Origin of the sequence: Modicisalibacter coralii, assembly GCF_004117855.1 — a bacterium.
GTDB classification, from domain to species: Bacteria; Pseudomonadota; Gammaproteobacteria; order Pseudomonadales; family Halomonadaceae; genus Modicisalibacter; species Modicisalibacter coralii.
Genome location: NZ_QWBW01000038.1, coordinates 1 through 44,473, shown reverse-complemented (window position 1 = coordinate 44,473; position 44,473 = coordinate 1). Strand labels below are relative to the sequence as shown.

At 68.2% G+C, this 44,473-nt stretch carries 38 protein-coding genes; 19 read left to right on the top strand and 19 right to left on the bottom strand.

Going from position 1 to position 44,473, the window contains the following annotated elements; genetic code table 11:
- Positions 1–67 precede the first annotated feature (67 nt).
- The 12 genes from D0901_RS18135 (at position 68) to D0901_RS18080 (ending at position 10,507) form a co-directional block, all read left to right on the top strand.
- The gene (locus D0901_RS18135) at positions 68–382 is read left to right on the top strand and encodes a ribbon-helix-helix domain-containing protein (protein WP_129141710.1); all 315 of its coding nucleotides are present in this window, start codon (positions 68–70) and stop codon (positions 380–382) included.
- Positions 379–876 carry a C40 family peptidase gene (locus D0901_RS18130; RefSeq protein ID WP_129141709.1) on the top strand — a complete coding sequence of 166 codons (498 nt, stop codon included), beginning with the start codon at positions 379–381 and terminating at the stop codon, positions 874–876. The genes D0901_RS18135 and D0901_RS18130 overlap by 4 nt, the downstream gene beginning before the upstream one ends.
- Before the next feature lie 62 nt (positions 877–938).
- The gene (locus D0901_RS18125; RefSeq protein ID WP_162500911.1) at positions 939–1,394 is read left to right on the top strand and encodes a GNAT family N-acetyltransferase; all 456 of its coding nucleotides are present in this window, start codon (positions 939–941) and stop codon (positions 1,392–1,394) included.
- Between the two features lie 63 nt (positions 1,395–1,457).
- On the top strand, positions 1,458–2,000 hold the full coding sequence (locus tag D0901_RS18120) for a ferritin-like domain-containing protein (protein ID WP_129141708.1): 543 nt from the start codon (positions 1,458–1,460) through the stop codon (positions 1,998–2,000).
- 123 nt (positions 2,001–2,123) lie between these two features.
- Positions 2,124–2,756, top strand: a complete 633-nt coding sequence (locus D0901_RS18115; protein ID WP_129141707.1) for a peroxiredoxin — start codon at positions 2,124–2,126, stop codon at positions 2,754–2,756.
- 307 nt (positions 2,757–3,063) lie between these two features.
- Complete coding sequence (locus D0901_RS18110) at positions 3,064–4,440, top strand: V-type ATP synthase subunit B (RefSeq protein WP_129141706.1); 1,377 nt, start codon at positions 3,064–3,066, stop codon at positions 4,438–4,440.
- Positions 4,397–5,014: a V-type ATP synthase subunit D gene (locus tag D0901_RS18105; protein WP_129141705.1), complete on the top strand. Its 618-nt coding sequence runs from the start codon at positions 4,397–4,399 to the stop codon at positions 5,012–5,014. Before D0901_RS18110 ends, D0901_RS18105 begins: the two co-directional genes overlap by 44 nt.
- Positions 5,011–6,810, top strand: a complete 1,800-nt coding sequence (locus tag D0901_RS18100; protein ID WP_129141704.1) for a V-type ATP synthase subunit I — start codon at positions 5,011–5,013, stop codon at positions 6,808–6,810. The genes D0901_RS18105 and D0901_RS18100 overlap by 4 nt, the downstream gene beginning before the upstream one ends.
- Entirely contained in the window at positions 6,798–7,244 is a 447-nt protein-coding gene (locus D0901_RS18095; RefSeq protein ID WP_129141703.1) for an ATP synthase subunit C, read from the top strand. Before D0901_RS18100 ends, D0901_RS18095 begins: the two co-directional genes overlap by 13 nt.
- 8 nt (positions 7,245–7,252) lie before the next feature.
- The gene (locus tag D0901_RS18090; protein ID WP_129141702.1) at positions 7,253–7,927 is read left to right on the top strand and encodes a hypothetical protein; all 675 of its coding nucleotides are present in this window, start codon (positions 7,253–7,255) and stop codon (positions 7,925–7,927) included.
- Between the two features lie 13 nt (positions 7,928–7,940).
- The gene (locus tag D0901_RS18085; protein WP_129141701.1) at positions 7,941–8,627 is read left to right on the top strand and encodes a hypothetical protein; all 687 of its coding nucleotides are present in this window, start codon (positions 7,941–7,943) and stop codon (positions 8,625–8,627) included.
- On the top strand, positions 8,624–10,507 hold the full coding sequence (locus D0901_RS18080) for a V-type ATP synthase subunit A (RefSeq protein ID WP_129141700.1): 1,884 nt from the start codon (positions 8,624–8,626) through the stop codon (positions 10,505–10,507). Before D0901_RS18085 ends, D0901_RS18080 begins: the two co-directional genes overlap by 4 nt.
- 9 nt (positions 10,508–10,516) lie before the next feature.
- Here D0901_RS18080 and D0901_RS18075 read toward each other — a convergent pair whose 3' ends face one another.
- From D0901_RS18075 to D0901_RS18045, 7 genes are all read right to left on the bottom strand, one after another.
- Positions 10,517–11,536, bottom strand: coding sequence for a histone deacetylase family protein (locus D0901_RS18075; RefSeq protein WP_129141699.1), 1,020 nt, complete (start codon positions 11,534–11,536; stop codon positions 10,517–10,519).
- Between the two features lie 23 nt (positions 11,537–11,559).
- Positions 11,560–12,552, bottom strand: a complete 993-nt coding sequence (locus D0901_RS18070) for a 2-hydroxyacid dehydrogenase (protein WP_129141698.1) — start codon at positions 12,550–12,552, stop codon at positions 11,560–11,562.
- A gap of 20 nt (positions 12,553–12,572) precedes the next feature.
- Positions 12,573–14,219, bottom strand: coding sequence for an ABC transporter ATP-binding protein (locus D0901_RS18065; protein WP_129141697.1), 1,647 nt, complete (start codon positions 14,217–14,219; stop codon positions 12,573–12,575).
- 10 nt (positions 14,220–14,229) lie between these two features.
- Entirely contained in the window at positions 14,230–15,063 is an 834-nt protein-coding gene (locus D0901_RS18060) for an ABC transporter permease (RefSeq protein WP_129141696.1), read from the bottom strand.
- Positions 15,060–16,037, bottom strand: a complete 978-nt coding sequence (locus D0901_RS18055; protein ID WP_129141695.1) for an ABC transporter permease — start codon at positions 16,035–16,037, stop codon at positions 15,060–15,062. Before D0901_RS18055 ends, D0901_RS18060 begins: the two co-directional genes overlap by 4 nt.
- Before the next feature lie 50 nt (positions 16,038–16,087).
- Positions 16,088–17,659 (bottom strand): ABC transporter substrate-binding protein, encoded by a 1,572-nt coding sequence (locus D0901_RS18050; protein WP_129141694.1) that lies wholly within the window; start codon positions 17,657–17,659, stop codon positions 16,088–16,090.
- 84 nt (positions 17,660–17,743) lie between these two features.
- Entirely contained in the window at positions 17,744–18,511 is a 768-nt protein-coding gene (locus D0901_RS18045; protein ID WP_129141693.1) for a class II aldolase/adducin family protein, read from the bottom strand.
- Between the two features lie 198 nt (positions 18,512–18,709).
- Here D0901_RS18045 and D0901_RS18040 point away from each other — a divergent pair, with 198 nt between their 5' ends.
- Together D0901_RS18040 and D0901_RS18035 are read left to right on the top strand one after the other, a co-directional pair.
- Positions 18,710–19,399: a GntR family transcriptional regulator gene (locus D0901_RS18040; protein ID WP_129141692.1), complete on the top strand. Its 690-nt coding sequence runs from the start codon at positions 18,710–18,712 to the stop codon at positions 19,397–19,399.
- A gap of 120 nt (positions 19,400–19,519) precedes the next feature.
- On the top strand, positions 19,520–22,015 hold the full coding sequence (locus D0901_RS18035) for an EAL domain-containing protein (RefSeq protein ID WP_129141691.1): 2,496 nt from the start codon (positions 19,520–19,522) through the stop codon (positions 22,013–22,015).
- Positions 22,016–22,178: 163 nt separating this feature from the next.
- On the opposite strand, the gene D0901_RS18030 is transcribed toward D0901_RS18035, so the two are convergent.
- The 4 genes from D0901_RS18030 to D0901_RS18015 all read right to left on the bottom strand — a co-directional run bounded on the left by D0901_RS18030 (position 22,179) and on the right by D0901_RS18015 (position 27,627).
- Positions 22,179–23,813 (bottom strand): methyl-accepting chemotaxis protein, encoded by a 1,635-nt coding sequence (locus D0901_RS18030; protein WP_129141690.1) that lies wholly within the window; start codon positions 23,811–23,813, stop codon positions 22,179–22,181.
- Between the two features lie 394 nt (positions 23,814–24,207).
- Positions 24,208–25,083 carry a DMT family transporter gene (locus D0901_RS18025; protein ID WP_129141689.1) on the bottom strand — a complete coding sequence of 292 codons (876 nt, stop codon included), beginning with the start codon at positions 25,081–25,083 and terminating at the stop codon, positions 24,208–24,210.
- Between the two features lie 259 nt (positions 25,084–25,342).
- A complete protein-coding gene (locus D0901_RS18020; protein ID WP_129141688.1) occupies positions 25,343–25,828 on the bottom strand; it encodes a pyridoxamine 5'-phosphate oxidase family protein in 486 nt (161 codons plus the stop codon).
- Positions 25,829–25,950: 122 nt separating this feature from the next.
- Positions 25,951–27,627 carry a methyl-accepting chemotaxis protein gene (locus D0901_RS18015; protein WP_129141687.1) on the bottom strand — a complete coding sequence of 559 codons (1,677 nt, stop codon included), beginning with the start codon at positions 27,625–27,627 and terminating at the stop codon, positions 25,951–25,953.
- A 144-nt stretch (positions 27,628–27,771) separates the two neighbouring features.
- Here D0901_RS18015 and D0901_RS18010 point away from each other — a divergent pair, with 144 nt between their 5' ends.
- The gene (locus D0901_RS18010) at positions 27,772–28,275 is read left to right on the top strand and encodes a TspO/MBR family protein (protein WP_129141686.1); all 504 of its coding nucleotides are present in this window, start codon (positions 27,772–27,774) and stop codon (positions 28,273–28,275) included.
- A 60-nt stretch (positions 28,276–28,335) separates the two neighbouring features.
- Here the strand turns inward: D0901_RS18010 and D0901_RS18005 are convergent, their stop codons facing one another.
- The 5 genes from D0901_RS18005 to D0901_RS17985 form a co-directional block, all read right to left on the bottom strand.
- Positions 28,336–30,471 carry a methyl-accepting chemotaxis protein gene (locus D0901_RS18005; RefSeq protein WP_129141685.1) on the bottom strand — a complete coding sequence of 712 codons (2,136 nt, stop codon included), beginning with the start codon at positions 30,469–30,471 and terminating at the stop codon, positions 28,336–28,338.
- A 457-nt stretch (positions 30,472–30,928) separates the two neighbouring features.
- Complete coding sequence (locus tag D0901_RS18000) at positions 30,929–33,064, bottom strand: methyl-accepting chemotaxis protein (RefSeq protein ID WP_129141684.1); 2,136 nt, start codon at positions 33,062–33,064, stop codon at positions 30,929–30,931.
- On the bottom strand, positions 33,054–34,931 hold the full coding sequence (locus D0901_RS17995; protein WP_129141683.1) for a methyl-accepting chemotaxis protein: 1,878 nt from the start codon (positions 34,929–34,931) through the stop codon (positions 33,054–33,056). The genes D0901_RS18000 and D0901_RS17995 overlap by 11 nt, the downstream gene beginning before the upstream one ends.
- Before the next feature lie 215 nt (positions 34,932–35,146).
- A complete protein-coding gene (locus tag D0901_RS17990) occupies positions 35,147–35,578 on the bottom strand; it encodes a host attachment protein (protein ID WP_129141682.1) in 432 nt (143 codons plus the stop codon).
- 83 nt (positions 35,579–35,661) lie between these two features.
- Entirely contained in the window at positions 35,662–36,324 is a 663-nt protein-coding gene (locus D0901_RS17985) for a response regulator transcription factor (protein ID WP_129141681.1), read from the bottom strand.
- Positions 36,325–36,527: 203 nt separating this feature from the next.
- Here D0901_RS17985 and fdhF point away from each other — a divergent pair, with 203 nt between their 5' ends.
- From fdhF to D0901_RS17965, 4 genes are all read left to right on the top strand, one after another.
- Positions 36,528–39,506 (top strand): formate dehydrogenase subunit alpha, encoded by a 2,979-nt coding sequence (gene fdhF / locus D0901_RS17980; RefSeq protein WP_129141680.1) that lies wholly within the window; start codon positions 36,528–36,530, stop codon positions 39,504–39,506.
- Positions 39,506–40,057 (top strand): helical membrane plugin domain-containing protein, encoded by a 552-nt coding sequence (locus D0901_RS17975; protein WP_129141679.1) that lies wholly within the window; start codon positions 39,506–39,508, stop codon positions 40,055–40,057. The genes fdhF and D0901_RS17975 overlap by 1 nt, the downstream gene beginning before the upstream one ends.
- 123 nt (positions 40,058–40,180) lie before the next feature.
- Positions 40,181–40,687: a hypothetical protein gene (locus tag D0901_RS17970; RefSeq protein WP_129141678.1), complete on the top strand. Its 507-nt coding sequence runs from the start codon at positions 40,181–40,183 to the stop codon at positions 40,685–40,687.
- Positions 40,688–40,817: 130 nt separating this feature from the next.
- On the top strand, positions 40,818–41,747 hold the full coding sequence (locus tag D0901_RS17965) for an AEC family transporter (RefSeq protein ID WP_129141677.1): 930 nt from the start codon (positions 40,818–40,820) through the stop codon (positions 41,745–41,747).
- 51 nt (positions 41,748–41,798) lie between these two features.
- Here D0901_RS17965 and D0901_RS17960 read toward each other — a convergent pair whose 3' ends face one another.
- From D0901_RS17960 to D0901_RS17950, 3 genes are all read right to left on the bottom strand, one after another.
- Positions 41,799–42,566 carry an amino acid ABC transporter ATP-binding protein gene (locus D0901_RS17960; RefSeq protein WP_275423170.1) on the bottom strand — a complete coding sequence of 256 codons (768 nt, stop codon included), beginning with the start codon at positions 42,564–42,566 and terminating at the stop codon, positions 41,799–41,801.
- A 66-nt stretch (positions 42,567–42,632) separates the two neighbouring features.
- Complete coding sequence (locus D0901_RS17955; RefSeq protein ID WP_129141676.1) at positions 42,633–43,748, bottom strand: amino acid ABC transporter permease; 1,116 nt, start codon at positions 43,746–43,748, stop codon at positions 42,633–42,635.
- A gap of 1 nt (position 43,749) precedes the next feature.
- A partial coding sequence (locus D0901_RS17950) for an amino acid ABC transporter permease (RefSeq protein ID WP_129141675.1) occupies positions 43,750–44,473 on the bottom strand: 724 nt, incomplete at its 5' end.

Sequence of the window (44,473 nt, the reverse complement as noted above, 5' to 3'; positions counted from 1 at the left end):
GTGGCTTGGCCTGGACCCCGAACCCCGGCTAATTTAGAAACAGGACCTGCCGCAAGAGACGCCGACGATGTGCCATGTCTATGCCTCCACCGATCCGCAACGCTACGAGAGCACCACGCGGTCGGTGCGCCTCCAGGGCTGCGTGACCAGCGTGCGCCTGGAAAACGAGTTCTGGGAGATCCTCGATGGCCTGGCCGCCGAGCAGGACCTGTCGACCGCCCGCTTCATCAGCCAGCTGCACGACGAGGTCATCGCCGAGCGCGGCGCGGTGCCCAACCTGGCCTCGCTGTTGCGCGTCGCCTGCGCCGTGCACCTGCATCTTCGCGGCAATGCCGACGCGCAAGGCCGCACCGACAACCCGGCCGCCCGGCAACGCGCATGACGGGATCGGCTCGCCCCTGGCGCCGGCTCCGGGCCGGTAGCGTCCTGCTGATGACGCTGTGGCTCGCCGGCTGTGCCGGTCCGCAGATGCGCATGGCCGACCTGGAGAACGGCGGCCGGGCGCCGCTGTCGATCGAGCGGGCGATGATCCTCGCCAATGCCCGTCAGGCGCTGGGCATCCCCTACGTCTATGGCGGCGACTCGCCCGACGGCGTCGACTGTTCGGGCCTGGTGCAGATGACCTACCGCACCGCGGGGATCCCGGTGCCGCGTACCGCCGAGCAGCAGTACGAACGCCTGCCGGAACGCGACGCCGCCCGCCCCGGGGACCTGCTGTTCTTCGGCTCGGGATCGCGGGCCACTCATGTCGGCATCTATCTGGGCCGGCAGCGGATGATCCACGCCCCGGGGCGCGGCCGCGAGGTCACCACCACCTCGCTGGATCTCGACTACTGGCGCGAGCACTACCTGGGCGCCGCGGGGCCGGCGCCCTGAACGGCCTGCGCATCGAGTCCGCCACCCGCGAGGACTGCCGCGCTATCGCCGAGGTGCACGTCGTGGCATGGCGCCACGCCTACGCCGACCTGCTGCCCGCCGCTTACCTGGACGCCCTCTCGGTCGACGACAGCGAGAACCGCTGGCGGGAACGGCTCGCCGGCGGCGACGCCCACCTGTTGCAGGCGTGCCACGCGGGCCGGGTGCTGGGCTTCATCGCCGTCGGCGCGTCACGCGACGCAGACGCCCCCGACGATCGCGCCGAGATCCAGGCCTTCTACATCGCCCCGGAGCACTGGTCGACCGGCGTGGGCCGCCGATTGTGGCTCGCCGCGCAGCGCCACATCCGCTCCCGCGGCTATACCGCCATCAGCCTGTGGGCGATCGCCGACAATCGCCGTGGCAGGCGTTTCTACGAGCGCGCGGGCTTCGTGGCGGAACCGGCATCGCGACAACCCTTCGAACTCGGCGGCACCCGGCTGGAGGAAATTCGTTACCACCGCCCGGCCGCCGACTGACCGCGCGGAATGATCTACGCTCAAGGATGGTCATCGACCGAGCCGAGAAAAGGAGTCTTCACCGTGGCTGATCAACCGTTTCTGACCGACATCCAGACGATTCGCCAGCGCGCCCGCGAACACATCGAGCGCGGCGCCGTCACCGAGGGTTACACCGCCGACCGGGAGAACGTCATCCAGTTGCTCAACGAGGCGCTGGCCACCGAGATCGTCTGCACCCTGCGCTACAAGCGCCATTACTACATGGCCGACGGCCTGAGCGCGAACATCGCCGCCAACGAGTTCCTCGAGCATGCCCAGCAGGAACAGCAGCACGCCGACTGGCTGGCCGAACGCATCGTCCAGCTCGGCGGCGCGCCCAACTTCTCGCCCGAGGGCCTGCTGACCCGCGCTCACGCCGAGTACATCGAGGGCGACTCGCTGCGCGAGATGATCAAGGAGGACCTGATCGCCGAGCGCATCGCCATCGACAGCTATCGCGAGATCGCCACCTATCTCGGCGACAAGGACCCGACCTCGCGGCGCATCATGGAGGACATCCTCGCCCAGGAAGAGGAACACGCCGACGACATGGCCGGGTTGCTCGAGGGCCTCGATAACCGCTGATCCGCCGGGGGTTGTTTCCCGCGCGCGGCGCCCCGATGTCATCATCGGGCGAGACACACCCCGTCCGAGCCTCGCGCCACCAGGGCGCGGGTCTCCCACCGGTCTTTTAAGGAGGTTGCACCAATGGCACTGCATCTTGGCGATACCGCCCCGGATTTCACTCAGGAAAGCACCGAGGGCACGATCCACTTCCACGAGTGGGCCGGCGACAACTGGGTCGTGCTGTTCTCGCATCCCAAGGACTTCACCCCGGTCTGCACCACCGAGCTCGGCGAAGTCTCGCGGCTGAAGCCGGAGTTCGAGAAGCGCAACGCCAAGGCGATCGGCCTGTCGGTGGACCCGCTCGAGGACCACAAGGCCTGGGCCGGCGATATCCAGGAAACCCAGGGCCATGGCCTCAACTTCCCGCTGCTCGCCGACAGCGACCGCAAGGTCAGCACGCTCTACGACATGATTCACCCCAACGCCAACGACACCCTGACGGTGCGTAGCGTGTTCATCATCGACCCCAACAAGAAGATCCGCCTGACCATCACCTATCCGGCCAGCACCGGGCGCAACTTCAGCGAGATCCTGCGGGTGATCGACAGCCTGCAGCTCACCGACGACCAGAAGGTGGCGACGCCGGTCAACTGGAACGAAGGCGACGACTGCATCATCGTGCCGTCAGTGTCCAACGAGCAGGCCAAGGAACTCTTCCCCCAGGGCTGGGACGAGAAGAAGCCCTATCTGCGCATGGTCAAGCTCGACAAGTGAGCCCCCCGCGTCCCGGCCGCCGGCCGGGACTCTTCTCTCCCGCCGCCGTTTTCGCCCCCGACGACGCTTGATCCATATCAAGAGTCAGGCGCTTTATTAGCCGGCTCACCGGCCGCCGAGCGCTCCACCCGCCTTTCCCGTCGATAAAATTACCTACAAAACAAAGTCTTGCATGTTTCGCCGTGCGTAATGGCCGCACCGCCGTCGACGTTGGGGATGACGCTGCGGCGCAGTATCCTGAACCCGGGTCAGGCCGAGCAGGCCCGGCAACGTTCAGTGAGGCGGCCACGCCGCGGGGGAGCGAGACATGACGGAGTCGATCATCGCCTTCACGGGCATCACCGCGATCGTCGGCGACATCGTCGAGATCGACGTGGCCGCGGCCCGGCGCATGGGACTCTCGCCCCGCAATCGCGAGCTGGCGCTGCTCGAGCAGGACGGCCGGGCCTTCTCGTTGGCCCAGGTGGTGCGGCTGACGCGCGACACCGCCTCGCTGCAGGTGTTCGCCGGCACCCAGGGGCTGTCCAACCGGGCCAGCGTGCGCTTTCTCGGCGAGATGCTGCGCGCCATCTATTCGGACAACATCTACGGGCGGGTCTTCAATGGCGCCGGGCGGCCCATCGATGGCGGGCCCGGTCTCGCCGACGATCCGCGCATCGCCATCGCCGGCCCCACCGTCAACCCCATGTCGCGGATCCTCGCCTCGCGGATGATCCGCACCGACATCCCCATGATCGATGTCTTCAACTGCCTGGTGGAGAGCCAGAAGATCCCCATCTTCTCGGTGCCCGGCGAACCCTACAACGCCCTGCTGGCACGCATCGGCATCCAGGCCGATGCCGACGTGGTGATCTTCGCCGGGATGGGCCTGATCTTCGATGACTTCCACACCTTCCGGAAGACCTTCGAGGACGCCGGCATCCTCGCGCGCACGGTGATGTTCGCCAACCTGGCCTCCGACCCGGTGGTCGAACGCACGCTGATCCCCGACCTCGCCCTGGCGGTGGCCGAACGGCTGGCGGTCGAGGCCGGCAAGCGCGTGCTGGTGCTGATGACCGACATGACCGCCTTCGCCGATGCCCTCAAGGAACTGGGCATCGCCATGGAGCACATCCCCTCCAATCGCGGCTACATGGGCGATCTCTACTCGCAGCTGGCGCGCCGCTACGAAAAGGCCTGCGACTTCCGCGGCGCCGGCTCGGTGACCATCCTCTCGGTGACCACCATGCCGGGCAACGACGTCACCCACCCGGTCCCCGACAACACCGGCTACATCACCGAGGGCCAGTTCTACCTGCACGACGGTGAACTCGACCCATTCGGCTCGCTGTCGCGCCTCAAGCAGCACGTCATCGGCAAGCAGACCCGCGAGGATCACGGCGCGCTGATGAACACCATGATCCGCTACTACGCCGAGGGCGTGGAGGCCGAGCAGAAACAGGCGATGGCCTTCGAGCTCTCGGCGCACGACCGCCGCCTGATGCGCTTCGCCACCGCCTTCCGCGAGCGCTTCATGACGCTCGAGGTCCAGAAACCCCTGGAGACGGCGCTGGACGACGGCTGGGCCCTGCTCGCCGAATGCTTCGACGCCGACGACGTGATCATCAAGCAATCGCTCAAGGACACCTACTGGCCCGCTCATGTCGCAAGCCACGCTCAACAAGAGCGCGCTGAGTCGCCTTGAGCGCCAGCGCGACCTCTACAAGCGCTTTCTGCCGTCGCTGGAGATGAAGCGTCGCACGCTGCTCGCCGAACGCCAGCAGACCGCCGCGCAACTGGCCGCGCAACGCGCCGAGATCGACGCCCTCGAGGCCGAGGTCGGCGAGGCGTTGCCGATGCTCGCCGACGACGACGTCGTCCTGGAGGCACCGCTGCGCATCGCCACCCTGCGCCTGGGCGACGAGAACCGGGTCGGCGTGCGCCTGCCGGTGCTCGCCGAGCTCGCCATCGAGCGCGCCGCCTACCCGCGACTGGTCCAGCCGCACTGGATGGACGGCGTGCTCGAGCGCCTGGAGCAGCGCCTGCGCCTCGAGGTGGCACAACGCATCGCGACCCGGCGCCTGGCGATTCTCGACGCCGCCGCGCGCACCGTGACCCAGCGGGTCAACCTGTTCGAGAAGGTGATGATCCCCCAGGCCGAGTCGGCCATCGCGCGCATCGAGCTGTATCTCGCCGACCAGGAACGCGCCAGCGTGGTGCGCGCCAAGCTGGCCAAGCGCAAGCGTCAGGCCGCCGAGCGACGCGAGGAGGGCGCATGAGTATCGTCGCCATGCAGCGAGTCACCCTGATCGGCCTGGTCGATCGCAAGCGCGAGACGCTGCGCCGACTGCAGGCGCTGGGCGTGATGCACGTCGATGCGCCGGCCGTGCCCGAGGCCGCGGACCGGCGCGAGTCGCTGGAGCTTCACCAGGCGTTGACGTACCTGCTCGCCTGCCCGCATCGCCGCCGCCTGCAACGCCCGGCCGACACGCCAGGGCTGGGCGAGCTGCTCGAGACGATTCACACCAATCGCCGGCGGCGCGAGGATCTCATCGACCGTCTCACCCTGCTGCGCCGCCATCGGCGCGCCCTCGCGCCCTGGGGGGACTTCCACTTCCCGCCGCTCGAGGCCCTGGGCGGACAGCGCCTGTGGTTCTACCGGGTACCGCTGGGCAAGCACCGCCTGCTCGAGGCCCTCGACCTGCCCTGGCAGGTGGTCAACCGCGACCATCGCGAACTCTATCTGGTGGTGATCGCGCCCGAGGAGCCGACCGGCGAGCAGGTGCCCTTCGCGCGGTCGCACACCGGCTCGCGGTCGCTGACGGCGGTCGATGCCGCCATCGAGACGGCGCGCAGCGAACTCGAGGATCTCGACGCCGAACGCTTCATGCTGACCCGCTGGATCGTCACCCTCGCCGGCCACGTCGCGCAGGCCGCCGACACCGCCGAGCTGCTGCGCATCATGCGCGCCAGCGACGACACGGCGGAAGCGCTGTTCGTGATCCACGGCTGGGTCCCGCGGGAACGTCTCCCGGCACTGGTCGCGCTCGACGAGAGCGGCGAGGTGGCCCTGCTCGAGCGCCCCCCGGCGGACGACGAGGAGCCGCCGGTGCTGCTCGACAATCCCGAGTGGCTGGCCGGCGGCGAGGAGGCGGTCAAGTTCTTCCAGCTTCCCGGCTATCGCAGCGCCGACCCCTCGGCGATGGTGGGGCTCTCGTTCGCGCTGTTCTTCGCCATCATCCTCGCCGACGCCGGCTACGCGCTGGTGTTCGGCGCCCTGGTGGCGCTCGCTCGGCCGCGCTGGAAACGCTCACGCACCGGCCGCCGGCTGGGTCGGCTGGGCCTGGCGATGAGCGCCGGCGGCCTGCTCTACGGGGTGCTGGTGGGCAGCTATTTCGGGCTCGCGCCGCCGGCGCACAGCTGGGCGGCGGGGCTGGCCGTCATGTCGATGGACGACTTCGGCGGCATGATGCGCCTGTCGATCACCATCGGCGTCTGCCACCTGATCGCCGGCAACGCCCTCGCGGCCCGTCATGCCCGGCCGCGCCGGCGGGCGCTGAGCAATGGGGGCTGGATTCTCATGCTGGCCAGCGGTTTCGCCCTGTGGCTGTCCCTGCCGACCCAGGCGCCGCGCCTGCCCTGGCTGGTCGGGCTGATCCTGGGCGCCGTTCTGGTGCTGCTGTTCACCCGGGTCACGCCGCGCATCGACGGCTGGCGCCCGGCCCTGCAGCGGCTGATCGCCGGCCTCACCGCGCTGGGCTCGGTGACCCAGGCCTTCGGCCACGCCCTGAGCTACATGCGGCTGTTCGCCCTGGGCCTGGCCAGCGCCTCGCTGGCGGTCACCTTCAATCAACTGGCCGTCGACGTCCGCGATGCCGTGGCCGGCGCCGGGCCGCTGCTGTTCGTGCTGATCCTGCTGCTCGGCCATGCGCTCAACTTCGCCCTGGCCCTGATGGGCGGGGTGGTGCACGGGCTGCGCCTCAATCTCATCGAGTTCCTGCGCTGGGGCGTTACCGGCGAGGGACGACCGTATCAGGCATTCGCCAATCAGGAGGAATCGACGTGGATCAAGTGATACTGGCGCTCGGCTGGCTGGGCATCTATGCCCCGGTGGCGCTGGGCGCGATCGGCAGTTCGATCGGCTGCACCCTGGCCGGGCAGGCCGCGGCGGGCGCGCTGCTCGACGTCGAGAGCGGCTACGGCAAGTACATCGGCCTGGCGGCGATGCCGTCCACCCAGTCGATCTTCGGCATCGTCATCATGTTCTCGCTCAACCGCGAGGTGAGTCTCGCCAACGCTCCGGGACTGGCGGCGGTGGGCCTGCTGGCCGGGCTGGCGATGCTGTTCAACTCCGTCTATCAGGGGCGCGCCCTGGTCAGCGCCATCGAGGCGTCCAAGAACAAGCCGGAGATCTTCGGCCTGTCGCTCGCGCCCTCGGCGATCGTCGAAGGCTTCGCGGTGTTCGCCTTCGTCTTCGCCCTGGTGCTGAGCGGCGCCCTGCCGCAGTGAGGAACGCCATGAATCCTGCATCCACCGCCAACCAGCACGGCGTCCAGACGCTGCTCGATACCCTGCGCGAACAGGGCGTCGAGGCGGGGCGCCAGGAAGCCGCGCGCCTGGTCGAGGACGCCGAGCAACGCGCCGACTGGCTGCTCGCCCAAGCCCGCGAGGAAGCCGAACGCATCACCCGGGAGGCCAACGCCGAGGCCGAGCAGTTGCGCGAGGGCGGCCGCCAGGCGCTCACCCTGGCCTACCGCGACCTCTGCCTGACCGCCCGCGACACCTTCAGCCAGCAATTCGCCAGCGAGCTGCAGAGCCTGGTGCGCGAGGCACTCGACACGCCCGACGTCCTGGCGCGCCTGCTGCAGGCGGCGGCCACGCGCAGCGCCGTCCCCGACGATACCGAGGGCGAGGCGTTGCTGCCCGAGCGGGTGATCGGCCTGGCGGAACTGCGCGACGACCCGCAGGCCCTGCACGAGGGCGCGCTGCCCGACTTGCTCGCTCAGGTCGCCCGGGCGATGCTCGCGCGCGGCATCACCCTGCGCGGCGACCCCGACGTGGACGCCGGCGTGCATTTCGTGCTCGACGACGGCCGCGTGCATGTCGACCTCAGCGACCAGGCGCTGGCCGCCCTGCTGCTGCGCCATCTGCAGCCGCGCTTTCGCGCCCTGCTCGAAGGCGTGGTCGCCTGACACGGAGCCCGGCATGTCCCGAGACGCCTACCGCTATGTGACCCTGCTGTGTTCGCTGCCGCATCTGCGCCCGCCGTTTCACTGGGAGCGGCCGCCGATCTCGCGGGTCCGCCTCGAGCAGCGCCTGACCCTGCTCGAGGCCCGTGACCGGGCCCTGCTGGCACGCGTGGAGGCGGTCGCCCGACCGTATCGCGGCAGCGGTTGGCACGATGACGCGGCACTGCTCGGCGAGGCCCGCGACCTGCTGGCCGAGCTGGGCCTCGCGCCGCTGGCCGACTGGCTCGTCTGGTGGCTGACGCTCGACGTGCTCACCGCCGCCCTGCGCGCGCGCCGCGACGGCCAGACCGAGGCGGGCGCGCTGTCGGCGGCGCCGCGGGTCGGCCGCCGACTGCGCGATGCCTGGCAGCACCCGACCTTCGCCCTGGCGACCCGCTACCCCTGGCTGACGCCGCTCGCCGACCAGGTCCAGGCCGGCGACAGCCTCGCCGTCGAGACCACCCAGTTGGAGCTGGGCTGGGACTACCTCGCCCGCCACCGCCCCGCGACGCCTTACGGCCTCGAGGCCGTGGCGCACTACCTGTTCCGCTGGTGGCTGATCGAACGCCGTTGCCGGCAGGACGGCCCGGGGGCCAGGCAGCGCTTTCGCGAGGCCCTCGTCACGCCGCCCGACCTCGACAGCACCCTGGAGGCCTTTGCATGACCGCAGCGCCCGACACCCCTGCCACGGCGGTACCCAGTGCCCACGTGGTGGCCATCAACGACGACGTGGTGACCCTGGCCCTCGATGACCCGGCCCGGGGCGGCTGGATCAAGAACGAGGTGGTCTATCTCTGCCCGCCGCCCGACCCGGGGCAGACCGAGACCCGCCTCAAGGCCGAGGTGCTGCGGGTGCGCGGCAGCGAGGCCGACGCCCAGGTCTACGAGGATATCGCCGGGGTCGGCATCGGCGATGCGGTGATCCAGAGCGGCGAGCAATTGGCGGTGACCCTCGGCCCCGGCCTGCTCGGCCAGGTCTTCGACGGCCTGCAGAACCCGTTGCCGCGCCTCGAGGCGCTCAGCGGGCGTTTCCTGCAGCGCGGCCTCGACGTCCCCGCCCTGGACCGCGACCAGCACTGGGCCTTCGAGCCACGGGTGCGCAGCGGCGATAACGTGAGCGCCGGCGATACCCTGGGCACGGTGGCGGAAGGGCGTTTCACGCACCGCCTCTTCGTGCCCTTCGACTGGCCGGGCCGTTACCGGGTCGCCTGGGTCCAGGCGGGCAGCGTCGATGTCGAGACCGTGGTCGCCCGGCTCACCGACGAGCACGGCAGGGAACACCCCCTGACGCTGGCCCAGCGCTGGCCGATCCGCCGGCCGCTGGCCGCCCCGCTGGAAAGGACCGGCCGGGTCCGCCGCGAGTACCCCGACGCCCCACTGATCACCACCCTGCGCCTGATCGACACGCTCTTTCCCATCGCCCGGGGCGGCACCGCCTGCATCCCGGGCCCCTTCGGCGCCGGCAAGACGGTGCTGCAGAACCTGATCTCGCGCTACTCGGACGTCGATATCGTGATCGTCGTCGCCTGCGGCGAGCGCGCCGGCGAAGTGGTCGAGACGATCAACGAATTCCCCCAGCTCGCCGACCCGCGCACCGGCGGCACGCTGATGGACCGCACGATCATCATCTGCAACACCTCGTCGATGCCGGTGGCCGCCCGCGAGGCGTCGATCCACACCGGCATCACCCTGGGCGAGTACTACCGCCAGATGGGCTACGACGTGCTGCTGATCGCCGACTCCACCTCGCGCTGGGCCCAGGCGATGCGCGAGACGTCCGGGCGGCTCGAGGAGATCCCCGGCGAGGAGGCCTTTCCCGCCTATCTGGAATCGTCGATCCGCCAGCTCTACGAACGCGCCGGCGTCGTGCGCCTCGACGCCGAGTCCACCGGCAGCCTGACGCTGATCGGCACCGTCTCGCCGGCCGGCGGCAACTTCGAGGAGCCGGTCACCCAGGGCACGCTCAATACCGTCAAGACCTTCCTGGGGCTGAGCTACGACCGCGCCTACAAGCGCTATTACCCCGCCGTCGATCCGCTGATCTCCTGGTCGCGCTACCGCGATCAACTGGCCCCCTGGTATCGCCGCGAGCTGGGCGACGACTGGCCCGGCCGCGTCGAGCGCCTGCAGCGCCTGCTCCACGCCGGCGACGCGATCCAGCGGATGATGCAGGTCACCGGCGAGGAGGGCGTCAGCGACGCCGATTACCTGACCCACCAGAAGGCCGCGCTGGTGGATCAGGCCTATCTGCAGCAGGACGCCTTCGACCCGGTCGACGTCTCGACCCCGCTGGCGCGCCAGAAGGCGGCGCTCGACCTGCTCGACCGGGTGACGGCGATGGACGGGCCCTTCGCCGACAAGGCAGCGATCCGCGCGACCTTCACGCGCTTCGCCGACCTGTTTCACAACCTGAACGGGACCGCCACCGACAGCGACGCCTACCGCCAGTACCGCACGCGCATCGAGGCGCTGATCGCGGGCGACGCCGGCACGCAGCACGCGACGGCCCCCGCCGCCGAGGAGGGGCAGCAGGGGGCGACCTGAGGCGCCGGCTCAGCGCCCGGTCAGCCCCGTGAAGAAGCTAACGGCGTTGGCCTCCAGCCCTTCCAGATAGTAGCCGCCCTCCTGCACCACCAGCGTCGGCCGCTCGAGGTCGGCCACCGCCCGCCCGAGCCGGGCGAAGCCGGGGGTGGTGACGGCGACCTTGGCCTGCGGGTCCTTCTCGAAGATGTCGAAGCCCAGCGCCAGCACCACGGCGTCCGGCTCGAACAGCCGGATCGCCTGGCAGGCCTCTTCCAGCCGCGCGAAGAACACCGCTTCCGAGGCGCCGTGCGACATCGGCAGGTTGAGGTTGTAACCGTAGCCGGCGCCATGCCCGCGCTCATCCTCGAAGCCGCAGACCGCCGGATAGAAGTTGGTGGTGTCGCCGTGGATCGAGACGTACATCACGTCGTCGCGCGCATAGAAGATCTCCTGCACGCCCTGGCCATGGTGCATGTCGGTATCCAGCACCACCACGCGCGGATAGCGCGCGGTCAGATGCTGGGCGGCGATGGCGGCGTTGTTGAGAAAGCAGAAGCCGCCGGCCGAGTCGACCCCCGCGTGATGGCCGGGGGGCCGCGACAGGGCATAGGCGAAGCGCTCGCCCGCCAGCAGCGCCTCGGCGCCGGCCACCGCGCTCTGCGCCGAGGCGTAGGCGGCCTGCCAGGTGTGCTCGCCGACCGGCGCGCTGCCGTCGGCCAGGTAGCGCGCCGCCTCGGCGAGGATGCCGCGCAGCGCATTGGGCGAGCGCACGAAGACGTTGGAGATCACCTCCTCGCCCCAGTCCTCGTCGAGCGCGTGCCAGCGCCGGTGGGCGCTTTCCAGAAAGCGCAGGTAGGGTAGCGAATGAACCGCGCGCAGCGGCGTCACGCCGTGATCGCGCGGTGCCTGGATGTCGAAGCCCAGGCGTTCGGCGGCCGCCAGCAGGTGCTCGGCGCGCTGGCGCACTTCCTGGGGCGTGCGCAGCTTGCCGCGGGAAAAATAGGTCTGCGGCTGATGCAGACGCTGGTCGTCGTGGAAGAAGGTCTTCATCGCTGTGTCCTCGTCGGCCTCGCTCAATAACCCGCCTGGCGATCCACCTGGCTCGCCGGTTGACGCCCCGCGTCGAGATCGCGCAGCGCCGCTGCCACCTCCTGGGCGACCTGGCTGGGCGTCGAGTCGCAGGCGTCGTGCGGCGTGACCAGGATCCGCTCGTGACGCCAGAACGCATGACCCGGCGGCAACGGCTCGACCGCGAACACGTCCAGCGAGGCAGCCGACAACCGACCGCTGTCCAGCGCGACCAGCAGATCATCCTCGATGAGATGTTCTCCGCGCCCGACGTGGATCAACACGGCACCCGCGGGCAATCGCGAGAACAGTGTGGCATTCAGGATGCCGCGCGTCTGCGCCGTCAGCGGCAGCAGGTTGATCAGGATATCGCTGCGCGCCGCGAGCCGCTCGAGCCCCGCCTCACCGGTGAACCCCTCGACGCCGGCCGGCAGATTGCGTCCGCTGCGCGAGTAGATCGCCAGGTCGTAATCCAGCGCCACGAGCGCGCGCGCGACCGCCCCGCCCATCCTGCCCGCCCCCAGCAACCCTACCCGCACGTCAGCGGCGTCGCGCTTCGGCAGACGCTCCCAGTGCCGTTGACGCTGATGACTCAGATAGTCGCCGAAGCGGCGGTGATGCCACAGCACGTGCCAGGTCACGAATCCCGCCATCATCTGCGCCTGGGACTCCCCGGCAATGCGCATCAGCGGCACGTCGCTCGGCAGGCTGGGGCTGGCGAGAATCCCATTGACGCCGGCGGCGATCGACGACACCAGGCGCAGGTTGGGATAGGCGCGAAAATCGTCGGGCCCCGGATCCCAGGCCAGCGCAAAGGTCACGCTTTCGGGCTCGGTGACGGCATCCGGCAACGCCAGACGACACTGCGGCGCCACCTGCTCGAAGGCGGCAATGTAGGTCGTCATGATCTCGGGCGAGCCGAGCAGTACGCCGTGAATCGGTCGGGGCTCGTCGCGGGGGGCGCCGGTGGACCGGGCCGGTGGCGGGTTGGGGGGCATGGGCGTCCTCGTGTGATCGATTACGGCATTCGCGGGGCGGCGGCCGGTGCGGCAGCGGCGGTCGCGTCGTCATGCCGGCCGGGAATCGCCGCCAGCAACTCGCGGGTATAGGGGTGGCTCGGCGCCTGGAAGATCCGTTCGGCACTGCCCTGCTCGACGATGCATCCCTTCTGCATGACGATCAGCCGGTCGCAGATCTGTGCCGCCACGCGCAGGTCGTGGGTGATGAACAGCAGCGACAGCGAGAGCTCCGTCTTGAGCCGCTCGAGCAGCTCGAGCACCTGGGCCTGGATCGACACGTCCAGCGCCGAGACCGCTTCGTCGGCGACGATCAGCTCGGGGTCCAGGGCCAGGGCGCGGGCGATACCGATACGCTGGCGCTGCCCGCCGGAGAACTCGTGGGGGAAGCGGTCGGCGGCCGCGGCGTCCAGGCCCACCGTGGTCAGCAACTGGCGTGCCCGCTCCAGGGCCCGCGCCCGGGGCACGCCGTTGGCGATGGGCCCCTGGGCGATCGCCATGCCGACGCGGATACGCGGGTTGAGCGAGGCGTAGGGGTCCTGGAACACCATCTGGATGTGGCGGCGCTGCTCGCGCAGGGCCTGCCCGGTGAGTGTTCGCAGGTCGGTGCCGGCGAGCCGGATCCCGCCGCTGTCGGGGGTCTCGAGGCCGACGATGCAGCGCCCCAGGGTCGACTTGCCCGACCCCGACTCGCCGACGATGCCCAGCGTCTCGCCACGCCCCAGGGTAAAGCCGACCTCGTCGAGGGCGACCACCTCGCGGCGTGGCTGCCACCAGCCACCCCGTGAGCGATAGACCTTGTTCAGTCCCTCGACCGTCAGCAACGGCGCGGGATCGGCGCCGTCGCGGGCGGGAGCCGCCACACCGCCGGGGATCGCCGCGATCAGGGTGCGGGTGTAGGCGTGGCGCGGGCTTGCCAGCACCTCGCGGGCGTCGCCCATCTCGACGATCCGCCCCTCGCACATCACGCACACACGATCGGCGATCTCGGCGACCACGCCGAAATCGTGGGTGATGAACATCACCGCCATGCCGCGGCGCTTTTGCAGGTCCCTGATCAGGTGGAGGATCTGCGCCTGGGTCGTGACGTCGAGCGCCGTGGTCGGCTCGTCGGCGACCAGCAGCTGCGGCTCGAGTGCCAGGGCCATGGCGATCATCACCCGCTGACGCTGGCCGCCGGAGAGCTCGAACGGATAGGCGCGCAGCGCGCTGGGCGGATCGGGCAGACGCACCTCCTCGAGCAGCGCCAGGGCCTTCTCGCGCCGCTCGCGGGCCGTCAGCAGACCATGGGCCTCGAAGACCTCGGCGATCTGGTCGCCGACGCGCATCAGCGGATTGAGCGCGGTCATCGGCTCCTGGAAGACCATGCCGATGCGCCGGCCGCGCAACGCGCGGTGGGTCGGCTCGTCCATCGCCAGCAGGTCCGCGCCGTCGAACAGGGCGCGGCCCTGGGTCACGCGCAGGCCGGGCGGCAGCAGCCCCATCACCGCGTTGGCGGTCATCGACTTGCCGGAACCGGACTCGCCCACCACGCACAGCACCTCGCCGGCGGCCAGCGAGTAGCTGACGTCCTCGACCGCGTAGCGGCGATCCGCGCCCTCGGGCAGGGCCAGGGTCAGGCGTTCGATCTGCAGCAGGGGTTCACTCATCGTCGACTCCTCAGCGCTGCCGCGCCAGTTGCGGATTCAGCGCGTCGTCCAGGCCCTCGCCGACCAGGTTGAGCGCCAGCACGGTCAGCAGGATGGCGACGCCGGGGATCACCGACAGCCACCAGGCCTGGCGCATCACCGTGCGCGCGGCGCCGATCATGTAGCCCCAGGACATGGTGTCCGGATCGCCGAGGCCGAGGAACGACAGCGACGATTCGAGCAGGATCGCCGTGGCCACCATCAGCGAGGCCAGCACGATCACCGGCGACAGCGTGTTGGGCAGGATCTGCTTGAGGATGAGGTCGCGGTGACCCTGCCCCACCAGGCGTGCCGCCTCGACGTACTCGCGGTGCTTGAGCGACAGGAATTCGCCGCGCACCAGGCGTGCCACCGGCGGCCAGCTGACCACGGCGATGGCCAGCACGATCGAGCCGATGCTGGGTTCCATGATCGCCACCAGCACGATCGCCAGGGCGAAGTTGGGGATGGTCTGGAAGAACTCGGTGATGCGCATCAGCACGTCGTCGGTGCGCCCGCCGAAATAGCCGGCCAGTGCGCCCAGCGGCACGCCGATCGCCAGCGCCACCAGGGTGGAGACGAAACCGACCAGCAGCGACACCCAGGCGCCGTGGGCCAGCTCGGCGGCGACGTCGCGGCCCATGGTGTCGGTACCCAGCGGGAAGCCCGGCAGCTCGCCGGGGGCCAGGAACGGCCGCTGCACCATGCGCCACGGCGACTCGGGATAGAGCAGCGGTGCCAGCAGCGCGAGCAGCACCACCAGGGCGAGGATCACCAGCCCGACCAGGGCGCCGCGATTCTGGACAAAACGGCGAAAGAAGCTCATGCGGCCTCCTTGATGCGCGGATCGGCGAGGCGATAGATCACGTCGGTGAGCATGTTGAACAGGATCACCAGCAGCGCGCAGAAGAAGAAGATGCCCAGCAGCAGATTGTAGTCGCGCTGCATCAGCGCCTCGTACATCAGCCGGCCGATGCCGGGCCAGGCGAACACCGTCTCGGTGAGCACCGCCCCGCCGACCATCTGGCCGGCCTGCAGCCCGGCCAGGGTGATGATCGGCAGCAGCGCATTGCGCAGGATGTGACGGCGCTGGATCATCCCCGGCGCGAGCCCCTTGGCGCGGGCGGTCTTGACGAAGTCCTGCTGCGCCACGCTGAGCATCGAGGCACGCGTCATGCGGGTGTAGACCGCCATGAAGAACAGCCCCAGGGTCGTCGCCGGCAGGATCAGATGCTCGGCGACGTCGAGGGCGTGGGCCAGCCCGGTGGCATCGCTGCCCACGGTGTCGTAACCGTAGGCCGGCAGCCAGCCGAGAAACACCGAGAACACCAGTACCGCCATCATCGCCACCCAGTACAGCGGCGTGGCGTAGAACAGCAGCGCCAGCCCCATGATCAGCGAGCCCGAGGGGCGCTTGGCGCGCATCGCCGCGAGCATGCCGGCGACGATGCCGCAGCCCAGCGAGATCACGAAAGCCGCCCCGGTCAGCAGCAGGGTCGCCGGCAGGCGCTCGAGGATCAGGTCGAGCACCGGCATCTGCTGGCGGTAGGAGTAGCCGAAATCCAGCGTCAGCACCCCGGCCAGGTAGTGCCAGAGCTGCATCGGCAGCGACTGGTCGAGGCCGAAGCGCTCGCGCAGGTCGGCGATGAACTGGGCATCGGTGGCGCCGGCCTCGCCGGCCATCACCATCGCCGGATCGCCCGGAGCCAGGTGGATGAGGAAGAAGTTGAGAATCAGGATCGCCAGCAGCACCAGTACCGCCTTGAGCAGGCGCGAGGCGATCAGCGACAGGTAGCGCATGTCGTGTCCTCCGCAACGCGCGCCGGCCACGGCGGGCCGGCGCGACCGGGCTAGCGTTCGATCCAGGCGTTCTTGAAGCCGTCGCTGAGGCCGATCCCGGTGGTGATCAGGTCATGCACGTTGCAGCGATAGAGGGTCGGGAACCCCAGTTCCATCAGCCAGGCCACCGGCACGTCGGCGTAGAGGATCGCCTGGATCCGGTCGTACATCGCCTGGCGCTTGGCGGGATCGTTCTCCACCGCCGCCTCGGCGAACAGCTTGTCGACCTCGGGGTTGCGGTAGCCCTCGACGTTGTTCCACGGCGAGCCCTTGGCGATGTTGCTGGAGATGTAGGTGCGCGAGATGCCCAGCGCCGGATCGCCGTACTGGAAGAGATAGGTGAAGGCGATGTCGTAGTCCCACTGGGCGAGCTTCTGGTTCCAGCCGGCGACATCGGTGGACTCGGTCTCGACCTTGATGCCCACGCTCTCCAGGTTCTGGCGCACCGCTTCGCTCCAGCGGGTCCAGGTCTCGCCGTAGGGCAGCGGCAGCAGGCGCACCGGCGTGCCGTCGTAGCCCATCTCGGCGAGCAGCGCCCGCGCCTTGTCGGGATCGTGCGGATAACCCTCGATGCTCTCGTCGTGCGCCGCCAGGTTGGTCGAGAAGGGCCCGCTGGCGACCTTGCCCAGGCCGTTCCACAGCACGTCCTTGGCGAAGTCGCGGTCCATGGCGTACATCACCGCCTGACGGAAGCGCGGGTCGGCGGTGGGCCCTTCGCGGTCGTTGAGCCACAGCATGGCGAAGGGGTTGAAGTACTCGTTGCCCTTTTCGGTGATGCAGCTGTTGTCGAGCCCCGACAGCCGCGGGATGTCGAAGTTTTCCACCGAACCCGGCGGCAGCACCTCGAGGGTGCCGTTCTCGTAGGCCGCCGCCCGCGAGGCGGCATCGGGGATCACGTGCCAGAGGATGCGATCCAGGTAGGGCTTGCCGGGCTCGTAGTAGTCGGGGTTCTTATCCAGCTCGATCACTGAGCCGCGATCCCATCGGGTGAATTCGAACGGACCGGTGCCGATCGGATGGTTGTTGGCGGGATTGGTGCGGAAGTCGGTCCCGGCATAGATGTGCTTGGGCACCATCGGCATGGTGCCGACCTCGAAGGCCTGGATGAAGGGCGCGAAGGGCTGCTCGAGAGTGAACACCACGGTGTCGTCGTCGGGGGCCTCGATGCTCGCCACGTGTTCGAGAATCGCCCGGGTACGCGGGTTGGTCTCGCGCAGGAAGACATCGGCCGAGAACACCACGTCGGCGGCGGTGAAGGGCTCGCCGTCGTGCCACTTGACGCCGTGGTGCAGATGGAAGGTATAGACCCGGCCGTCGTCGCTGATCTCCCAGGACTCGGCCAGTTGCGGCATGGGCTCGAGGTCGGTGTCGTAGCGCAGCAGGCTCTCGTAGATGTTGCCGGCCACCCGCTGGGTCGGGGCATTCTGGATCAGGCCCAGCATCAGGCCCGGCGGTTCGGGCTGGATGGCGACATCGATGGTGCCGCCGGGCTGCGGGGCCGTGTCGGCGCTCGCCGCCGTCATCAGGCCGCTCGACAGGCATAGCACGGCGAGACCGCCGCGAAGGAAGGTGGTCGTTCGCATGATGAACCCCTCATCTGTTGATGTTGTTGGTAAGGGTTGCTGCTTCGGGTTGTACTTATCGTGATTGACGGGCCGGGCCTCGCGTCAGGTGTCGAAGTCGGGCTGGATACGCCGCAGAAGGCGCAGGTAGGCGTCCCATTCGGGATCACGCTCGGTCGCGCCGTGGTCGGCATCCCACCCCTCGTACTGGCGGGCGGTATGCTCGGCCAGGGCATCCGACGGGCGGCGTATCGGCATGCCGGTGGCCATCGCCGCCAGCTGGGCCTGGCAACTGCGCTCCAGGTTGTACATGCGGCGGAAGGCTTCGCCCACCGTGCGCCCGCAGACCAGCATGCCGTGGTTGCGCAGTACCATCACCGGCTTGTCGCCGAGATCCGCCACCAGCCGCTCGCGCTCGGTCAGGTCCAGCGCGATACCCTCGTAGTCGTGGTAGGCGGTACGCCCGTGGAACTCCATCGCCCACTGGTTGAGCGGCAACAGCCCTTCCTCCAGGCAGGAGACGGCAACGCCGGCCACCGTGTGGGTATGCAGCACGCAGTGGACATCCGGGCGTGCGGCATGAATCGCGCTGTGGATGGTGAACCCCGCCTTGTTGATGCCCGCACCGTCGGGGTCGTCGACCACGTGGCCGTCGAGATCGACGCTGACCAGGTTGGAGGCGGTGACCTCCTCGAAGCGGTAGCCGTAGGGGTTGATCAGGAAATGCTCGCCGTCACCGTCGGCACGGGCGGAGATGTGCGTGTAGATGCTGTCATCGAGCCCGAAGTGGGCGATCAGTCGATAGGCGGCGGCCAGATCGCGACGGGCGGAGGCGTGCCGGGACGTCGCAGGGGCCTCGGTAACCGTATCCATCGGAAGTCTCCTGACGCTGGCGAGGGATCGGCGGATTATCCGCGTGCCGCTCTCGCCGGGGGTTGAGGAAGCCATCCTGAATCAACCTATCAGCTGAACCACAAACTGTCGACACTCGACAGTCGACCTGAAACGCGTTTTCGGGGATAGTGGCGACGACGGTTCGATCCCCTCTTCCGGCCCAACCAGCGAGATGCCATGACCGCCCAAACCCGGAACTTTGCCGCGATCCAGCAGCGCGACCTGGTCAATCAGATCGCCGACCAGCTCACCGAAGCCCTGCTCAAGGGGGATTTCCGACCCGGCACCCACCTGGCCGAGGCACAACTGGCCCGCGACTTCGGCGTCAGCCGCGCCCCGGTGCGCGAGGCGGCGCGACTGCTGGAGAGCCGTGGCATGCTGGTGTCCCAGCCGCGTCGCGGTTTCTTCGTGCGCACCTTCAACGCCGACGAGCTGAACGACGTCTACGACCTGCGGCTGTGCCTCGAACGCCACGCCATTCGCCTGCTGGCCGGCCAGTTGACGGCCTCGATGGAAGCCGAGCTCAGCGCCCAGCTCGAGACCATGCGCCGGGTCGCCCAGGAGGGCACCGCGGTACAGCAGATCGAGGCGGATGTCGCGTTTCACCGTCGGCTGTGCGAATTCAGCGGCAACCGCCGGCTGCTCAAGGTATTCGACGAGCTGTGCCACGAGATGCGCTTCTGCATCCTGCTGATCGGCCAGCTCTACGACGATCCGGCGCGGGTCGCCGAGACCCACCAGCCGATCATCGAGGCCCTGCGCACCCGCCGCGCCGAGGCCTGCGAATCGGCCATCGACTATCACATCGGCATCGCCCAGCAGCGCGTGACGGAGATGTTCCGACGTCAGGAGACGGGGGCATCGTGACCCCCGGACAGCGGCGAGTCGTGCCATGAGGCGCTGGGGCACCTCGGAGTAGACCTGGATCAGGTCACGCTGCCGTGGAGCTTGCTAGACTGGTGGTTTCGCCACCGATCGAGCCGACGAATGCCCCAGGACCTGCCCATCGAGCGCATCATGCAGACCGGCCTGCTGTGCTGCTCGCCCCGCACCCCGTTGTGCGAAGCCGCCGCCCGCATGGCCGAACGCTGCTGCAGTTCGGTGCTGGTCATGGAAGGCGATGCGGTCGTGGGAATCTGGACCGAACACGACAGCCTGCAGGTGGACTTCGACGAGCCCGGCGCCGTGCGCGTGCCCATCGCCCAGGTCATGAGCTACCCGGTGGTCAGCCTGCCGCCGTCGACGCCGATCGGCGAGGCGGCGATGCGCTTCGCCGCCGAGAATCGCCGCCACTTCCTGGTCGCCGACGCCGATGGCCGGCCGCTAGGCATCGTGTCGCAGTCCGACGTGGTGCTCAATCAGGGGCTGGAACCCTACCTGCGCCTGCGCGAGGTGCGGGCCGCCATGCGCCCGGAGCCGGTGATCCTCGATGGCGGCCTGTCGCTGCGCGACACGGCGAGCACGATGCAGGCCGCCACCTGCGATGCCGTGGTGGTGCGTTGCGGCGATACCCTGGGCATTCTCACCGAGCGCGACCTGGTCCGCTTCGTGGCCCGCCACCCGGGGAACACGGCGATCCGCGAGCTGGCCAGCCGCCCGCTGATGAGCGTGCGCGCCGACGACATGCTGATTCATGCCCGGGATCTGCTGATCGGCCATCACGTGCGCCACCTGGTGGTCCTCGACGAGGATGGCGCCGTGGTCGGCCTGCTGGGCTTCGGCGACATGCTGGCCGGCGCCGAGCAGCTCTACCTCGCCGACCTGCGCGACGCGCTGGAAAAGCGCGACCAGGCCCTCGCCCAGTCGCGCCGCAACCTGCAGCTCGCCGAACGGGTCATCGACTCGTCGCTGGAAGGCATCATCATCACCGACGCCCGCACGCGCATCGAATTCGTCAATCCGGCCTTCACCCACATGACCGGTTACTCGCTCGAGGAAGCCCTCGGCCGCACCCCCGCCATGCTCTCCTCGGGGCGGCACGATGCCACCTTCTATCGCCACATGTGGGACGACCTGCAGGCGCGGGGCTCCTGGCGCGGCGAGATCTGGAACCGGCGCAAGAGCGGCCAGCTCTATCTGGAACTGCTGACCATCACCGCGATACGCGACGACGATGGCCAGATCACGCATTTCGCGGCGCTGTTCAACGACATCACCCACCTGCGCGAGAACGAGGAGCGCGTGCGCCGCCTGGCCTACTACGACGCCCTGACCCAGTTGCCCAACCGGCGGCTGCTCGAGGACCGCCTGTCGCTGGCCATTCGTCACGCCCACCGGCAGACCCAGCGTCTGGCGGTCATCTTCATCGACCTGGACCACTTCAAGCAGGTCAACGACTCGCTGGGCCACGCCGCCGGCGACGAACTGCTGATGCAGGTCGCCCGCCGGCTGAGCGCGCACCTGCGCGAGGACGACAGCCTGGCGCGGCTGGGCGGCGACGAGTTCATCGCCCTGCTGCCCGAGATCGAGACCCCCGAGGAAGCCGCCTGCGTGGCGCGCCGGCTGATCGAGGCGATTCGCGCGCCGTTTCGTTTCGGCAATCGCGAATTCCGGGTCGGCTGCAGCCTGGGCATCAGCCTCTATCCCGACGACGACACCAGCGTCGAAGGGCTCTTGCACCATGCCGATGCCGCCATGTACCGGGCCAAGCAGGAAGGCCGCAACACCTATCGCCTGTTCCGGGCCGACATGCACGCCCACGACGATCGCCGCCTGGCGCTGGAGAGCGCGCTGCGCGAGACCCTGGAAACCGGCGCGGGGCTCGACGTGCACTACCAGCCGCTGTTCGACCGCGACACCGGCCGGCTGTGCAGCGCCGAGGCGCTGATGCGCTGGCGACACCCGGCATTCGGCGACCTCTCGCCGACCGAGTTCATCCCGCTGGCCGAACGCTCCGGGCTGATTCTGCCCCTCGGCGAATACCTGTTGCACCGGGTGGTCGAGCAGTTGCGCATCTGGCGCAGCACCGGCTTCGATCCGGTGCCGGTGGCCGTCAACCTCTCCGCCCGCCAGTTCTGGCAACGCGATCTCGTCGACTGGGTGTGCGCCGAGCTCGAGGCGCAGGAGGTGCCCGCCGAGCTGCTCGGCTTCGAACTCACCGAGAGCACCCTGTTCGACAAGCAGCAGCAGGCCAGCCAGATACTCCGGGAGCTGCGCGAACTGGGCTGTACCGTCGCCATCGATGACTTCGGCACCGGCTACTCTTCGCTGAGCTATTTGCAGGAGCTGCCGATCAGCACGCTCAAGATCGACCGTCGCTTCATCCAGTCATTGACCGACGGCGGCCGGGGCGGCCAGGCAATCCTCGCCGCGGTGACCGGGCTGGCCAGCGAACTCGGTCTGCAGGTGGTCGCCGAGGGCGTCGAGACCCAGGCCCAGTTGATCGCCCTGGAACGCTTTCCGGTACATCGCATCCAGGGCTTTCTGACCGGCCATCCGGTCGCCGCCGACACCTTCGCCGACAACTGGCTGATCGGCCGCTAGCCGACGTTTCGTCAAACCCTCAGAGGGTGTTTACAAATTAGGCGAGCGAAGACAAGACAAGGCAAAATCGGCCGAAAAAGCGGAGTTTACACGGGGTAAATGAGCATTTTGAGGCCGATTTTAACGCTGTATTGTCGAGCGCAGGCATTTTGCAAACACCCTCTCAGGCCCAGGACGTCGACATCTCGCGCCCTTCCTCCAGCGACGGCAGCGCGGCGACCCCGTCGTCCGGGGCGCCGCCGGCCGTCTCGCCCTCGTTCAGCTTGAAGCTGGCGATCATCGTCGCCAGACGCTGCGACTCCGTTTCCAGCGAGGCGGCCGCCGAACTGGTCTGCTGCACCAGGGCGGCGTTCTGCTGGGTGACCGAGTCCATCTCGGTGACCGCGGTATTGATCTGGCCGATCCCCGATTCCTGCTCCCCGGCCGCCATCGACAACTCGTCCAGCATCCGCGAAACGTGCTCGATCGAGCCGACCACCTCGCGAATCTTCTCGCCGCTGCGTCCCGTCTGGCGCGAGCCGGTGGCGATCCGGTCGGTAACCTTTTCGATCATGGCGCGGATCTCCTGCGAGGACTCGGCGGTCCGCGTCGCCAGCGTGCGCACCTCGCTGGCCACCACGGCGAAGCCGCGCCCGTCCTCGCCGGCCCGCGCCGCCTCCACCGAGGCGTTGAGGGCGAGGATGTTGGTCTGGAAGGCGATCGAGTCGATGACCTCGATGATCTCGCCGATCTGCTGGGAACTGGTCTCGATCTCCGCCATCAACGCCACGGTCTGCTCGACCTCCCGGGTACCGGTCTCGGCCTGATCGTTGGCCTCGCTGGAAAGCGCGTTGGCCTTCTGCGACGTGTCGGTGTTCTGGCTGACCAGCGACGAGATCTGTTCCATGCTGGCGGCCGTTTCCTGCAGGGCGGAGGCCTGCTGTTCGGTCCGCGACGACAGGTCCTGACTGCCGCTGGCGATCTGGGCCGCGCCGGTGGCGACGCTGTCGCTGCTCGCCCGCAGCGAGCCGACCAGGGTACGCAGGCGCTGCTGCATGTCCTGCATCGCCGAGAACAGCTGGCCGATCTCGTTACGCCCGTGCGAGGGAATCGTCGCGACGAGATCGCCGTCGGCGATCCGCTCGCAATGCGTGACCGCCTCGCGCAGCGGCGCGACGATCCGTCGCGAGACCCCACGCAGGACCAGCGCGACGATCCCCAGGGCCAGCAGCAGCAGGCCGATGCCGACCCCGTTGCTCAGCGTGGCGAACCGGGCATCCTCCATGATCAGCGTGTCGCCGCGCTCTTCGGCATAATGCACGAAGTCGTCCACCGCACCGGCGAACGCTGTGTAGCCGGCGAGAAAGCCCGCCCGTTCATCGGTCAGAGCACTGGCGTCGCCGGCGCGAATCGCGGCCAGGAAATCGGCGCTCATGGCCTGAGCGTAGGCGTCGACGATCGCCTCGACGTAGGGCAGGCGCTGGCTGTCCGGGGGCAGATCGACGTTGCGGAACTGCTCGAAACGATCGGCCGCCTGGGCGAAGGAATCCTGGGCGGCGGTGAGTTCCCGCGCGGCCTGGTCGTTCATGTCGCGGCGCCGGAACTCGTCGAACTTGAGAACATGGCTCTGCCCCTCGGCCATGTTGACCTGAGCGCGATTCAGGGTATTGACCTGTTCGACGTTGATCTCGGCCAGTTCCGACAGGCTGGCGCTGCTCACCGAATGCGAATAGAAGCCCAGTCCACTGACCGCGGCGAGCATGAAGACCAGAACCCCAAAGGCGATGAAAAGCCCCTGCTTGACCGATAGGTTTGCCATCCCGGCACCTCGTTTGTCGTGTGTGCTTTATTGTCTCTCATCACACTTTGGATCGGCGAAGAGGCGCGGATCTTTAACGCCTTTCGACGTCACTCGAACACCGTCCCGGAATCGACGAGGTCTTAAAATCAACGAATGCTAATTGAATAATTATTGATAGATGAGGGAAGGTTAGCCGACCAACACAACGTGCCGATAGGCCGAGTCATCGGCGAAATTCTCCGACGAAAAGCACGGCAATGGCATGTCGCCCAGCCGGCCATTATCGTCACCAAGGGAGTAGAAAAAGATGTCAGGGGGCCGCCAATGACGGCCCACGAATGCCTGACCAGGCAGGGAATGACAATTCATGCGGGACGCCGCGGGCGGGCCATTCATTCCCGCCGTGGCACCCTCAGGTGCTGGGACGCGCCTTGATCGCCACCCGGCGCTCGTGGAGGGCGATCGCCACGCCACTGGCGATGATCACCCCGGCGCCGACGAAGACCCAGACATCGGGCACCTCGCCCCACAACCACCAGCCGAGCAACACCGCCCAGACCATCGCCGTGTAGTCGAAGGGCGCGGCGAGCGCCGCCGGGGCGTAACGAAACGCCAGGGTGATGCAGGACACCGCCCCCACCCCCAGCACGCCGGAGCACACGAACCCCAGCCAGTGGATACCCTGGGGCGTGCGCCAGACCCCGGGCAGCAACAGCGCGCTGACCACCAGCGGCACCAGGGTGGCGTAGAAGACCATCGCCCAGAGCCGCTCCTTGCCGCCATAGCGGCGCGCGGTGATCATCATCAGCGCATAGCACACCGCCGCGCCGACCACGATCAGCGCCCCCCACTGAAAGCCCGACGCCCCGGGACGCACCACGATCAGCACTCCGGCGAAGCCCACCAGCGAGGCCGCGAAGGGCACCGCCTCGACCCGCTCCTTGAGTAGCGGGCCGGAGAGCAGGGTCACGAACAGCGGCGCGGCGAAGGCGATCGCCGTGGTCTCGGCCAGCGGCAGCAGGGTCAGCCCGGTGACGAAGCAGAACATGGTGCCGGCGAAGATCAGTCCGCGCAGCAGGTGCACGCCGGGCCGGCGCGTCTTCAGTGCCGCCCAGCCGCCGTTGAGGCGGGCCAGCAGGGCGATCAGCGGCAGCGAAATCAGGGTGCGGAAGAAGATGATCTGGATCGGGTCGTAACTGGCGCCCAGCCACTTGGACACCGCATCCCCCAGCGCCAGGCACAAGACACCGGCACACATGATCAGGATCCCCAGCAGCGACGACGACATGCCCACCTCCAAAGACGCACGATGGCCGCGACGCGAGCGTCGCAGCCATCGACAATGAACCGGACCGGTTTACCCACCGGCCTTCGAGCATAGCCGAAAGCCCGACGCACCGCGATGGTGCAAGTCGGATCGCGGCGTTGGCGGGTCGGAAACGACAACGCCCGATCGAGACGACCGGGCGCGGAAGTGGCAGGCGAGACTGTCAGGGGTCGCGGCGGAACGCCGCCACGCTTTTCGAGCGAGCGGCGAACGACCGCGCTCAACCGAACTTTTCGTTCTCGCCCATATCGGGCACGCTGCCCTGCTTGACGTTGGCCTTGGCGATCTCGTAGAGCTGGAACACCTTGCTTTCGCGGGCCTTCCAGTGCTCGCCGAACTTGACCTTGATCTCCATCAGCGTCAGGTCCGGGTCGTCCTTGCCGTCGGGGAACCAGGCGGCGACGAACGGGTTCCAGTACTTGTCGATCAGCTCGCGGTCGTCGTTGAGCCGGGCGGTGCCGGACAGCGAGACGTAGACCCCCTCCTCCTGGTCGGAGAAGGTGATGCAGACGTCCTGATCGTCCCGGGTCTCGAAGACCTTCTCGGCACTGCGCCGGGTGTAGAACCACAGGGTGCCGTCGTAGGCATCCTGCACCAGATGCATGGGCCGCGCTCGTGGCATGGGGCCATCGAGGGTCACCAGCATCCCGACCTTGATGTCTTCGATCAGCTTCCAGATCTTCTGCTTGTGTTCCGGGCTCGACATACAGCGTTCCTCCTTGTCGCGGGTGGACCGTCGATCCGAAACGCGACGGCCCCTGGGCATCCTGCAGGGTGCAGCCTAGTCAGGGAGCGGCCGACCGGGCAAGCTCGCGACCCCCCGACCGGCTAGAACTCGTCCCACTCGGACTCCCGCTGACCGGCGGCAGCGGGTCGCGGCTCGTGGCGCACAACGGCGGCTTGCCGCTGCGGGGCGGTCGCTGACGGATCGCCCTCGGGCAGCGCCTGCCACTGTGCATCGTCATCGATCCGGAAGCGGCCGATGATGTCCGTCAGGCGCCGGGACTCGTCGCGCAGCGTGCCGGCCGCGGTACTGGTCTGCTCCACCAGCGTGGCATTCTGCTGGGTCACCGAATCCATCTGGGTGACCGCCGCGCCGATCTGCTCGACCCCGGCGTCCTGCTCACGGGCGGACATCGCCAGTTCATCGATCAGCTCGGCGACCCGACGGATCGAGGCCACCACCTCATGGATCTGCTCGCCGCTGCGTCCGGCCTGCGCGGAGCCCGAGGCGATGGTCTGCGAGACCTGCTCGATCATGTCGCGGATCTCGCGCGAGGACTCGGCGGTGCGGGTCGCCAGGGTCCGTACCTCGCTGGCGACCACCGCGAAGCCACGGCCGTTCTCGCCGGCTCGGGCGGCCTCGACCGAGGCGTTCAGGGCCAGGATGTTGGTCTGGAAGGCGATCGAATCGATGACCTCGATGATCTCGCCGATCTGCTTCGAGCGCGACTCGATCTCCTGCATCAGCGCCACCGTCTGTTCCACTTCACCGGCGCCCCGTTCGGCCTGGTCGGCGGCGGTCCCCGAGAGCTGATTGGCCTGTTCGGCGGTCTGGGCGTTCTGGCGTACCGTGGACGAGATCTCCTCCATGCTCGAGGCGGTCTCCTGCAGCGCCGAGGCCTGCTGTTCGGTACGCGACGACAGATCCTCGCTGCCGGCGGCGATTTCCTCGCCTCCTCGGGCGACGGCGTTGCTGCTCGTCTTGAGCCTGCCGACCAGCCGCTTGAGCCCGCCTTGCATGGCGGCCATCGCCGTGTAGAGCTGGCCGATCTCGTTGTCGCCCTGCGCGCGGATATCGCCGGTGAGGTCACCCTCGGCGATGCGCTCGCAGTGGTCGACCGCCTCGCTCAGCGGCGTCACCAGCCAGCGCTTGACGCCCAGCACGATCACCACGAAGAGGCCGATCGCCAGCCCCAGCAGGAGCAAACCCAGCAGGTTGGCCAGCGTCGCGAAACTCGCGTCCTCGGCAATCAGGTCGTTGCCTCGCTGTTCGGCGAAGTGCACGAAGTCGTCGACGGCATCGGCGAACTCGGCATAGCTTTCGAGAAAGGCGTCGTCGTTGGCGAGCAGGGCCTGGGCATCGCCGCTGGCCAGGGCGTCGAGGAAGGGCTGGTTGATCGCCTGATGATAGGCGTCGGTGACGGCCTCCACGTACGGCCGACGTTCGCTGTCGGCGGGCAGGTCGACACCCTCGAACTGAGCGAAGCGCTCGGTGGCCTGACCGAAGGCGCTTTGCGCCTTCGCCAGCCAGGTCTGCGCCTCGTCCGGCATGCCGCGCTGCTGGGCGTTCTCGAACTTGACCAGCCGCGTCTGTCCCTGGGACAGATTGACCTGGGTGCGATTGAGCGTGTTGACCTGCTCGACGTTGAGTTCGGCCAGTTCGTGCAGCCCGCGGCTACTCACCTCGTGGGCGTAGTAACCGAGACCGCCGATCAGGACCATCATCAGGGCCATCAGGCCGAAGGCCGTGAAGAGTCCCTGCTTTACTGAAATATTGCGCATGGGTCGTTGTCTCCCTCGCCATCCTGGCGGATGCACGAATCGGATGAGTGGAGTACCGATACATGGAAAGCGGTATCGGCCAGGGTTTCAAAAACTTTAACAAGTGTTGTACAACAGTTTTATTCTTGTCGGAAAGGAGTTGTCATGTCAGCACTTCCGGGACGCCGTCAGGGCGTCGGTCTGCTGGGCTGGTTCGCCCTGTGCTTCGTGGCGGCCGGCATCGGCGCGCTGGCCTCGGTGGACGCCGCCGCCTTCTACGCCAGACTGGCGCAACCGGCCTGGGCGCCACCCGCGGCAGTCTTCGGCCCGGTCTGGACCACGCTCTATGCGCTGATGGCGATCGCCGCCTGGCTGGTCTGGCGCCGCGCCGGGTGGCGTGACGCCCACCGCGCGCTGTCGCTGTTCGTGATCCAGCTGGCGGTCAACGCCTTGTGGAGCTGGTTGTTCTTCGTCTGGCACCTGGGGGCTCCCGCTTTCGTCGGTACGCTCGCGCTGTGGGGGTTGATCGCGGCGACGCTGATCGCCTTCTGGCGCAAGAGCCGCCTGGCCGGCGTATTGCTGGTGCCCTACCTCGCCTGGGTGAGCCTGGCCACCGCGCTGACCTGGGCCGTCTGGCAGGCCAACCCGGGACTGCTGGGCCTTGCCTGAAAGGCGAAAACGGGCCGCAATCGCGGCCCGTTCCGTGGTACGTCCCGACGTCGGTCGGCGTCAGTCCGCCTCGTGCTCCGGCAGGGCGCGACCGCGTGTCGCCTGCCCCGCGGTCAGGGCGTAAGGCGCCGGCCCCTCGCCGCGCCGGCGCAGGGTGAAGGTACCCACCGTGTCGGCAAGGCGCTGCGCCTGAGCCTTGAGCTCCTCGGCGGCGGTGGCGGTCTGCTCGACCATCGCGGCGTTCTGCTGGGTCATGCGATCGAGATCGGCGACCGCCTGGTTGACCTGGCCGATGCCCTGACTCTGCTCGCGGGTCGCGGCGTTGATCTCGCTCAGCACGTCGGTGACCCGCGCCACGCTCGCCACGATCTCGTCCATGGTCGTCCCGGCGGTACGCACCCGTTCGGCGCCGCTGCGGGTCTTGGCGGTGGAGGCGTCGATCAGTTCCTTGATCTGGCGGGAGGCGTCGGCGCTGCGGCTGGCCAGCTGACGCACCTCGCCGGCGACCACCGCGAAGCCGCGACCCTGCTCGCCGGCCCGGGCCGCCTCCACCGAGGCGTTGAGCGCCAGCAGGTTGGTCTGGAAGGCGATGCCGTCCATCAGCGTGACGATCTCGGCGATCTGCCGCGACGAGGCCTCGATCTCGTCCATGGTCTGTACCACCTCACTCACCACCTGTCCGCCGCGGGAGGCGACATCGGAGGCCGAGGCGGCCAGTTGATCGGCCTGGCGCGCCGAGTCGGCGGTGTGCTCGACGGTGCTGGTCAGCTCTTCCATCGACGCCGACGATTCCTGGATGCTCGACGCCGCGGACTCGGTCCGCGCGGAGAGATCCTGGCTGCCGGTGGCGATCTCGGCCGAGGCCACCCGTACCGAGTCGCTGCTGTCGCGAACCTCGAGCAGCACGTCGTGCATCTTCTCGGCGAAGGCGTTGAACTGGGTGGCGAGTTCGGCGGTCTCGTCGCGCCCCCGCACCGGGAGTCGCTGGGTCAGATCGCCGCCGCCCGAGGCGATGTCGCGCATGCGTTCGGCCAACTGACGCAACGGCCGCGCGATGCGCCCGCCGAGCAACCAGCTGGCCAGCAGGCCGGCCCCGGCGATCGCCAAACCGACGGCGATCATGCCCAGCATGGAGGCGTGACGCTGCGCGCCGAGCTGCATCTGCAGGTCGTTCAGCCCGGCCATCACGACGCTCTGCGGCAGCCGCACCATCAGTACCCAGGGCTTGTCGATCCCGGCGACCTCGAACGGCCAGTAGAGGGAGATATTGCCGTCGGTCGTGGTATACACCGAGTCGCCGGACTGGGCCTGGCGAATCCGTTCGACGGACGCTTCTTCGAGCGCGCCGGCCATCGGCTTGCCCAGGGCCTCGTCATGGCCGGTAAAGGCCGTGATGCCGCCGCGCGGGGCGATCAGCGCCATCTCGCCGGCCCCGTCGTAGAGGGACTGATTGGCCGTACCCAGCAGTTGCTGGATGAAGTCCACACCAATATCGACACCGGCGCTGCCGCGAAACTCGCCATCGACGATCACAGGTACATCGAACGAAGTCAGCATCCTCGTCTCGCCGCCGGCTTCGTAACGCGCCGGGTCCGAGCTGCATGGCTTCAGGGTCTCGCGCGGGCACAGATAGTATTCCCCTTCACGCAAACCGTTGGAGAGGACGGTTTCACTTTCCAGCTCATCGCCCATCGGCATGACGTTCACATCACCGTCGTCGGTGCGATACCACACCGGCTTGAAGCGCCCATCCTCCCCGTAGCCGAGCCCTTCGACACCGGCATAATAGGAATCGCTGCCGAAGGCGTCGGGCTCCCAGCCGATATAGGCGTCACTAAGCATGGGGTTGTCGACCACAGTCTGGCGCACCAAGTAAGAGACCTCGCGCCGACTCAGATATAACCGCTGTCGGCCCTCGTCATCTTGCTGCCCCAGCATGGTGTTGATTTCGGAGAGATTGCGGGCCTGATCGAAGGCCCTCTCCAGGCGCCCCTTTATGCGCTCGGCCTGTGACTCGGCGGTGGCGGCGAGCCGCGCACCGATACTGCGTTCGAGCAGTCCGCGGGTCTGGTTCTCTACCAGTGACTGGGAGCGCGAGCTGGCGAACAGCGAATAAACGACCAACGCCACGACGACGGTCAGGATGCAGGCGCCGGCGAGCAGCGTCACAAAGGTTCGCAAGGACTTGAAGTGCATCGTCACGCCTCCCCCGCAATGGCCGGGAAGCACTCGATCGCCCCCTGCCGAGGCATGGCCTGAGATCCAGTGTCATCAACGGGCAGCCAACGACCAAGAGCGCTGGCAATGCTGGCCGCTCCGACGAGGCAGAAGCGGAAGTTCAGGGGAATCTGCATGTCTTGTACTCGCTTATCATTGTGGATATGAGAGTCGGCAGGTGCTGCCGGGGAGCATTCCTCCGTGGTCGTTATCGGCGGCACGCATCAATACTTGAAATTTCAAGTAGACACTCTTGGCTGGAACCTCAGGGCCTGGACGAGAAAACGCCGCCCCGAATGGCCGCATGCTGTCTTGGCGACCATCGGCAGGCACAGGGGCCCTCCAATGCCTCGGCGATTTTCTGACAAAGGCATTGGAGAGGGTTGCGGGTGCCCTACCGGCCCAGTGTCGCTGGCCAGACGACGGCCTCTTTGCATCAGGCCGGTTCGATGTCCGAAAGGCTGCGGGCATGTGCCACTTTCCCCGACGTCAAGGCATAAGGGGCCGGCGCCTCGCCGCGCCGGCGCAGGGTGAAGGTGCCCACCACCTCGGCGAGACGCTGGGCCTGGGCCTTGAGCTCCTCGGCGGCGGTGGCGGTCTGCTCGACCATCGCGGCGTTCTGCTGGGTCATGCGGTCGAGATCGGCGACCGCCTGGTTGACCTGGCCGATGCCCTGACTCTGCTCGCGGGTCGCGGCGTTGATCTCGCTCAGCACGTCGGTGACCCGCGCCACGCTCGCCACGATCTCGTCCATGGTCGTCCCGGCGGTGCGCACCCGTTCGGCGCCGCTGCGGGTCTTGGCGCTGGAGGCATCGATCAGTTCCTTGATCTGGCGGGAGGCGTCGGCGCTGCGGCTGGCCAGCTGACGCACCTCGCCGGCGACCACCGCGAAGCCGCGACCCTGCTCGCCGGCCCGGGCCGCCTCCACCGAGGCGTTGAGCGCCAGCAGGTTGGTCTGGAAGGCGATGCCGTCCATCAGCGTGACGATCTCGGCGATCTGCCGCGACGAGGCCTCGATCTCGTCCATGGTCTGTACCACCTCACTCACCACCTGTCCGCCGCGGGAGGCGACATCGGACGCCGAGGCGGCCAGTTGATCGGCCTGGCGCGCCGAGTCGGCGGTGTGCTCGACGGTGCTGGTCAGCTCTTCCATCGACGCCGACGATTCCTGGATGCTCGACGCCGCGGACTCGGTCCGTGCGGAGAGATCCTGGCTGCCGGTGGCGATCTCGGCCGAGGCCACCCGCACCGAGTCGCTGCTGTCGCGAACCTCGACCAGCACGTCGTGCATCTTCTCGGCGAAGGCATTGAACTGGGTGGCCACATCGGCGGTCTCGTCACGCCCCCGCACCGGGAGTCGCTGGGTCAGATCGCCGCCGCCCGAGGCGATGTCGCGCATGCGTTCGGCCAACTGGCGCAACGGCCGCGCGATGCGCCCGCCGAGCAGCCAACTGGCCAGCAGGCCGGCCCCGGCGATCGCCAAACCGACGGCGATCATGCCCAGCATGGAGGCGTGACGCTGTGTGTCGAGCTGCATCTGCAGGTCGTTCAAGCCGGCCATGACGGCGCTCTGCGGCAGCCGCACCATCAGTACCCAGGACTTGTCGATCCCGGCGACCTCGAATGGCCAGTAGAGCACCACATCGCCGTCGGTCGTGGTATACACCGAGTCGCCGGACTGGGCCTGCTGGACCCGTGACACGGCCGCCTCGTCGAGCGCGCCGGCCATCGGCTTGCCCAGGGCGTCGTCGTGCCCGGTAAAGGCCGTGATGCCGCCGCGCGGGGCGATCAGCGCCATTTCGCCGGCCCCCTCGTAGAGAGAGGCGTTGGCCTGACCCAACAGCCCCTGGATGAAATCGACGGCGAGATCGACACCGGCGCTGCCGCGAAACTCGCCATCGACCAGGATCGGCGCGTTGAACGAGGTGACCAGCAGCATCTTGCCGTTGTAGTCGTAGAGGTGGGGATCGACGATACAGCTACGCCGGGTCTCCTTGGGGCACAGGTAGTACTCCCCCTGGCGGATGCCCGAGTCGTCGCGCTCCTGACTCTCCATGCCACTGCCCAGCGCCAGGACCTCGATATCGCCGCTCTTGGTGCGATACCACCAGGGCATGAAACGCCCATCGGGGCCGTATCCCTGGTCCTCGCGTCCGGTGTAGAGCGCATCGTGGCCGAAGGCGTCGGGCTCCCAGCCGATGAAGGCGTCGAGCAGTTCGGGGTTGTCGACCACCATCTGACGCACCACCTCCGAGAGCTCGTCGCGGCTGAGCGTCAGCGGCGCCGGGCCGCCCGCATCGGGTTTCGCCATCATCGCATTCAACGACGCCAGGTTGCGCGCCAGCGTCATGGCGTGTTCCAGCCTGGACTGAATGCGCGTCGCCTGGTCGGAGGCCACCGCCTCGAGCCGCTCGGCGATACTCGTCTCGAGCAGATCGCTCGTCTGCGCGTCCACCAGCGCCTGATTGCGGGAATTGGCGAACATCGAATAGCCCACCAGGGCCACCACAACGAGCAGGATGCAACTGCCGACGAGCGTCGTGACCAGCGTACGTACGGATTTAAATTGCATAGTCCGGCTCTCTCCGGGCGGTGTTGGCGGCGGCGGGCGCTGCCGGCAGTGGCTCTGCCGTCCGGGTGCGCCGCGTCAACGTGAAGGAACCCACCGCCTCGGCGAGTCGCTGGGCCTGGGCCTTGAGCTCCTCGGCGGCGGTGGCGGTCTGCTCGACCATCGCCGCGTTCTGCTGGGTCATGCGGTCGAGATCGGCGACCGCCTGGTTGACCTGGCCGATGCCCTGGCTCTGCTCGCGGGTCGCGGCGTTGATCTCGCTCAGCACGTCGGTGACCCGCGTCACGCTCGCCACGATCTCGTCCATGGTCGTCCCGGCGGTGCGCACCCGTTCGGCGCCGCTGCGGGTCTTGGCGGTGGAGGCGTCGATCAGTTCCTTGATCTGGCGGGAGGCATCGGCGCTGCGGCTGGCCAGCTGACGCACCTCGCCGGCGACCACCGCGAAGCCGCGACCCTGCTCGCCGGCCCGGGCCGCCTCCACCGAGGCGTTGAGCGCCAGCAGGTTGGTCTGGAAGGCGATACCGTCCATCAGCGTGACGATCTCGGCGATCTGCCGCGACGAGGCCTCGATCTCGTCCATGGTCTGTACCACCTCACTCACCACCTGACCGCCGCGGGTGGCGACGTCGGAGGCCGAGGCGGCCAGTTGATCGGCCTGGCGCGCCGAGTCGGCGGTGTGCTCGACGGTGCTGGTCAGCTCTTCCATCGACGCCGACGATTCCTGGATGCTCGACGCCGCGGACTCGGTCCGCGCGGAGAGATCCTGGCTGCCGGTGGCGATCTCGGCCGAGGCCACCCGCACCGAGTCGCTGCTGTCGCGCACCTCGATCAGCACGCCCTCGAGCTTGTCGACGAAGTGGTTGAAGCCATCGGCGATCTGCGCCACCTCGTCGCGCCCATGAACCGGCAGCCGGCGGGTCAGATCGCCGCTGCCGGAGGCGATGTCCTCCAGCGCGTCGCGCACGCGCTCCAGGCCGCCGAAGGCGCGCCTCAGCCACAGGCCCAGCAGGACCGCGGCGATCAGCGTGACGATCACCAGCGTGACCAGTGCGGAGCGGATGATCGCGCGCAGCCCGGCCGTCGCCTCGCGTTCGTCGAGCGCCACGGCGAGTCGCCAGTCGGTACCGGCGATCGGCACGACCTCGAGTCGCTGGGCGGCGTCGCCGATCGTGACCGGCTGCCAGCCGGGCTGGTCGGCCAGGGCATTCATGTCGCTGGCGGTGAGTCCCGCGCTCAGCGCCGAGAGCGGTTCGAGGGTCAGTGCCTCGTCGGGATGGGCGATCAGGGTGTCATCGGTGCTCAGGAAGGCGAAGCTTGAGGGCGTGGGCCGGATCGCCGCCACCGTGTCGACGATGGTCGCGATCGCCACATCGCCGCCGATCACTCCCCAGAGCTTGCCGTCACGCTTCACCGGCGTGGCGAACGACACCGCCGGCTTGCCGGAATTGGCATCGATGAAGGGCTTGGAAACGATCGTCCCGCCGTGCGCCACGGCATCCCGATACCAGCCACGCTGGCGGGGATCGAAATCGTCGGGCGGCACCCAGCCATCGGACATGACGATGCTGCCGTCGGTCTTGCCGACATACGCCGCGATGAAGCCCCCCGATTCGGCGAGCTGGATCAGGGCCGGCAGCGGATCGCCCTCGGCGACCGGCTTGCGGGCCGCCTCGATCATGCGACGACGATCGTCGATCCAGACTTCGATGGTATCGCGGCCGCCCTCGGCGGTCGCCGCCAGGCTCTTGCCGATGGCGTTTTCGTAATGACTGCGCACGGTGAAATAGCTGGTACCCGCGACCAGCAGCATGGCCACGGCAATGATGGCCACGCAGGCCACCTGAATGCGGCGTTTCAGGGAGGACAGCATGTCGGAAATCTCACTCAGGGCTTGGGTCGATCGATCATCGATAGGGCGCGCCGTCTTCGTGTGCGGCGCTTATGGGCCATATCGGCTGCTGTCAAGACAACTTGAGTGGCGATTCCCGAAACGTTGCCCGGGATCAAGGACGAACCGGGCACGCAGAAAAACGCCGTCCCGGATGGCGGGGCGGCGTTGCGATGGTCGTCGAGGGTGGGGTGGGATCAGGCGTAGGGCTTGCCCAGCGCCTCGGCGATCTTCTCCTTGGAGGCCTTGGAGAGGTCCTTGTCGAGCTCCCTGACCACCATGTCGCGGGTGTTGGAGTCCATCTTGTCGCGCAGCAGCCCGAGGAACCTGGGCTCGGCGATGATCACGAAACTGTCCGCCTTGCCCTGGGAGCGCGCATCCTTGAGATAGCCGGCGACCTCCTTGGCGAAGAACATCGCATGCTTGTCGGACGTGGCGTCGTCGTTGCCGGTCTGGCGAAGATTGGCACCGCCTCCGCCGCCGGACTCGCCCTTGCCGCCGGTGCGCAGATCGCCGGTATGCTCGCGGCTCTCCGGGTGGGACAAGTCCTCGACCTCGTTCATCTTACCGGCTGCATAGGCAAAGACACGGGCACGCGCCGCATCGGTGGCAACGATGTAAGTGGTCATGGAGTCTCCTTATTCCTGTGGCACATTTGCGCGTCGACCCATCCTCGGTCGCCCCTTCAGGATGGGCGATCCCGCCCCGCCGATCAACGTCGCCATGCCCGCCCCGGCCCGGCGGCCGGCTCGCCTTCACGGACGACCAGCCAGAGGCGCACCAGGCACGCCAGTGAATCGACCTCCAGCTTGGTCATGATCCGGGCACGATGCAGCTCGACGGTCTTGGGGCTGATCCCCAGTTCCGCGGCGATCGCCTTGCTGGTCGCACCGTCGACGACGCCGTCGAGCACCTCGCGTTCACGTGGCGTCAGCCGCGCGAATCGCTCGCCCACGTCCAAGCGCTGGCGACGCGCCCGACACCGGGCGAGATCACCCCGGGTCGCCCAGTTCACCCGCTCGCGGAGTTCCCCGGCCGCCAACGGCCGCAGCAGGACATCGGCCGCTCCGGCACGCATCGCCCTCAGCCCCAGCACGGCATCGGCCTCGCCGGCGAGAAACACCACGGGGGGCGGGTCGCCGTGCGCCGCGAGGCGCTGCTGAAACGCCACGCCATCCATGCTCGGCAGGCGCAACTCGCTGACCACACAACCCGGCGTGCGACACGACGCATCGGCGAGCGTCCGGGCCCAGACGGCAAGGAACTCGCGCCCGCCGGCATAGCGTTGCACCGGCCAGGGCAGGTGGCGGGCCCAGTCGTGCGCTGCCCGGGCCGAGCCGTTGTCGACGAGGTGAATCGTGGGCGTGTCCTGCATGGAGCCTCCGCGGGTTGCCGTCCGTGGCGAGACGCGGCCGCAGCCGCGTCATGCTCAGCGTAGTCGCCGGGCTAGGGGTTTTCCCCTATGGCGATATCCGCCGCGAGACACTTTACTTAACAGACGAATGGATTCCGCTAACGATACTCGGCCGGCGGCTCGCGCCCGGCCCGACCGTGTCTCTCTGAGAGGGAGCAAGCACCATGCACGACGAAGCGCAAACGGATACGCGCTGCACGATCCACGTCGACGGCCAGGCGATCCAGGCCACCCCGGGCGAACCGCTGATCGCCTGCCTGGAACGCCATCACATCGACCTGCCCCACCTCTGCTATCACCCGCAACTCGGCCCGCTGGAAACCTGCGATACCTGCTGGGTCGCCACCGGCGCGGGCCTGACCCGCGGCTGCACGCTGCGCGCCGAGGAGGGGCTGAGCATCGAGCTGTCGCCCCGCGAGGCCGACGCGGCACGCCACGAAGGCATCGACCGGGTGATCGCGCGCCACGAGCTCTACTGCTCGGTGTGCGAGAACAACAACGGCAACTGCGAGGTGCACAACACCGTGCGCGACATGCAGGTGCCCAACCAGCGCTACCCCTACGAGCCCAAGCCCTACGCCAAGGACACCTCGCACCCCTTCTATACCTACGATCCCGACCAGTGCATCCTCTGTGGGCGCTGCGTCGAGGCCTGCCAGAACCTCGAGGTCAACGAGACGCTGACCATCGACTGGGAGCGCGAGCATCCGCGCGTGCTGTGGGACGGCGGCGAGGTCGCCGACGAATCGAGCTGCGTGTCCTGCGGCCAGTGCGTTACCGCCTGCCCCTGCAACGCGCTGATGGAGAATTCCATGCACGGCGAGGCGGGGCCGCTGACGGCGATGTCGTGGGACGTCAAGCGCCCGCTCACCGACGCCGTCAAGCGCCTCGAGCCGGTGACCGGCTTCGGGCCGATCTTCGCCATGTCGGAAGTCGACGCCACCCAGCGTCACGCCGACATCCAGCGCACCAAGACGGTATGCACCTACTGCGGGGTTGGCTGCTCGTTCGAGATGTGGACTCGCGGTCGCGAGATCCTCAAGGTCCAGCCCACCGAGCACGGCCCGGCCAACGGCATCAAGACCTGCATCAAGGGCAAGTTCGGCTGGGACTTCGTCAACAGCGACAAGCGCCTGACCCAACCGCTGATCCGCGAGGACGAGCACTTCCGCGAAGCCAGTTGGGACGAGGCGCTCGACCTGGTGGCGCGCCGCCTCGGCGAGATCAGCGAGAACCACGGCCGGGACTCGCTGGCCTTCGTCGCCTCGAGCAAGTGCACCAACGAGGAGTCCTACCTGACCCAGAAGCTGGCCCGGGCGGTGTTCGGCACCAACAACGTCGACAACTGCTCGCGCTACTGCCAGAACCCGGCCACCACCGGCCTGTTCCGCACCGTCGGCTACGGCGGCGACTCGGGCAGCATCAGCGATCTGGAAATGGCCGACCTGATCCTGATGGTCGGCACCAACACCGCCGAGAACCACCCGGTGATCGCCTCCTCGCTCAAGCGCGCCCAGAAGCATCACGGCCAGCAGCACATCGTCGCCGACGTACGCCGCCACGAGATGGCCGAGCGTGCCGACCTGTTCCTGCAACCGCGCAACAGCACCGACCTGGTGTGGCTGTGCGCGGTGACCCGCTATCTGATCGACCACGGTTACGCCGATCGCGAGTTCATCGACGCTCACGTTCACGGCTTCGAGGAGTACCGCCGCTCGCTGGAGCCGTTCACCGTCGGCTACGCCGCCGAGATCACCCATCTCAGCGAGGAATCGATCATCGAGGCCGCCGAACGCATCGGTCGCGCCGAGCGGGTCTGCGGCCTGTGGGCGATGGGCGTGACCCAGCACACCTACGGTTCCGACACCAGCACGGCGATCTCCAACCTGTTGCTGGTCACCGGCAACTACGGCCGCCCCGGCACCGGCGGCTATCCGATGCGCGGCCACAACAACGTCCAGGGCGCCAGCGACTTCGGCTCGCTGTGCAACATCTTCCCCGGCTATCAGTCGGTCGAGGATGCCGAGGCCCGCGAGCACTGGCGTCAGGGCTGGGGCGTCGACTGGCTGCCGGAGAAGGCCGGTTTCAACAATCACTCGATGATCGACGCGGTCAGCGAGGGCAAGCTCAAGGCGATGTACATCATCGGCGAGGAGAGCGCGCTGGTCGACGCCAACGCCAACCACGTGCGCGAGAACTTCGGCCGGCTCGAATTCATGGTGGTGCAGGACATCTTCTTCTCGCGTACCGCCGAGTACGCCGACGTGGTGCTGCCGGCGGCGCCGAGCGTCGAGAAGGAGGGCACCTTCGTCAACACCGAACGGCGCATCCAGCGCCTCTATCAGGTCATGGAGCCGCTCGGCAACGCGCGCCCCGACTGGGCGATCCTCGCCGACCTGGGGCGCCGCCTGGGGCACCCCTGGCACTATGCCCACCCCGCCGAGATCATGGACGAGGTGGCCCGCCTCAGCCCGCTGTTCGCCGGGGTCAGCTACGCGAGACTGGAAGGCTGGCAGTCGCTGCAGTGGCCGGTGGCCGCCGACGGCACCGACACCCCGCGGCTCTACGCCGACCTCGACTTCCACTTCGACGACGGCATGGCGCGCTTCCATCCGGTCGAATGGCACGACTCGCCCGAGCGCATCGACGCCGAGTACGATTTGCATCTCAACAACGGCCGCGTGCTCGAGCACTTCCACGAGGGCAACCTGACCGGCGCGGGAAGGATCAACGACAAGCTCGCGGAGGTCTTCGTCGAGGTCAGCCCCGACCTGGCCCGGGCGCGCGGTGTCGAGACCGGCAGCCTGGTACGGCTGACCTCGCGGCGCGGCGAGATCGAACTGCGCGTGCTGGTCACCGACCGCGTGGTCGGCCACGGCCTGTACGTGCCGCTGCACACCCGCGAAGGCAACGTCAATCGCCTGACCGGCGATCACGCCGATGTCGCCGTGGACACCCCGGCCTACAAGGAGATCGCCGTGAAGATGGACGTGCTCCAGACCGAGGGCCCCTCGCCGCTGCCGCGCAACAACCACCGCAACGGCAAGCGTATCCCGATCCAGGATATCGGTGTCGATCGCAAGTGGGCGCGCAGCGACTACCAGCGCCCGCCCCATGCCTCACCCGACCCGGAGCGATTCTGATGGCCAAGGCAATCAAGCCCGACCAGGTGCCCGCCGGCGCCTTCGGCGGCAAGACGGCGCCCGACGCCCACGATGAACTCGAGCGGCTGATCGAGAACCTGCACCGGCGGCAGGTCTTCCGCACGCTCAATGTCTTCCTCGAAGCCTTGCCCGAGACCTCGCGCCTGTTCGCCGAGGAACTCGACAGCGACACCGGCGTGCGCGGCGGGGCCAACCTCTACCTGCTGCTGCGCCTGCTCGGCCGGGTGCCGCCCGAGGAGCTCCAGCGCTGGATCGACGCCGCCGCCCGCGGCGTCAGCGCCGCCTCCCGGGAGGAGGCCAGCGAGGCCTACCCGCCACCGGGCGTGCTGGGGGTCAAGGATCTGCTCCACGACGAGGCACTGTGGCGCTCGCTGGGCCCGCTGCTGGAGGGGCTCAAGGCGTTCAGCGGCGGGCTGCAGGAGTCCGGGACCGTGTCGACCGGTTCACGCCCCGGCCCCGAGACGGGTGCCGACGTGCCGCCGGCACGGGCCGGCAGCGGCCGTGATCCACTGGAGGACTCGTCTGGGTAAACGCCGCGCCTCGTGGGTTTAGCGCTGCCGCAGCGGCAATGTTAGTATTGACTAACCGGCAAGGAGTGCCGGCCGTCATCGCATTGCATCCCCGCTGCGACCCGAATGGAGGCTCTGCCCACGATGCGCAATTTCCTGTTCCTGCGCCACCCGCTGCCCCGGCGCACCCTGGTGTTCTGCCACGTCGTCATGCAACTGGCGCTGTTCGTGGCCGGGCTGGTCTGGCTGGCGCGCCACAGCCCGCCGCTGACCGGTGGCGCCTGGACGACGAGCTGGCCGACCCTGGCGCTGGGCGGCGGCATCTGGCTGCTGAGCCTGGTGGGCATGCGCCTGCTCGCCGAGTTGCTGATGCTGCCGTACCACCTGGCCGGGCTGCGCAACGCCGACTCGCCGGGCGCGGTGATGACACGCGCCTACGATCGCCGTCCCGCCGTCCACGATCCCGAGCGCCGCTGGGTCAACGACATCTCGCCGGTCATCTCGGAAGAAGCCGTGGGCGAGGCCCGGGTCACCCGGCCCCGCCAGTCGCTCAAGACCCGCCTGCACAGCACCACCGAGCCCGGCGTCGCCGGCGACGCTCGCGAGGCCGTGGCGGCATCGGGCAAGCAGCGCCAGGAGCCCAGCCTCTAGGGGCCTGACTTGTGCGCGGCGAGCATTGGACGCTTCCCGCGAATCACCTTAGGCTAGTGCCTCGCTTCACAGGCGGGGCGGCGTGCCACCGGGCGTGGTCCCCGCTTCGCCGGACGGGAACCCCTAGCCAATGTCGTCGGTCGTCAATGTCATCCTGCCCATCTTCGGGCTGATCCTGATCGGTTATCTCTGCCGCAGGACGGGCCGGCTGGGCGAGACCGCCGCCTCCGAGCTCAACCGCTTCGTGGTCTGGCTGTGCCTGCCGGCGCTGCTGTTCCGCGCCACCGCCACGGCGACCTGGGCCGAGATCTGGCACCCGCAATTCCTCGCGGTGGTCGCCATCGGCACGCTCACGGTGTTCGTCGCCACCCTGATCTATCGGCTGCGCGGGTCGCGCCATCTGGCGGATGCCAGCATCGACGGGCTCGGCGCGGCCTACGCCAACACCGGTTACGTGGGCATTCCACTGAGCCTGCTGGTGCTCGGCGAAGCCGGGCTGGAACCGGCGCTGATCGCCACGCTGTTCGTCGCCTGCGTGCTGTTCGCCATCGCCGTGATCTGCATCGAGGTCGGCCTGCAGGCCGAACGGTCCCCCTCCCACGCGGTGCTCAAGGTGGCCAGGGCACTGGCCAGGAATCCGCTGGTGGTGTCGCCGCTGCTGGGGGCGCTGGGGGCGCTTTCCGGGCAGGACCTGCCGCATGCCCTGGACGCCTTCCTGCGCCTGCTCGGCGATGCGACGACGCCGTGCGCGCTGGTGTCGCTGGGGCTGTTCCTGGCCCAGAAGCAATCGGGGTCGACGCAGGGCACCCTGGGGCTGGTGGGCCTCAAGCTGTTCGTGCACCCCTTGATCACCTGGGTGCTTGCCTATCAGGTATTCTCCCTGCCGCCGCTGTGGGCACAGTCGGCGCTGCTGATGAGCGCCCTGCCGACCGGTACCGGCCCCTTCATGCTCGCGGAGTTCTACCGGCGCGAGGCGGCGGTGGTCTCGCGCACGGTGCTGCTGTCGACGCTGGGCTCGCTGGTCACCCTGTCGCTGTGCCTGTACCTGATCCAGGGATGACGGCGGGGCGTGACGGCATCGCGCGTCACGCCCCGGTCGCGCCCTTCCCGGTCAGTGACCGAGAATCTGGCTGAGGAAGGTCCGGGTGCGCTCGGAACGCGGCTCGTTGAAGAACCTCTCCGGCGGCGCCTGCTCGATGATCTGACCCTGGTCCATGAAGATCACCCGGTCGGCGACCGTCTTGGCGAAGCCCATCTCGTGGGTCACGCAAAGCATGGTCATGCCCTCGCGGGCCAGTTCGACCATCACGTCGAGCACTTCCTTGATCATCTCCGGGTCGAGCGCCGAGGTCGGCTCGTCGAAGAGCATCACCTCCGGGCGCATGCACAGCGCCCGGGCGATCGCCACGCGCTGCTGCTGCCCGCCGGAGAGCTGGCCCGGGTACTTCTTCGCCTGATTGGCGATCTGCACCCGGTCGAGGAATTCCATGGCGGTCTTCTCGGCCTCGCGGCGCGGCTTCTTCTGCACCCAGATCTGCGACAGGCAGCAGTTCTCGAGCACCGTGAGGTGGGGGAACAGGTTGAAGTGCTGGAACACCATGCCCACCTGACGGCGAATCTGCTCGATGCGCTTGATGTCCTGGGTCATGGTCACGCCGCCGACGACGATCTCGCCCTGCTGGTGCGCCTCGAGATGATTGATGCAGCGGATCATCGTCGACTTGCCCGACCCGGAGGGGCCGCAGATGACGATGCGTTCGCCGCGCGCGACGCTAAGGTCGATGTCGCGCAGCACGTGAAAATCACCGTACCACTTGTTGAGCCGCTTGATCTCGATCATCGGCTCGCTGTCGTGCCGGGGGGCGGAGGCTTCACTCATGGCAGTTTCCTGAGGGTCCTGCGCTCGTCGCCAGCGGGCCACGAGCGGCGGTTGTGGTTGTGGATGTCACCGCTTGTGGCCGGTATGCAGCCGGCGCTCGATGTACTGGCTGTAGCGCGACATGCTGAAGCAGAAGACCCAGTAGACCAGCGCGGCGAACACGTAACCCTCCATCGCGAAGCCCAGCCAGTCGGTGTCGGTCAGGCCGGCGCGGATGATCGCCAGCAGATCGAACAGGCCGATGATCAGCACCAGCGAGGTGTCCTTGAACAGCGAGATGAAGGTGTTGACGATGCCCGGGATCACCAGCTTGAGCGCCTGGGGCAGGATGATCAGCCCCATGCGCTGCCAGTAGCTCAGCCCCAGGGCCTGGCCGGCCTCGTTCTGGCCCTTGTCGATCGCCTGCAGGCCGCCGCGTACCACTTCGGCCATGTAGGCGCTCCAGAAGAACATGATGCCGATCAGCGCACGCAGCAGCTTGTCGAACTCGATCTCCGAGGGCACGAACAGCGGCAGCATCACCGAGGCCATGAACAGCACGGTGATCAGCGGCACGCCGCGCCAGAACTCGATGAAGATCACGCTCACGCCCTTGACCAGCGGCATCGTCGAACGCCGCCCCAGCGCCAGCAGCACACCGATCGGCAACGAGCCGACGATGCCCACCACGGCCACCGTGAGGGTCAGCATCAGCCCGCCCCATTCGCGGGTGGGCACGTCCATCAGGCCGAAGTGGCCACCCACCAGCAGGAAGTAGGCGATCACCGGGAAGCCGACCAGCGCGAACAGCCCCACCCACGGCTTGGCCGGCAGGCGGGGGAGCGCCAGCCAGGCGATCAGCACGGCCAGCATCGCGAAGACGAGATCCACGCGCCAGCGCGCCGCCTCGGGATAGAAGCCGTAGACGATCGACTCGAAGCGCGCCGAGATGAACACCCAGCAGGCGCCATCGCCACTGCAGGCGTCGCGACTCGAGCCGAGCCAGTCGGCGTCGAACAGGCTCCATTCCAGGAAGGGCCACAGCAGCCGCACCAGGAGCGCAATGGTAACGATCGAGACGAGCGAGTTGAGCGGCCCGGAGAACAGGTTGGCACGCAGCCAGCCGAGTACGCCGCGGCGCTGGTCGGGGGGCTCGCGGGCCTCGATCATCTGGGTACGGACGGGTGTCGGTGACGAGGCCATGTCAACGCTCCTTGAGCAGCGTGCGCGCGTTGTAGAGGTTCATCAGCAGCGACACCAGCAGGCTGATCACCAGATAGACGGCCATGGTCATGGCGATGATCTCGATCGCCTGGCCGGTCTGGTTGAGCGTGGTGCCGGCGAACACCGCGACGATGTCGGGGTAGCCGATCGCCGTGGCCAGCGACGAGTTCTTGATCAGGTTCAGGTACTGGCTGGTCAGTTGCGGGACGATCACCCGCATCGCCTGGGGGATGACGATCTTGCGCAGGGTGATGCCGCCGGGCAGGCTCAGCGAGCGCGACGCCTCGGTCTGGCCGTGGGGGACCGACTGGATGCCCGAGCGCACGATCTCGGCGATGAACGCGGCGGTGTAGATCGACAGCGCCAGCCACAGCGCCATCAGCTCGGGCATGATGTTGATGCCGCCACGGAAGTTGAAGCCCTTGAGCTCGGGTATCGACCACGCCAGCGGCGAACCACTGGCCAGAAACACGATCAACGGCAGACCGACGACCAGGGCGGCACCGATCCGATACATCGGCAGCGCCTTGCCGGTGGCCGCCTGGCGGCGACGGGCGAAGATCGTCAGCGCCACGGTGAGGACCACCGCGACCGCCAGCGCCCAGGGCGTGGCGGCGAACCCCGGCAACGCCTCGGGGGCCGGCACCACCAGGCCGCGCACGTTGAAGAAGATGCTGTCGAACAGCGACAGGCTCTGGCGCGGC

Bases quoted from the DNA above. Each gene is read 5' to 3' on its own strand.
- D0901_RS18135 (WP_129141710.1), top strand. From the start codon at position 68: ATGTGCCATGTCTATGCCTCCACCGATCCGCAACGCTACGAGAGCACC.
- D0901_RS18130 (WP_129141709.1), top strand. From the start codon at position 379: ATGACGGGATCGGCTCGCCCCTGGCGCCGGCTCCGGGCCGGTAGCGTC.
- D0901_RS18115 (WP_129141707.1), top strand. From the start codon at position 2,124: ATGGCACTGCATCTTGGCGATACCGCCCCGGATTTCACTCAGGAAAGC.
- D0901_RS18110 (WP_129141706.1), top strand. From the start codon at position 3,064: ATGACGGAGTCGATCATCGCCTTCACGGGCATCACCGCGATCGTCGGC.
- D0901_RS18105 (WP_129141705.1), top strand. From the start codon at position 4,397: ATGTCGCAAGCCACGCTCAACAAGAGCGCGCTGAGTCGCCTTGAGCGC.
- D0901_RS18100 (WP_129141704.1), top strand. From the start codon at position 5,011: ATGAGTATCGTCGCCATGCAGCGAGTCACCCTGATCGGCCTGGTCGAT.
- D0901_RS18090 (WP_129141702.1), top strand. From the start codon at position 7,253: ATGAATCCTGCATCCACCGCCAACCAGCACGGCGTCCAGACGCTGCTC.
- D0901_RS18085 (WP_129141701.1), top strand. From the start codon at position 7,941: ATGTCCCGAGACGCCTACCGCTATGTGACCCTGCTGTGTTCGCTGCCG.
- D0901_RS18080 (WP_129141700.1), top strand. From the start codon at position 8,624: ATGACCGCAGCGCCCGACACCCCTGCCACGGCGGTACCCAGTGCCCAC.
- D0901_RS18075 (WP_129141699.1), bottom strand. From the start codon at position 11,536: ATGAAGACCTTCTTCCACGACGACCAGCGTCTGCATCAGCCGCAGACC.
- D0901_RS18070 (WP_129141698.1), bottom strand. From the start codon at position 12,552: ATGCCCCCCAACCCGCCACCGGCCCGGTCCACCGGCGCCCCCCGCGAC.
- D0901_RS18065 (WP_129141697.1), bottom strand. From the start codon at position 14,219: ATGAGTGAACCCCTGCTGCAGATCGAACGCCTGACCCTGGCCCTGCCC.
- D0901_RS18060 (WP_129141696.1), bottom strand. From the start codon at position 15,063: ATGAGCTTCTTTCGCCGTTTTGTCCAGAATCGCGGCGCCCTGGTCGGG.
- D0901_RS18055 (WP_129141695.1), bottom strand. From the start codon at position 16,037: ATGCGCTACCTGTCGCTGATCGCCTCGCGCCTGCTCAAGGCGGTACTG.
- D0901_RS18050 (WP_129141694.1), bottom strand. From the start codon at position 17,659: ATGCGAACGACCACCTTCCTTCGCGGCGGTCTCGCCGTGCTATGCCTG.
- D0901_RS18045 (WP_129141693.1), bottom strand. From the start codon at position 18,511: ATGGATACGGTTACCGAGGCCCCTGCGACGTCCCGGCACGCCTCCGCC.
- D0901_RS18040 (WP_129141692.1), top strand. From the start codon at position 18,710: ATGACCGCCCAAACCCGGAACTTTGCCGCGATCCAGCAGCGCGACCTG.
- D0901_RS18035 (WP_129141691.1), top strand. From the start codon at position 19,520: ATGCCCCAGGACCTGCCCATCGAGCGCATCATGCAGACCGGCCTGCTG.
- D0901_RS18030 (WP_129141690.1), bottom strand. From the start codon at position 23,813: ATGGCAAACCTATCGGTCAAGCAGGGGCTTTTCATCGCCTTTGGGGTT.
- D0901_RS18025 (WP_129141689.1), bottom strand. From the start codon at position 25,083: ATGTCGTCGTCGCTGCTGGGGATCCTGATCATGTGTGCCGGTGTCTTG.
- D0901_RS18020 (WP_129141688.1), bottom strand. From the start codon at position 25,828: ATGTCGAGCCCGGAACACAAGCAGAAGATCTGGAAGCTGATCGAAGAC.
- D0901_RS18015 (WP_129141687.1), bottom strand. From the start codon at position 27,627: ATGCGCAATATTTCAGTAAAGCAGGGACTCTTCACGGCCTTCGGCCTG.
- D0901_RS18010 (WP_129141686.1), top strand. From the start codon at position 27,772: ATGTCAGCACTTCCGGGACGCCGTCAGGGCGTCGGTCTGCTGGGCTGG.
- D0901_RS18005 (WP_129141685.1), bottom strand. From the start codon at position 30,471: ATGCACTTCAAGTCCTTGCGAACCTTTGTGACGCTGCTCGCCGGCGCC.
- D0901_RS18000 (WP_129141684.1), bottom strand. From the start codon at position 33,064: ATGCAATTTAAATCCGTACGTACGCTGGTCACGACGCTCGTCGGCAGT.
- D0901_RS17995 (WP_129141683.1), bottom strand. From the start codon at position 34,931: ATGCTGTCCTCCCTGAAACGCCGCATTCAGGTGGCCTGCGTGGCCATC.
- D0901_RS17990 (WP_129141682.1), bottom strand. From the start codon at position 35,578: ATGACCACTTACATCGTTGCCACCGATGCGGCGCGTGCCCGTGTCTTT.
- D0901_RS17985 (WP_129141681.1), bottom strand. From the start codon at position 36,324: ATGCAGGACACGCCCACGATTCACCTCGTCGACAACGGCTCGGCCCGG.
- fdhF (WP_129141680.1), top strand. From the start codon at position 36,528: ATGCACGACGAAGCGCAAACGGATACGCGCTGCACGATCCACGTCGAC.
- D0901_RS17975 (WP_129141679.1), top strand. From the start codon at position 39,506: ATGGCCAAGGCAATCAAGCCCGACCAGGTGCCCGCCGGCGCCTTCGGC.
- D0901_RS17970 (WP_129141678.1), top strand. From the start codon at position 40,181: ATGCGCAATTTCCTGTTCCTGCGCCACCCGCTGCCCCGGCGCACCCTG.
- D0901_RS17965 (WP_129141677.1), top strand. From the start codon at position 40,818: ATGTCGTCGGTCGTCAATGTCATCCTGCCCATCTTCGGGCTGATCCTG.
- D0901_RS17960 (WP_275423170.1), bottom strand. From the start codon at position 42,566: ATGAGTGAAGCCTCCGCCCCCCGGCACGACAGCGAGCCGATGATCGAG.
- D0901_RS17955 (WP_129141676.1), bottom strand. From the start codon at position 43,748: ATGGCCTCGTCACCGACACCCGTCCGTACCCAGATGATCGAGGCCCGC.